The organism is Anaeromassilibacillus senegalensis (assembly GCF_001261775.1).
Classification (GTDB): domain Bacteria; phylum Bacillota; class Clostridia; order Oscillospirales; family Acutalibacteraceae; genus Anaeromassilibacillus; species Anaeromassilibacillus senegalensis.
In genome coordinates, this window is the sequence record NZ_LN868536.1 from 285,522 (window position 1) to 343,192 (window position 57,671).

General features: G+C 55.6%; 52 protein-coding genes (2 of these 52 cut by a window edge). 41 read left to right on the top strand and 11 right to left on the bottom strand.

Annotated elements, in window-relative coordinates; all coding sequences use genetic code 11:
• The 5 genes from BN2106_RS03670 to BN2106_RS03690 all read left to right on the top strand — a co-directional run.
• Positions 1-1,089, top strand: partial view of a sensor histidine kinase gene (locus BN2106_RS03670; protein ID WP_050697221.1) — the 3' portion only. It extends 711 nt beyond the left edge of the window; the window shows 1,089 of its 1,800 coding nt (coding positions 712-1,800); the start codon falls outside the window, past its left edge; it ends in the stop codon at positions 1,087-1,089.
• A 222-nt stretch (positions 1,090-1,311) separates the two neighbouring features.
• Complete coding sequence (locus BN2106_RS03675) at positions 1,312-4,812, top strand: glycoside hydrolase family 84 protein (RefSeq protein ID WP_195891774.1); 3,501 nt, start codon at positions 1,312-1,314, stop codon at positions 4,810-4,812.
• A gap of 157 nt (positions 4,813-4,969) precedes the next feature.
• Complete coding sequence (locus tag BN2106_RS03680; protein ID WP_050697223.1) at positions 4,970-5,335, top strand: GntR family transcriptional regulator; 366 nt, start codon at positions 4,970-4,972, stop codon at positions 5,333-5,335.
• Entirely contained in the window at positions 5,335-6,033 is a 699-nt protein-coding gene (locus BN2106_RS03685) for an ABC transporter ATP-binding protein (RefSeq protein WP_050697224.1), read from the top strand. Before BN2106_RS03680 ends, BN2106_RS03685 begins: the two co-directional genes overlap by 1 nt.
• A complete protein-coding gene (locus tag BN2106_RS03690) occupies positions 6,027-6,842 on the top strand; it encodes a hypothetical protein (protein ID WP_050697225.1) in 816 nt (271 codons plus the stop codon). Before BN2106_RS03685 ends, BN2106_RS03690 begins: the two co-directional genes overlap by 7 nt.
• A 133-nt stretch (positions 6,843-6,975) precedes the next feature.
• Here the strand turns inward: BN2106_RS03690 and BN2106_RS03695 are convergent, their stop codons facing one another.
• Positions 6,976-7,548 carry a hypothetical protein gene (locus BN2106_RS03695; RefSeq protein ID WP_050697226.1) on the bottom strand — a complete coding sequence of 191 codons (573 nt, stop codon included), beginning with the start codon at positions 7,546-7,548 and terminating at the stop codon, positions 6,976-6,978.
• 269 nt (positions 7,549-7,817) lie between these two features.
• On the opposite strand from BN2106_RS03695, the gene BN2106_RS03700 reads away from it, so the two are divergent.
• From BN2106_RS03700 to BN2106_RS03740, 9 genes are all read left to right on the top strand, one after another.
• On the top strand, positions 7,818-8,279 hold the full coding sequence (locus BN2106_RS03700; protein ID WP_050697227.1) for a hypothetical protein: 462 nt from the start codon (positions 7,818-7,820) through the stop codon (positions 8,277-8,279).
• 226 nt (positions 8,280-8,505) lie between these two features.
• On the top strand, positions 8,506-8,754 hold the full coding sequence (locus BN2106_RS03705) for a (2Fe-2S) ferredoxin domain-containing protein (protein WP_050697228.1): 249 nt from the start codon (positions 8,506-8,508) through the stop codon (positions 8,752-8,754).
• Between the two features lie 54 nt (positions 8,755-8,808).
• A complete protein-coding gene (locus tag BN2106_RS03710) occupies positions 8,809-10,521 on the top strand; it encodes a [Fe-Fe] hydrogenase large subunit C-terminal domain-containing protein (protein WP_050697229.1) in 1,713 nt (570 codons plus the stop codon).
• Positions 10,522-10,579: 58 nt separating this feature from the next.
• Entirely contained in the window at positions 10,580-11,758 is a 1,179-nt protein-coding gene (locus tag BN2106_RS03715) for a SpoIIE family protein phosphatase (protein WP_050697230.1), read from the top strand.
• Between the two features lie 163 nt (positions 11,759-11,921).
• Positions 11,922-13,376: a 4Fe-4S dicluster domain-containing protein gene (locus BN2106_RS03720; RefSeq protein WP_050697231.1), complete on the top strand. Its 1,455-nt coding sequence runs from the start codon at positions 11,922-11,924 to the stop codon at positions 13,374-13,376.
• 157 nt (positions 13,377-13,533) lie between these two features.
• Complete coding sequence (locus BN2106_RS03725; protein ID WP_050697232.1) at positions 13,534-14,487, top strand: ABC transporter ATP-binding protein; 954 nt, start codon at positions 13,534-13,536, stop codon at positions 14,485-14,487.
• Positions 14,474-15,277 (top strand): ABC transporter permease subunit, encoded by an 804-nt coding sequence (locus BN2106_RS03730; protein WP_050697233.1) that lies wholly within the window; start codon positions 14,474-14,476, stop codon positions 15,275-15,277. The genes BN2106_RS03725 and BN2106_RS03730 overlap by 14 nt, the downstream gene beginning before the upstream one ends.
• Positions 15,278-15,366: 89 nt before the next feature.
• Positions 15,367-16,206, top strand: a complete 840-nt coding sequence (locus BN2106_RS03735) for a PHP domain-containing protein (protein ID WP_050697234.1) — start codon at positions 15,367-15,369, stop codon at positions 16,204-16,206.
• 21 nt (positions 16,207-16,227) lie between these two features.
• Entirely contained in the window at positions 16,228-16,482 is a 255-nt protein-coding gene (locus BN2106_RS03740) for a TIGR03905 family TSCPD domain-containing protein (protein WP_050697235.1), read from the top strand.
• Positions 16,483-16,554: 72 nt separating this feature from the next.
• Here BN2106_RS03740 and BN2106_RS16435 read toward each other — a convergent pair whose 3' ends face one another.
• Positions 16,555-16,716 (bottom strand): hypothetical protein, encoded by a 162-nt coding sequence (locus BN2106_RS16435; RefSeq protein ID WP_195891775.1) that lies wholly within the window; start codon positions 16,714-16,716, stop codon positions 16,555-16,557.
• A gap of 202 nt (positions 16,717-16,918) precedes the next feature.
• On the opposite strand from BN2106_RS16435, the gene BN2106_RS03745 reads away from it, so the two are divergent.
• The 3 genes from BN2106_RS03745 to BN2106_RS03755 all read left to right on the top strand — a co-directional run bounded on the left by BN2106_RS03745 (position 16,919) and on the right by BN2106_RS03755 (position 19,062).
• Entirely contained in the window at positions 16,919-17,287 is a 369-nt protein-coding gene (locus BN2106_RS03745) for a UvrB/UvrC motif-containing protein (protein WP_050697236.1), read from the top strand.
• Complete coding sequence (locus BN2106_RS03750) at positions 17,274-18,302, top strand: ATP--guanido phosphotransferase (RefSeq protein WP_242846241.1); 1,029 nt, start codon at positions 17,274-17,276, stop codon at positions 18,300-18,302. The genes BN2106_RS03745 and BN2106_RS03750 overlap by 14 nt, the downstream gene beginning before the upstream one ends.
• Before the next feature lie 106 nt (positions 18,303-18,408).
• Positions 18,409-19,062, top strand: a complete 654-nt coding sequence (locus BN2106_RS03755; RefSeq protein WP_050697238.1) for a hypothetical protein — start codon at positions 18,409-18,411, stop codon at positions 19,060-19,062.
• A 134-nt stretch (positions 19,063-19,196) separates the two neighbouring features.
• Here the strand turns inward: BN2106_RS03755 and trpS are convergent, their stop codons facing one another.
• The 3 genes from trpS to BN2106_RS03770 all read right to left on the bottom strand — a co-directional run bounded on the left by trpS (position 19,197) and on the right by BN2106_RS03770 (position 21,715).
• Positions 19,197-20,201 (bottom strand): tryptophan--tRNA ligase, encoded by a 1,005-nt coding sequence (gene trpS, locus BN2106_RS03760; protein WP_050697239.1) that lies wholly within the window; start codon positions 20,199-20,201, stop codon positions 19,197-19,199.
• A gap of 10 nt (positions 20,202-20,211) precedes the next feature.
• On the bottom strand, positions 20,212-21,402 hold the full coding sequence (locus tag BN2106_RS03765) for an aminotransferase-like domain-containing protein (RefSeq protein ID WP_050697240.1): 1,191 nt from the start codon (positions 21,400-21,402) through the stop codon (positions 20,212-20,214).
• Positions 21,403-21,508: 106 nt separating this feature from the next.
• Positions 21,509-21,715 (bottom strand): DUF1540 domain-containing protein, encoded by a 207-nt coding sequence (locus BN2106_RS03770; protein WP_050697241.1) that lies wholly within the window; start codon positions 21,713-21,715, stop codon positions 21,509-21,511.
• Between the two features lie 118 nt (positions 21,716-21,833).
• Here BN2106_RS03770 and BN2106_RS03775 point away from each other — a divergent pair, with 118 nt between their 5' ends.
• The 6 genes from BN2106_RS03775 (at position 21,834) to BN2106_RS03800 (ending at position 29,575) form a co-directional block, all read left to right on the top strand.
• Positions 21,834-22,058 carry a helix-turn-helix domain-containing protein gene (locus BN2106_RS03775; protein ID WP_050697242.1) on the top strand — a complete coding sequence of 75 codons (225 nt, stop codon included), beginning with the start codon at positions 21,834-21,836 and terminating at the stop codon, positions 22,056-22,058.
• 297 nt (positions 22,059-22,355) lie between these two features.
• A complete protein-coding gene (locus BN2106_RS03780) occupies positions 22,356-24,788 on the top strand; it encodes a SpoIIE family protein phosphatase (protein WP_082236349.1) in 2,433 nt (810 codons plus the stop codon).
• Positions 24,789-24,997: 209 nt separating this feature from the next.
• On the top strand, positions 24,998-25,558 hold the full coding sequence (locus BN2106_RS03785; RefSeq protein ID WP_050697243.1) for a DUF3795 domain-containing protein: 561 nt from the start codon (positions 24,998-25,000) through the stop codon (positions 25,556-25,558).
• Between the two features lie 207 nt (positions 25,559-25,765).
• Positions 25,766-26,266, top strand: a complete 501-nt coding sequence (locus BN2106_RS03790; RefSeq protein ID WP_050697244.1) for an RNA polymerase sigma factor — start codon at positions 25,766-25,768, stop codon at positions 26,264-26,266.
• Entirely contained in the window at positions 26,263-27,162 is a 900-nt protein-coding gene (locus BN2106_RS03795) for an RsiV family protein (protein ID WP_074017399.1), read from the top strand. The genes BN2106_RS03790 and BN2106_RS03795 overlap by 4 nt, the downstream gene beginning before the upstream one ends.
• Before the next feature lie 250 nt (positions 27,163-27,412).
• A complete protein-coding gene (locus BN2106_RS03800) occupies positions 27,413-29,575 on the top strand; it encodes a P-type ATPase actuator domain-containing protein (protein ID WP_050697245.1) in 2,163 nt (720 codons plus the stop codon).
• 33 nt (positions 29,576-29,608) lie between these two features.
• Here the strand turns inward: BN2106_RS03800 and BN2106_RS03805 are convergent, their stop codons facing one another.
• Positions 29,609-29,833, bottom strand: a complete 225-nt coding sequence (locus BN2106_RS03805) for a heavy-metal-associated domain-containing protein (protein ID WP_050697246.1) — start codon at positions 29,831-29,833, stop codon at positions 29,609-29,611.
• Positions 29,834-30,286: 453 nt separating this feature from the next.
• On the opposite strand from BN2106_RS03805, the gene BN2106_RS03810 reads away from it, so the two are divergent.
• Entirely contained in the window at positions 30,287-31,420 is a 1,134-nt protein-coding gene (locus BN2106_RS03810) for an LCP family protein (RefSeq protein ID WP_050697247.1), read from the top strand.
• Positions 31,421-31,479: 59 nt separating this feature from the next.
• Here BN2106_RS03810 and BN2106_RS03815 read toward each other — a convergent pair whose 3' ends face one another.
• Positions 31,480-32,010 (bottom strand): helix-turn-helix domain-containing protein, encoded by a 531-nt coding sequence (locus BN2106_RS03815; protein ID WP_050697248.1) that lies wholly within the window; start codon positions 32,008-32,010, stop codon positions 31,480-31,482.
• Between the two features lie 296 nt (positions 32,011-32,306).
• Here BN2106_RS03815 and metG point away from each other — a divergent pair, with 296 nt between their 5' ends.
• The 3 genes from metG to BN2106_RS03830 are packed head-to-tail and all read left to right on the top strand — an operon-like array spanning position 32,307 to position 35,707.
• On the top strand, positions 32,307-34,247 hold the full coding sequence (gene metG, locus BN2106_RS03820) for a methionine--tRNA ligase (protein WP_050697249.1): 1,941 nt from the start codon (positions 32,307-32,309) through the stop codon (positions 34,245-34,247).
• A 24-nt stretch (positions 34,248-34,271) separates the two neighbouring features.
• Positions 34,272-35,057 carry a TatD family hydrolase gene (locus tag BN2106_RS03825; RefSeq protein ID WP_050697250.1) on the top strand — a complete coding sequence of 262 codons (786 nt, stop codon included), beginning with the start codon at positions 34,272-34,274 and terminating at the stop codon, positions 35,055-35,057.
• Positions 35,057-35,707 carry a TatD family nuclease-associated radical SAM protein gene (locus tag BN2106_RS03830; protein WP_050697251.1) on the top strand — a complete coding sequence of 217 codons (651 nt, stop codon included), beginning with the start codon at positions 35,057-35,059 and terminating at the stop codon, positions 35,705-35,707. Before BN2106_RS03825 ends, BN2106_RS03830 begins: the two co-directional genes overlap by 1 nt.
• Before the next feature lie 373 nt (positions 35,708-36,080).
• On the opposite strand, the gene eutH is transcribed toward BN2106_RS03830, so the two are convergent.
• Positions 36,081-37,166, bottom strand: a complete 1,086-nt coding sequence (gene eutH / locus BN2106_RS03835; RefSeq protein WP_050697252.1) for an ethanolamine utilization protein EutH — start codon at positions 37,164-37,166, stop codon at positions 36,081-36,083.
• Positions 37,167-37,172: 6 nt separating this feature from the next.
• Positions 37,173-38,963, bottom strand: coding sequence for a M24 family metallopeptidase (locus tag BN2106_RS03840; RefSeq protein ID WP_074017401.1), 1,791 nt, complete (start codon positions 38,961-38,963; stop codon positions 37,173-37,175).
• Between the two features lie 238 nt (positions 38,964-39,201).
• Between BN2106_RS03840 and BN2106_RS03845 the strand changes: the two genes are divergently transcribed.
• Positions 39,202-41,409 (top strand): heavy metal translocating P-type ATPase, encoded by a 2,208-nt coding sequence (locus tag BN2106_RS03845; protein ID WP_154666417.1) that lies wholly within the window; start codon positions 39,202-39,204, stop codon positions 41,407-41,409.
• Positions 41,410-41,427: 18 nt separating this feature from the next.
• Here the strand turns inward: BN2106_RS03845 and BN2106_RS03850 are convergent, their stop codons facing one another.
• Positions 41,428-41,739 carry a hypothetical protein gene (locus tag BN2106_RS03850; protein WP_154666418.1) on the bottom strand — a complete coding sequence of 104 codons (312 nt, stop codon included), beginning with the start codon at positions 41,737-41,739 and terminating at the stop codon, positions 41,428-41,430.
• 272 nt (positions 41,740-42,011) lie between these two features.
• Positions 42,012-42,305: a DUF6809 family protein gene (locus BN2106_RS03855; RefSeq protein ID WP_050697255.1), complete on the bottom strand. Its 294-nt coding sequence runs from the start codon at positions 42,303-42,305 to the stop codon at positions 42,012-42,014.
• A 154-nt stretch (positions 42,306-42,459) separates the two neighbouring features.
• On the opposite strand from BN2106_RS03855, the gene BN2106_RS03860 reads away from it, so the two are divergent.
• The 13 genes from BN2106_RS03860 to BN2106_RS03920 all read left to right on the top strand — a co-directional run.
• Entirely contained in the window at positions 42,460-42,672 is a 213-nt protein-coding gene (locus BN2106_RS03860; RefSeq protein ID WP_050697256.1) for a helix-turn-helix domain-containing protein, read from the top strand.
• A gap of 266 nt (positions 42,673-42,938) precedes the next feature.
• Positions 42,939-45,692 carry a preprotein translocase subunit SecA gene (gene secA / locus BN2106_RS03865; protein ID WP_050697257.1) on the top strand — a complete coding sequence of 918 codons (2,754 nt, stop codon included), beginning with the start codon at positions 42,939-42,941 and terminating at the stop codon, positions 45,690-45,692.
• 197 nt (positions 45,693-45,889) lie between these two features.
• On the top strand, positions 45,890-46,795 hold the full coding sequence (locus tag BN2106_RS03870) for a phosphate ABC transporter substrate-binding protein (protein WP_050697258.1): 906 nt from the start codon (positions 45,890-45,892) through the stop codon (positions 46,793-46,795).
• A 135-nt stretch (positions 46,796-46,930) separates the two neighbouring features.
• Positions 46,931-48,292 (top strand): phosphate ABC transporter permease subunit PstC, encoded by a 1,362-nt coding sequence (pstC, locus tag BN2106_RS16910; RefSeq protein ID WP_082236350.1) that lies wholly within the window; start codon positions 46,931-46,933, stop codon positions 48,290-48,292.
• The gene (pstA, locus tag BN2106_RS03880; RefSeq protein WP_050697259.1) at positions 48,282-49,154 is read left to right on the top strand and encodes a phosphate ABC transporter permease PstA; all 873 of its coding nucleotides are present in this window, start codon (positions 48,282-48,284) and stop codon (positions 49,152-49,154) included. The genes pstC and pstA overlap by 11 nt, the downstream gene beginning before the upstream one ends.
• Positions 49,155-49,186: 32 nt before the next feature.
• Positions 49,187-49,945: a phosphate ABC transporter ATP-binding protein PstB gene (gene pstB / locus BN2106_RS03885; RefSeq protein WP_407921738.1), complete on the top strand. Its 759-nt coding sequence runs from the start codon at positions 49,187-49,189 to the stop codon at positions 49,943-49,945.
• 408 nt (positions 49,946-50,353) lie between these two features.
• Entirely contained in the window at positions 50,354-51,013 is a 660-nt protein-coding gene (phoU, locus tag BN2106_RS03890) for a phosphate signaling complex protein PhoU (protein WP_050697261.1), read from the top strand.
• A gap of 19 nt (positions 51,014-51,032) precedes the next feature.
• The gene (locus BN2106_RS03895) at positions 51,033-51,728 is read left to right on the top strand and encodes a response regulator transcription factor (RefSeq protein ID WP_050697262.1); all 696 of its coding nucleotides are present in this window, start codon (positions 51,033-51,035) and stop codon (positions 51,726-51,728) included.
• A gap of 121 nt (positions 51,729-51,849) precedes the next feature.
• Positions 51,850-53,601: an ATP-binding protein gene (locus BN2106_RS03900; protein ID WP_050697263.1), complete on the top strand. Its 1,752-nt coding sequence runs from the start codon at positions 51,850-51,852 to the stop codon at positions 53,599-53,601.
• Positions 53,602-53,825: 224 nt separating this feature from the next.
• Positions 53,826-55,139 carry a phenylacetate--CoA ligase family protein gene (locus tag BN2106_RS03905; protein WP_050697264.1) on the top strand — a complete coding sequence of 438 codons (1,314 nt, stop codon included), beginning with the start codon at positions 53,826-53,828 and terminating at the stop codon, positions 55,137-55,139.
• A gap of 16 nt (positions 55,140-55,155) precedes the next feature.
• Positions 55,156-56,898 (top strand): indolepyruvate ferredoxin oxidoreductase subunit alpha, encoded by a 1,743-nt coding sequence (gene iorA, locus BN2106_RS03910; protein ID WP_050697265.1) that lies wholly within the window; start codon positions 55,156-55,158, stop codon positions 56,896-56,898.
• Positions 56,895-57,476 (top strand): indolepyruvate oxidoreductase subunit beta, encoded by a 582-nt coding sequence (locus BN2106_RS03915; RefSeq protein WP_050697266.1) that lies wholly within the window; start codon positions 56,895-56,897, stop codon positions 57,474-57,476. The genes iorA and BN2106_RS03915 overlap by 4 nt, the downstream gene beginning before the upstream one ends.
• A 39-nt stretch (positions 57,477-57,515) precedes the next feature.
• A protein-coding gene (locus BN2106_RS03920; protein ID WP_050697267.1) for a phenylacetate--CoA ligase family protein crosses the window boundary here: on the top strand, positions 57,516-57,671 show its 5' end (the start). It continues 1,152 nt past the right edge of the window; 156 of the gene's 1,308 nt are visible here — the first part of the coding sequence; it begins with the start codon at positions 57,516-57,518; its stop codon lies beyond the right edge, outside the window.

The following is a 57,671-nucleotide window of genomic DNA, read 5'->3' on the forward strand; positions in this document are numbered from 1 at the left end:
AACCTGAACCGCTATTTGCAATTTTCTCCGTCCGATGCGCCGTTCCAGGTGATGTCACAGTTCGGCGCGGCAAAGCTTTATTATGCGGATGGTTACCGTGACGGCGACGGCTACCGGCTGCTGTATGCGGCGGATTACCACCCGGTCTGGCTCGCGGTGCGTCAACTGCTGTACGTCTACCTGATCGGCCTGCTTGCCGCCGTTTTCCTGATGAGCGTGCTGTCCAGTGAACTGTCCCGATTTGTTACCCAGCCGATCGAGGGGTTGAACCGTGCCGCGCTGGAGATGGCCTCCGGGAAGCGGGACGTGGAGTACCGGGTCGAGAAGGGGCGTGACGACGAAATTGCGGAGCTGGCGAACAGCCTGAACGTCATGTCCCGGCATTTACAGGGCGAATACGACCGGCAGGTGGAGCGGGAAAAACAGCGGCGGGAGTTGACCAACGCCATTGCGCATGAACTGAAAACACCGCTCGGCATCATTCACGGCTACTGCGAAAGCTTACAGGAGAACATCCATGTGGAGAAGCGCACGCAGTATCTGGCGGTCATTCTGGATGAGACGGAGCGGATGAACGCACTGGTTCTGGAGATGCTTGACCTGTCCCGCATGGAGTCGGAGTCTTTCCACCTGCGGATGGAGCCGTTCCTCCTGGATGAGCTGGCGCGGGAGGAGGCGGACCGGTATCGGCCCGCCGCGGGGGAGAAGGAAGTCCGGATTTCCCTGCAATTGGAGCCGGCCTGCCGGATAACGGCGGACAGGGGCCGTATCGCGCAGGCACTCTCCAACTTCCTCTCCAACGCCATCCGCCATACGCCGCAAGGGGGAGCCATCTCCGTCCGTGTGCTTCATGCGGGGCACGCCGTCCGCTGTGAAGTGGAAAACGACGGCGCGCCGATCCCGGAGGAGCAGCAGGAGCGGATATGGGACGTGTTTTACAAGGCGGACGCTTCCCGGCAGCGCGCAAAAGGGGGAACCGGCCTGGGACTTGCCATTGCCAGGCATATCCTAGAGCTGCACGGCATGACCTATGGCGTCCGGAATACCGGCACAGGCGTATTGTTCTGGTTTGAACTGCAACAGGCGTAATACAACCTTATATTGCACAGGTGAGCGGTCCGAAGAAGTCCCTTCGGTTCGCCCACCTTTTTTTGAGTGAAAACTTGTTTTCGAAAAATAATCGCAGGCGGGAAAAATAGCGCAAAATCCATGGACAAACCCGCCGGGAATTTATACAATAAAACTGACCATATGCTTCCCGTATCGTTCGAAATGACCGGGAAAGAGTTTGAGAAGGAAGAAGGAGAAAACATGAAAAAAAGATTGCAGGCCTCGCTCGGAGCGTTCCTGTGTCTGACGCTGCTGGTCTCCATTGTGATCACCGCGTTTGCAGCGCAGAACCAGTCGCCGCCCCGGGCCAACACGGACACGTACGAGCTTTACCCGACGCCGCACAGCGTCGTCTATGCGGACGATGGATTTGAGCTGACGGATACGGTCACGCTGATCTGCGGCGAGGGAATCGACGCGCCCACCAAGAACCGCGCGGTGCAGGCGCTTGCCGCGCAGGATATCCAGGCGGTGGATGCGGAGCAGCCTGTGGAGGGCAGAAGCACTCTGCTGATCGGCATGAACGGAGACGGCAGCGCGGCGGACGCCTACACGGAACAGAACAGCCTGAAGGAAGAGGGGCTGTTTGACAAAATGGATTCGTATATTCTCTCTGCGCTGGACGGTATGATTTCCATTTTGGGCAAGGACACGGACGCCGCGTTTTATGGCGCGACCACGCTGAAACACATTCTGGAGCAGACGCAGGACCGGAACATTCGCAATTTGACGATCTGTGACTACTCGGATTCAGAGTATCGCGGCTTTATTGAAGGTTATTATGGCCTGCCCTGGAGCAATGAAGACCGCAAATCCCTGATGCGCTTCGGTGGCGAATTTAAAATGACCACCTATGTATTTGCGCCAAAGGACGACCCGTACCATAATGAACATTGGCGGACTCTGTATCCCCAGGATAAGCTGGACGAAATCGCGGACATGGTGCAGACGGGTATCGATTCCAAATGCCGGTTTGTCTGGACCATCCACCCGTTTATGAACCAGGGCATCAACTTTGGCGCCAACTATGAACATGATCTTCAGGTGATTAAGACGAAGTTCCAGCAGCTCTACGACGTGGGCGTGCGTCAGTTCGGCGTGCTGGCCGACGATGCCGGCGCACTCAGCTCAACGAATATGGTCCGTTTGATGACGGACCTGGATCAATGGGTTAAGGAAAAAGAAGACGTGGAAGACCTGCTGTTTTGCCCGCCGGGCTATAATAAGGGCTGGGCCAATGTGGCGGATCTGCAAACATGGCGCACCATGCCGGAGGATGTGCATATCTTCTGGACGGGCGACGGCGTTTGCGGCTGGGTCAACCAGGGAACGTTTGACTACTTTACACAGCATACCGGCAGAGAAGCCCTGATGTGGCTGAACTGGCCGGTCAACGATATCAATAAGGTCCGTCTGCTGATGGGACCGGGCGAAGTGATGGGTAAAAACGTCACCGGCTTTGAAGGAATTGTCAGCAACCCGATGCAGCAGGCCGAATGCAGCAAGACGGCCCTCTTTGCCGTGGCGGACTATACGTGGAACATCGGCGCGTTTAACAAGGATAAGAGCTGGGAAGATTGCTTTAAATACATTGAGCCGGACGCGGCGGAAGAACTGCATACAATGGCAAAGCACCTGCAGGATCCAACGCCGAATGGCCATGGACTAAGCCTGCCGGAATCTGTGGAGCTGAACCCGAAGCTGGAATCCTTTAAAACGAAATATGCGGCGGGCGAATCCATTAAGGAAATCGGGACCGAGCTGGTCGCGAAGTTTGATCAGATCATTGAAGCGACAGAGGCTTTCCCGGAAAAGTCAAAAAATGAGGATTTGAAAGACGAAATGGAGCCGTGGCGTCTCTCTTTGCAGGCGCTCAGCAGGGCCAATAAAGAGCTGATCCAGACCGCGATTGCACTGGAAGAGCACAATAATGACGCGGTTTGGGCGCATTATTCGGAGGGAACTGCACAGTTTGCGCTTTCCAAGACCTTCCCGGTAAAAAATAAGGACGCCGTTCAACTGGTAGAAGCCGGTTCAAAGCGTTTGATTCCCTTTGCGACCACCTTGTCGCGGCAGCTGTCCGAGCCGGTCAAGGAGATCGTTGCCCCCGTGGAAGGGGATACCGTAAAATCCAGCCTATACACCAATTTCACCGCTGGAAATATCTATGAAGGCAGCCTGAATAACATCGTGGACGGCAACGATAGCACCCACGCGTGGATCAACCGGTATATCAATCAGGGCGACTATGTCGGTTTGCAGTTCAGCAAGCCCGCGCAGATCACCGGCGTGCGCGTGGTGCAGGGCACCAACGGGAAGCCGAAGGATGCGTTCCATTACGGAAAATTCCAGTATTCCATGGACGGCCAGACCTGGACCGACCTGAATAACGGCCAGACATACGGCCCGTATCAGACAAATATCCAGCTCAATAATCTGGACATCACCGCAAAATACATCCGCTTTATCCAGGATGGCGCGCTCAAGGCAGACGGCGAGGCCAATCCGAAATGGCCGGCGTTCCGCACCTTTGAGGTGACGCAGAAGGATACCGGCAGCGGCGTTTACACCAACGTGGAAGCCCTCAAAGACTGGGCGCTGGAGATTGCGGCGGATACCGCGACGCTTTCCGGCGATACCGCGACACTGGCAGCGGGCGAATATGTAGGAATGAAACTTCCCAGAATCCGCGATCTCTCTTCCATTGTTGTAACGGCAGACGGCGCGGAAAAACTGACGCTGGAAACCTCCATGAACACAAAGGAATGGAGCGCGTTTGATCCCGCCGATCCGCGGCCCGCGCGTTATGTCCGGCTGATCAACCGCGGCGCGGAAGCTGTTGTATGTAATCTGGACGCGTTAACGGTTGCATCCAACGAAATTGCACCGATTTCACTCGCAGCCAATACCATCGGTTCGCTTGGCGGCGACGCGAAAAATTTGTTTGACGGCGACTGGACCACACAGACGCAGTTTAAGGGAAGCCAGGCAAACGGCCGCTACTTCACCTACGACCTGGGCCAGGTGATCCATCTGGATTCCCTCAAGTTTGTTCTGAGTGACGGCGAATGGGACTTCCCGCGCAACGCGGACGTATACGTCTCTTTGGACAACGCCAATTGGGAGAAAATCCTGACCATCGGCGACGGCAGGACGGACGTTACATTGCAGGATGTATTTCCGGCACATGAAATTTCCTATAATACGTTGACGCAGACCGGCATCGACAAGGATGTCCGGTATCTGAAGGTCAACCTGACTTCCGGCCCCGGCCCGAGCGACAAATGGGTGCGCTTAAACGAAATCGTCCTCAACGGCGGGGCATATATCCCGCAGGAGAACAACCCCACCTTTATCAGCGACCCGGTTGAAAAGCAGGGCCACGCGGCGTCCAACCTGACGGACGGTGATCTGAGCACGACTTACCTGCCGGACAGCTCCAAGGCGGACAACGGCGTGCTGCTGTATCGTTTGTCTGAAGGAAAGAGCCTGCGGCAGATCAATATTCAGCAAAGCCCCAACACGCTGTCCAACGCGCGTGTACTTGTGCGTTTGGCAGGCCAGCAGAACTTTGTAGAGATCGGCGCGCTGTCGCGGAGCTTCAACGTGTTCGACCGTCTGCCGGAGGGCGATATTGTTGAACTCCAGATTGTGTGGGACGGCGTCGCTCCGGAACTGCATGAACTTATTGTGATTGAATAACGAAATAGCGGCAGTTGCTGCAAAATAAAAGAGGCTGTGCGGAGGAGGTTTTTCCTCTCCGCACAGCCTCTTTTTTGAAAAAAGGGGTTGACATTTCCACAAAACGACTGTATTATTGTATTAAGTTATTAGTACAAACAATAACGGAGGTGAAACAATGGGATGGGATCTAAAATCAGACAGGCCGATATACGCGCAGCTGATCGAGCAAATTGAGCTCATGATTGTCTCAGGGATGTATCCGCCCGGGTCAAAGCTGCCCTCCGTGCGAGACCTTGCCTCCGATGCTTCGGTGAATCCAAACACCATGCAGCGCGCCCTCTCTCAGTTGGAAACGGATGGACTGCTGTTTGCACAGCGGACCAGCGGAAGATTCGTGACGGAAGATGTGAGTAAGATCATGGAGACAAAACGAAACCTTGCGGTGGAGCAGGTCAATGAATTTTTGGAGAAAATGAGCCGATTGGGGTATGACCGAAAGCAAACAGTGGACTTATTGCAATCGACAGAGGAGGAATCGTAATGGACAACATTTTAGAGTGCCGGAATTTGGTGAAGCTGTTTCCCAACTGCATGGCGCTCAATGGGGTGGACCTGGAAATCCCCAAGGGACGCATCATCGGCCTTTTGGGGCCGAACGGCAGCGGCAAAAGCACCCTGATGAAGCTGGCGAACGGCCTGCTAACTCCCACGCAGGGCGAAATCCTGATCAACGGAAAAGCGCCCGGCGTGGAATCCAAAAAGGTGGTTTCGTATCTGCCGGAACGCACCTATCTGACAGAATGGATGACGGTACAGGATATGACAGACCTGTTTGCGGACTTTTATGCGGATTTTAACAAGGAAAAGGCGTTCGGCATGTTCAAGCGCTTGGCCATCAATCCAAAGCTCCGCATCAAGACCATGAGCAAGGGCACCAAGGAAAAGGTGCAGCTGATTCTGGTCATGAGCCGGGAAGCGGAGCTGTACCTGCTCGACGAGCCCATCGGCGGCGTGGACCCGGCGGCACGCGATTTTATCCTGGACACCATCATCGGCAACTACAACGAAAACGCGACCGTGTTGATTTCCACACATCTTATCTCCGATGTGGAAAAGGTTCTGGACGACGTCATATTCATCAATCAGGGCGGCATTGTGCTGAAGGCCTCGGTGGATGACATCCGAGAGAAACAGGATAAGAGTGTGGATGCACTGTTCCGGGAGGTGTTCAAATGTTAGGAAAACTGATCAAGCATGAATTCAAGGCAACGGCACGCATCTATCTGCCTTTCTTTATCATGCTGTTTCTGTTCACCGTCGTGAACCGCGTCTTTATGCAAATGAATGCCGGATTGGAATATTCTCCGCAGAGAATGATTCCACAGACCATCCTGATGATTTTGTACGTGCTTGCGGTTGTCATTGTCCTGGTATTGACGCTGGGCGTCACCGTGCAGCGCTTCTATAAAAACCTGATGACGGACGAAGGCTATCTGATGTTCACGCTGCCTGTCACACAGGACCAGCTGATTCTCAGCAAGCTGATCGTGGCGTTTGTCTGGAATATTTTCAGCACGGCGATCGCCATGCTATCCTTCCTGGGATTATTTATGGACGGGAAAACCCTTCAGCTGTTCATTGAAGAGTTGGGAAGGCTCTGGCAGACAGCCGCGGAAAACCAGGTCAATCTTACCTGGCTGGTCATTTTGTTTGGCACCACCTTTTTGTTTGGCCTGGTCAGCGGCATTTTGCAGCTTTACGCCTCCATTGTGATCGGCTGTACCAGCTCCCGGCATAAAATTCTGTTGGGACTCGGTGTGTACCTGGGCTTTAATGTGGTGTCGCAGATCGTAGGTTCCCTCGCGCTTCCCTTTACCAGCAACTGGCTGGTCACGATCTCCGCGCAAAAAGGGGGGCCGACTCCGGTGCAGTATGCGGAGTTTTTCCAGGGGATGCTATTGTTTGGCATCATACTTTCCATTGTGTTTTCAGTCGCATTCTATATCATCACCCGCATGATGCTGAAGCGTAAGCTGAATCTGGAGTAAACACAGTGCAGGTTTTCTGCAATAGATTGGCAACGTAAGAGCGCCTCCCCCGCCGAAGGCAGGGGAGGCGCTCTATTTAGCTGTTTTTACGCATTCCGCCAATTGTGCCGCCGTTTCCGGTTGTATCACACAGTCAATGGTCTTTCCAGAGCGGATGTTCCCGGTTCTGGTTGTAAAACTGCCGCAGCGTCTGAAAGAGGCTGGCGGTTCGGTCCTTGCTGACCGTGCAGGAAATCGTATTTCCGTCGGAATCCAGAAGAGACATTCTTCCCTGTGAAGAGATGTCGTAGTCGATGCATTTCCAGGTATCGTCTGTTTTGTAATGCAGGGAAATGCGGACATTTGTCACCGAATCGCCCTCCACGGGATGGTTGGAGGCGCCGCCGGTCAACAGTCCCATCCAGTCGATCCTGCGGTTTACCGGAAAGTCTTCCAACAGGTTTATAGCTGCCTGGATTTGTTCCGTATCGCGTGTAAAGATGCTGCCGCAATCGGAGGTGACAGTGGAAGTGAAGGTGACCACGTCGCAGGAGATACCGACTGCCGACACCTCGCTGCCGCTGGTCAGGTCCGCCGGCCGCAGCGGGCGGGAGTACCAAAGATAGGCGGCGGCCAAAAGAACAATTGCGGCGGCGCATAGCAGCAGAGCTTTTTTTATACGGCTGAACCCGCCGGAAGCCGCGTCTGCCGGAGCAAACCGTCTCATAAAAAGCATCCCTCCGGAACGTAGTATGAACAATTTAAGCATATCGCGAAGATGATTGCCTGTCAACGTTTTTACCACCATGTGAGGAAATTTTACCCAGATTCCGTGTCCGACGCCGGGCAGAAGGCGGGGCCAACGGGAAAGGGGATGGAACTTTCTTGCAAATTTTTGCAAAATCGATTATACTGTAGATGCGCACAGGGGACGGCACCCATCACAAAAAACAGCAGGCGCAGGTTTCCAGACTGTTGCAGAGGGGATGAAGACCCATGGCAGGAAGCATTCTTGTGACGGACGGGCTGGGAAACACGTATGAAGCGACCTATCCACGGCGGGCGAAACAGCTCGTCAAAAAGGGCAGGGCACGCTTCGTCGGTCCCGATCGGATCTGTCTGGCGTGTCCGCCGAAACGATTGGAGGAACCAACCATGGCGGAATATAAAGCAGGTACACAGGACATTTTGGAACGAATCGACCGCATTTTAAACGATACAGCTTATCTCAAGGACGCCCTGATGACGATTGAAAAGATCCCGCAGCAGGGATCGGAGGGTGAAGCAGCCCGGCTGAAGGCCGAGGCTGTCGCGCAGATTGTCAACGACCGGGAAGAAACCAACCGGCAGGCGCTGCGCCTGTTGGAGCTTTTGGCCGGCGGAACGGAGCCGGAGGAAGCTGAGACGGCGGGTGAGGAAGACGAAGATGCGGAATATGAATACGTCGATGTAAAGTAAATGCGGCATCTGCGGGGGCGCGTCCGAAAGGGCGCGTCCTTTTTTTTGTCAAACTGCGGAAAATCGTACCAGTGTTGAAAATCCGCATAAATTCCCTTGTCAGAAACGGTCCGAAATGTTATAATATAGCCAAATTGTGCGGTTTGTTTCTCTTGTGTTAAAAAATTGTCAAATCGCACGGAAGAAAACTAGCAGCAGGGGCATGGCCCTAGGAGGAAATGAGAGTATGGAAATAACGGTATGTATCGGCAGCTCGTGTCACCTGAAAGGTTCCCGCGATGTAATCAGCATTCTGCAAAGGCTGGTTTCCATGAACCATTTGGAGGATCAGATTGACCTGAAAGGTTCCTTCTGCATGGGCGAATGCACCAACAACGGCGTCTGCGTCTGCGTCGATGGGGAACGCTTTAAAGTGACTCCCTTGGAGACGGAGGCATTCTTTAACGGAGAGGTCATGAAACGCCTGCAAAAATAATCTTTACCCGGCAAATAACAGGGAATCTCCCGAAACTAGGATAGGTGATGACAAATGAGTATTATCGGTTTACAAAAAGCAAACTGCAAAAACTGCTATAAATGCGTCAAAGTCTGCCCGGTCAAATCCATCAAGGTGGAGAACGAACAGGCAAAGATTATTGACCGCGACTGCATCCTGTGCGGCACCTGCCTGGAGCAGTGCCCGCAGAACGCGAAGACCGTTGCCAGCGATGTGGAGCTGGTCAAAAAGATGCTGAAGAGCGGAGACCGCGTGATTCTTTCGGCGGCGCCCTCTTATTTTGGCTGCTTTGATTTTGAGGACGCCAAGCAGTTCGCCGGCGCAATGAAGGCGCTGGGCTTCTACGGCGTTTCGGAAACCTCCGAGGGCGCGGCGTACGTCACGGCGGAGTACCACCGCCTGATGAAGGAAAACCAGATGAAGAACATCATTTCCACCTGCTGCCCGTCCGTCAATCGCTTGGTCGAGCTGTACTATCCCACGCTGGTGGACCAGATGGCGCCTGTGATTTCCCCGATGGTCGCCCACGCGCGCCTGCTCAAGCAGAGCTATGGCCCGAATACGCGCGTCGTGTTTGCCGGCCCCTGCATCGCCAAAAAGGACGAGGCGGCGGACATCCGTCACAACAACGAGGTGGACGCGGTCCTGACCTTTGAGGAACTGCAGGAGTGGATGAAGGAAGAGCATGTGGCGTTTGCCAAGGCGGAGCCGTCCTCTTTCCTCAACGCAAGCTCCAAAATCCTGCGCATGTACCCGATTGCAGACGGCATCCTTGCATCCCTGTCCGCAATGGAGGACACCGGCGACTGGAAGATGCTGAGCGTGTCCGGTTCCGGCGCGTGCATCGACCTCTGCCGTGCAATGGAGCGCGGGGAGCTGGATCACTGCTTTATTGAAATCAACATGTGCCGCGACGGCTGCATTAACGGCCCGGGTTCCGGCACAGATACCGTTTCCCGCTTTGCTTCCCGTGTGCGGATTCAGGATTACGCGTATGCCGATGCGGACGAATATCCCAATATGCCGGAACAGATCCCGATGACCATGCAGTTTGTGGACCGTTCCAGCAAGGAGGATATCCCGGATGAAGATACGATCCATGCGATCCTGGCGAAGATCGGCAAGGTGACGCTGGACGACGAGCTGAACTGCGGTTCCTGCGGCTATCCCACCTGCCGCGACAAGGCGATTGCCGTTTACCAGGGCAAGGCGGAACTGCACATGTGCATGCCGTACATGAAGGAGCGCGCCGAATCCCTGAGCAACTGCGTGCTGACGGAGACCCCGAACATCACCATCATTGTGGACAGCGACATGAACATCATTGAATTCAATACCGCGGCGGAGCGCGCGTTCCACATCTCCCGCCACGAGGCGCTGCAGAAGTGCCTGTATGAGCTGATCGACACTTCCGACTTCCAGTTTGTGTTCGACAGCAAGCAGTCCATCAGCGATAAGAAGATTACATATAAGGAATACGGCATCATTGTGGAAGAAACCATCGTCTACATTGCGAAGGAAAACGTCGCAATGGCAATCTTCCGCGATATCACCAAGGAAGAAACCAACATTGAAAACCAATATAAGCTGCGCGCGGAAACCATGGAGATGGCGCAGAAGGTCATTGACAAGCAGATGATTGCGGCGCAGCAGATCGCAAGCCTGCTGGGCGAGACCACGGCGGAAACAAAAACCACGCTGACAAAGCTGAAGAATATGATCGTATTTGACGAGAACGACAATTGAGAGCGCGAAGATTCTGCAAACGTCCGATGCGTAATCTTCTCTGAAAAGGAATGATTGAATGAAAATGCATGTGGATGCCGCATACCGGAGCCTCAACAAATACGGCGAAGAGCTTTGCGGCGATAAAGTTAAAATAGTTCGCACCCCCGATTCCACCATTGCAGTATTGGCGGACGGCCTGGGCAGCGGCGTAAAGGCGAATATCCTCTCCACGCTGACCAGCACCATCGTGTCCACCATGATGAAGGAGGGGTCCACCATCGCGGAGGTGGTGGAAACCATTGCAAAAACGCTGCCCGTCTGCAACGTGCGCAAGCTGGCGTACTCCACATTCAGCGTGTTGCAGATTTTTGACAGCGGCGAAGCCCACCTGGTGGAATTCGACAATCCGCCCTGTATCTTTGTGCGCAACGGCAAGGTCATCGACCTGGAGCGCCAGAGCGAGCTCAAGGAGTACGGCGGCAAGCATGTGACAGAGTGTCAGTTCTCCGTGCGTCCGGGCGACGTGCTCGCCCTGGTGAGCGACGGCGTCATTTACGCCGGAGTGGGCCAGGCGCTCAACTTCGGCTGGAACTGGGACAATGTTTCCTCCTGGCTGGCGAAGACCACCCTGAAGGAGAATTCCGCGCCGCGTTTGGCGGTGTCGCTCTCCGAGGCGGTCCGCGAGCTGTACCTCGACAGGCCGGGCGACGATTCTACGGATTTGATCCTGCGCATCTCGCCCAAGCGCATGGTGAATATCCTCTCCGGCCCGCCGGTCAATAAAGAGGATGACAACCGCATGGTGCATGATTATATCACCTCTTACGGCAAAAAGGTGGTCTGCGGCGGCACCAGCGCCAACATCGTTGCGCGCGTGCTCAACCGCAAAATAGAGACCTCCATTAACTACGTTGACCCGACCATTCCGCCCACCGGAAAGATCGAGGGCGTGGACCTGGTGACAGAGGGCGTGCTCACCTTGAGCCGTACGGTGGACATACTTCGTGATTATCTTAACAAAGAAGCGGACTCTTTCTATTTCCGCAAATTAGATGAGGAAAACGGCGCGTCTATGATCGCCAAAATGCTTTTGGAGGAATGTACGGACCTGCGCGTGTTCATCGGCCGTGCCATTAACCCGGCGCACCAGAACCCCGGCCTGCCCTCCGACCTGAGCATTAAGATGAAGTTGATCGACGAACTCTGTGTTTTGGTAGAGAAAATGGGGAAAAACGTCGAGAAACTTTATTATTAATCACGAAATTGCGGGAATCCCCTTGCCATGAGGCGCGGAATGATTTAAGATGGTGAGGAAGATTGTTAAATAATATGCAAAGTGTGGAGAATGGCGTTCTGCCGCGAATGCGCCAGCGGTAAAACGGCTAGTCAGGTGCAATTTCAAAAAGCGAGGATAAAACATGCAATACGATAATGACGCAAAACAATTAAAATTTGAAGTGCTGAAAAAGGTGGCAGGATATACGTTTGAGGGGACCTTGGAAAAGCACATCGATGAAATACCGTATGACATCATCCCCGGGCCGGTACCGACGTTCCGCTGCTGCATCTACCGGGAGCGGGAGATCATCCGCGAGCGCATCACCTCCGCGCGCGGCGTCAACCTGCCGGAGCAGGCGGATGCGGGCATCGTGGGCGTTTTGCCCGCGGCCTGCGAGGGCTGCCCCATCAGCCGCTTTACGGTGACGGACAACTGCCAGAAGTGCCTGGCGAAAAAGTGCCAGGCGGCCTGCCCGTTCGGCGCGATTTCCATCACCGGTAAGGGTGCGTATATCGACCCGGCAAAATGTAAAGAGTGCGGACGCTGCGCGGCGGCCTGTCCGTACAACGCCATTTCCGATACCATGCGCCCGTGTATCCGCGCGTGTCCCGTCAACGCAATCAGCAAGGATGCGTACAATCGCGCGTCCATCGACTATACCCGCTGCATCAGCTGCGGCGCGTGTGTGGTGGGCTGTCCGTTCGGTGCAATTACAGACCGTTCCAATATTGTCAATGTTATCAACGACATCAAGGGCGGCGAGACGGTTATTGCGACGTTCGCACCCGCGATTGAAGGCCATTTTGGCAATGCAAACGTTGGCCAGCTCAAGGCGGCGATTAAAAAATTGGGCTTTGCGGAGGTATACGAGGTATCTCTCGGTGCGGATGCCACCGCCTGGCATGAGGCGCAGGAACTGAAGGAAGCGCTGGAGAACAAGCAGAAAATGACCACCTCCTGCTGCCCGGCGTTTGTGGAAATGATTGAAAAGCATTTCCCGAAGCTGATCCCGAACATCTCCACCACTGGCTCTCCGATGACGCTGGTTTCCCGTTATATCCGGGCAAATAAGCCGGGCAGCAAAGTGGTATTTATCGGCCCGTGCATCGCGAAGAAGCTGGAGGCCAAGAAGGTGGCGGATACCGCTGACTATGTGATCACGTTTGAAGAGCTTGCGGCGCTCTTCTCCGCGAAGCACATCAATGTGCTGGACGAGGCGGAGAACGAGCAGGACGGCAGCCGTCCCGGCAAGAACTTTGCGCAGAGCGGCGGCGTTGCGGCGTCTGTCGCGCAGGTGCTGGATGACGAAAACTTTGAGCTTCCGTTCAGCTGTGTCAAGTGCAACGGCGCGGTGGAATGTAAGAAGGCGCTGATGATTCTGAACGCGGGACGTCTGCCGGAGGATATCGTGGAAGGCATGGCGTGCGAGGGCGGCTGTGTGGCAGGCCCCGCCGGCGTTGAGACCGTGCAGAAGGTGCTCAAAAACCGCACCAAGCTGTTGGCAACGGCGGACAAACGCGGAATCAAGGAGAACATCGAGACGCTGCACGACTTCTCCAATATCAATATGCACGTGCCGCACAATGTTGGTTGATTAAAAAAGATTCCAAAACATTTGCCGGATAATTCCGGCTGCTTGAGGGGAAATTGATAGAGGGGCTCTTTGCGGAAGAACCCCGTTGGAATGGGGGCGTGTTGTACGCCCCTGTTCTTTTATATCATGAACCAAGAACCGAAAGGGGGACTGCGTTTTGGATGCGGTCACTGCGGTGCAATTATCGAAAACCTATGGAACCGTGGAAGCGGTTAAACATTTAAATTTACAGATTCCGCAGGGCGGTGTGTTCGGCCTGCTGGGAACGGACGGCGCGGGAAAAACCACGGTTGTCCGGCTGCTCTCCGGCCTGACAAAGCCCAGTGATGGGACTTGCAGCATTCTGGGGGTGTCCCCGGCGGAAAATCCCGTCGGCGTGCACCAGCGCTGCGGCGTGATGGTCGACAGTGCCAAGCCGTACGCACATATGACAGGGGAACAGAACCTGGTCTTTTTTGCGGAGGCCGCGGGCTTGCGGGAGAAGGACGCCTCCCGGCGCGCTTCAGAGCTGATGAAGGAGCTGGAGCTCTGGGATGCGCGCGATCTGCCCGTCCACCGGTACTCCACGGGGATGCTGCAAAAATTGTCTTTGGCCAGGGCGCTGGTGCACTATCCCAGCGTTCTTCTGCTGGACGAACCGACCAGCGGCTTGGATTACGAGAGCGCCAAGGCTGTCAACGCGCTTGTTTCCCGCTATGCGGAGCGGTCGGATACCACGGTGCTTCTCTGTACGCGCCAGCTCTACTATGCCCAGCACGTCTGCACGGATTTTGGAATCCTGCGGGAAGGGGAACTGATTGCTTCCGGGGATTTTCAGACGCTGTGCGAGACGGCGGGCTGCCGCGTCCACGCGGAATTCCGCCTGAAAGACGGGGATACGCTGGAGCAATTCAAACTGGATGAAACCACGGCCTCCTCCCTGCGGCAGCGCGGCAGCTGGTGGCGCGTGGAGCTTCGGGATGAGGATGAGATGCCCGGGTTGCTGCGCGGTATGATGGAACAGGGCCATGAAGTGTTGGAAGCGCGTCTGGTGCAGCCGACATTGGAGGAAGTCTATCAAGTCTATGCGGGACGCAGCCGAAAGGAGGAGAAGCAGGATGACGCCGTCTGAACATGCGCTGATCAAAAAAGACCTGATTGAAATCTGGAACTCCAAAATGGCGCGCGCCACGCTGATTGCGGTGCCGGTGCTGCTGGTGATCGTACTGCCGTCGCTTTTCCTCGCAATGGTCCGCCTGGTGCCCATGGAACAGGCGGAAGGCGTTGAGAAGATGCTGACCCTCCTGCCGGAAAGCGCGTCTGGCTACAACTTGCAGCAGGGAATCTACCACATTCTGACCAACCTGCTGTTCCCGCTGTTTTATCTGATCATCCCGCTGACGGCGTCCGCCGTCTCTGCCTCCTGCATTTTTGTTGGGGAGAAGGAGCGCAGCACCATTGAGACCCTGCTGCTGACCCCGCTGCGGGTGCGGCAGATTTTCCGCGCCAAGCTGAGCGGCTGCATGTTTCTTTCCTTTTTATGCTCTGCCATATCGTTTGCGGCGCTGACCATTGTCGTTTCGGTCGGGGATGTCATGCTGGGCTTGCCGTTCTTTGTCAACTGGGAATGGCTGGCCATTATCTTTTTGCTGGCGCCGAGCCTGACGGTGTTCGGCGTGCTGTTCATGGTATTCAGCTTCAACCGGAGCAGCAACCGGTTGGAATCGTTCCAAATGGTGGCATATGCGGCACTCCCGCTGATCCTGCTGTACATTGGACAGTTCGCGGGCTTTTTCCGCGTCGATGCGTGGGGGCTGACGGGCTTTTCCATCGCATTCTGGCTGTTGGACCTGATCCTCTGGTTCATCGATCGAAAGACCTTCCTGCCAGAAAAGTTTCTGTATCAGCCGCCGGAGGTGTAAAATCCCGCGGCGCCTTTGCTTGTTTTGCAATGCGATTTGTATTATAATGGATCTATCAGGGAATGAGCGGATTCAAATGAGGTGATAGGATGGCGGCAGATTTGCATTGCCATACAAAAATGTCCGATGGGTCCGTGAGCATTGAGGAATTGGTCCTGCTGGCGAAACAGAAAGGCGTTTCCACGATTGCGGTGACGGATCACGATACCTTTTCCGGCGCGGTGCGCGCCAAAATTTACGGCGAACGGCATGGGGTAGAGGTGCTTCCCGGCGCGGAATTCTCCTGCGTCGACCCCGCGACGGGACGCAAAGCGCATATCCTGTGCTATGGCTGCGCACATATGAACCGGCTGGAAGGCCTCTGCCGAAAGATCGGGGAGAGCCGCCGGCGGTCGGTGCAGATGTCTCTGCAAAAGGTGATGCGCATTTATCCCATTTCACAGGAAATGGTGGTGCACCGTGCCCACGGAAGTACCAATTTATTTAAACAGCATATCATGCACGCATTGATCGACGCGGGATACGCGGACAGCTTTTATGGAACCGTTTATCAGAAGTTGTTTCGTCCGCGAACCGGTTTGGCGTACTGCAAAACGGAGTATCCGGACGTACACGACGTCATCCGGCAGATCCATGCGGCGGGCGGACTTGCCATGCTGGCGCATCCGCCTGTGTATGACAGCTTCGATTTGCTGGAGCAGCTTGCGCAGGACCGCGAAATAGAAGGTGTGGAGGTCTGGCATACGCGCCATACGGAGGAAGACGAAGCGCGGATCCGGCAAATCGCGGAGCAATACGATTTGCTGAAAACCGGGGGGACAGATTTTCATGGAATGTACAGCAAACTTCCGCATCCGATTGGCTCGTGTACAACGCCGGAAGATTCGCTGGAACAATTGAGAGAGCGGATCCGGCGCAATCCATTATAAATTTTTCTGGGAGTTGACAGAATGCAATATACATACAAAACACGCGGCGTTTGTTCCTCGGAGATTCATCTGGAGCTCGATGGGGAGATTGTCAAGTCTGTCCAGTTTGTCGGCGGCTGCAATGGGAACCTCAAGGGCATTTCGTCGCTGATTGCAGGAATGAAAGTGGATGATGTCATCGAACGCTGTAAAGGAATTCAGTGTGGGTTCAAGCCGACCTCTTGTCCGGATCAGCTTGCACGTGCGCTGACAGAGGCCAAGGCGCGGCAGGAATAACGGAAGGCTTGTCCGGACGATGGGAAAAGGAAAAGGGGCTGCGCTTGATGCAGCCCCTTTTCGTTGCGGAGATTAGCAGCAGCCGTTGCCACAGCCACAGCCGTTGTCGCAGCCACAATTGTTGCCACAGCCGCAGCCGCCTTCGTTACCACAGCCACAGAACAGAAGGATGATGATGAGGATGATGATCCAAGAACAACCGCCGCCGCAGCCACCTAAGAAATTGTTACACATAATTGTTTGCCTCCTTTTTTGATTTACAATATAGTATATTGCGAGGAGGCAAAAGGTGTTACAACGAATTTTTTGAAAGCGCTTTGCAGTGGATCCGGCGCGGCACGGATATATTGAACCGGCAGTTTGTATATAGATAGAAAATGCGAAAACAATTTCTGAGCGAATGGCGTTCGCTTGAACAGAATGGAGGAATGGGCCTATGGCACCGATACATCCCGAAAGCGGACGGAAATCCGTCCCGGCGCATGTGCGCGTGGTAGTGGACATCCACTGCCCTGTATGCGGCGCGTCGTTTGACGATATTGTCCGCGGCGGCCATGCAGGCTGCGCCGAATGTTACCACACCTTCTATGAGCGGCTGGCCCCGATGATCCAGCGTATCCATGGGGAAGTTGTCCATTGCGGCAAAGTTCCCGGGGCAAATCTGCCTCAGCCCCGGCAGGGCAGCCAGCTGATGGTGAAGCGCCGCGCATTGCGCGAGGCGATCAATACCCAGAACTTTGAGTATGCCGCCGCGCTGCGCGATCAAATCAAAGCGCTGGAAGGAGGGGAAGATGCCGATGAATAAATGGTACGAGCAGGGCGGGGAGCAGGAAGACGTCGTAATCAGTACGCGCATCCGCCTGGCGCGCAGCCTGCCGGGCTATCCCTATCCGCAGCGGATGAACGCCGCGGGCCGCCGCCAGATTGAACAGATGGTTTTTGAAGCTGCCACCGATGAGAACACGGCGGTCGGCCACCAGTTCGCCTACCAGAGCATGGAAGAAATTGCCCGTATGGAGGGGCTTTCCCTTGCAGAACGCCGTCTGGTACGCCCGGATTTTCCGGCGAGCCGGCAGGGCGGTCTGTTGTTTACGCAGGATGAAGCGGTTTCCCTGGTAGTAAACGATGAGGACCATTTGCGCATTCAGGTGTTCCACGCGGGCCTGGATCTGGAAAATGCCTATGCGGAGGCCGACCGGATGGACACCATTCTCGATAAGGCGCTGCACTTTGCTTTTGACACGAAGCTGGGCTATCTGACGCAGGACCCGCAGAATCTTGGGACGGGAATGCGGGCTTCCCTGTTGCTGCATCTGCCGGCGCTACACGAGAACGGTTCCCTGGGCCGCATCGCGGCGGGTCTCGCCAAACTGGGCCTGTCCCTGGAGGAGGAACCGTTCGATACAGAGCAGGAGAGCGAGGGGACCGCGCGGTACCTGCTTTCCAACCGGCTGACGCTGGGGCTTTCCGAGGAGGACGCCCTGCGGAACCTGAAGAGCATTGCTCAGCAGCTGCTGGTGCAGGAGCGCACTGCCCGCCTGACACTGGCGGAAAAGCTGGAGGTACAGGACGCGGTTAGCCGCGCGCTGGGGGTTTTGCAGAATGCGCGAATGATCAGCAATCAGGAAATGGCGAGTCTGCTGTACAGCGTACGTTTTGGCGTGGCGACGGGCCTGCTCTCCGGCGTGGCCTATGAAAAGCTGGACGCCCTGTTGATGGAGCTACAGCCCGCCACCCTGACGCTGGCATGCGGCAGGAGGCTTACACAGTCGCAGCGGGAAAGCCTGCGCGCGGAGATCATTCACCGTGTCCTCGTTTAATCGGGTCCGTCGGGGGAAACTTGCATTTGTGCGGCCCGCGCTATATAATGGAGAAAAATTGAGGATCAGCTGATTTCAGCGGCTCCCCAGGGAAGAAGGGAACGCAATGCCAAACCAAAAAGAAAACCAAACGGAACTGGCTGCCGCGCTGTTTCATACCATCGGCGGGGCGGTCCCGCACCCGTATGAACTGGAGGGCAGGGCCAGGCAGCTTACACAGGAGCTTGGGGATCAGACGCGCGTACTTTTAAAAATAGTAGAATTGTGCAGTCCGCCCGCAACGCCGGCGCAGCTCTATTTATCGACCAAGGCATACAGCTGGCTGGGCGGAACATACAGCAGCCAGGCTGCAAAATGCGCGGCGGCCTATCTGGCAACGGACGGTTGGACGGACCTGCCACGCAAAACAGTGGGGGAGGATGGGATTCCGGTCAACGGTGCGGCGGCGAGCCGCGCGTCTGTTGTGGCGGATCTTGCCGCGGCGGAACAGGCGCTGGGAAAAGCGGAAGCCTCTCTTTCACACTATCTGGAAGCATACCGGCTGGAGCCGTACCGCGCTATGTTTGCCATCAAGGCGGCAGACAGCATGGTATCGCTCGGCCGCAGGGAGGAAGCGCTGACCTTTTTGCGTGGGCAGCGGCAGAACCGTTACTATACCCCGGTAAAATACAAGGACGCGCAGGGGAATGTCGCCCGGAACGATACGTTTCGAGAACTGCTCAACGCGCATATCCTCAAACTGGAGGCGGCTGTATCATAAAAACTGCTGCAAAGGCGATTCAATGAAACGCGAAGAGCATTCCTAAAACAATATGAAAATGCCCGCGATATCCATTTAACTGGATTTCGCGGGCATTTTTATGCCGTACATATTGAAAAGGGGAGCCCTTTTGCTTATTGTACGTAACCGATTTTTTTCATGACCTTGCGCAGGGTACGGATCGAAATGGCCAGCGCTTTTTCCGCGCTGTCGCGGTAGCACTGCTGCAAATAATCCTTGTTTTTGATGTAGTCCGCATACCGCTCCTGAATGGGACGAAGGTGCTCGACCACCGCTTCGCCTACGGCAGTTTTAAAATCGCCGTAGCCTTTTCCTGCAAATTCCTGCTCGATCTGCTCAAAGGTGCGGCCGGTGATGGAGGAGTAAATGCCCATCAGGTTGTTTACGCCGTCTTTGCCTTCCGCGTAGTGGACGCTGGCCTCGCTGTCCGTGACGGCCCGCTTGAACTTGCGCAGAATATCCTCCGGTTTGTCCAGCAGCGCAACATAGCTGTTGGCGTTTTCATCGGATTTGCTCATCTTGCGGGACGGGTCCTGCAAAGACATCACGCGTGCGCCGTTCTTTGGAATGTACGGGTCCGGCACCACAAAGGTGGGGCTGTACAGGCCGTTGAAGCGCTCCGCAATGTTGCGGGTCAGCTCCAGATGCTGTTTCTGGTCCGCCCCCACGGGCACCAGGTCCGCCTGGTACAGCAGGATATCCGCTGCCATCAGGGCCGGATAGGTGAACAGACCCGCGTTGATGTTGTCCGCATGTTTGGCGGATTTATCCTTAAACTGCGTCATGCGGGACAACTCGCCGAACTGCGTGTAGCAGTTTAAAATCCAGGCCAGCTCCGCATGCGTGTGGACATGGCTCTGCATGAAGAAAATGCTCTTGTCGAGGTCTACGCCGCAGGCCAGCAGCAGGGCGTAGGCCTCCAATATATTGTGGCGGAATTTGGCGGGTTCCTGCCGCACGGTAATGGTATGCAGGTCCGCGAGGGCAAAAATGCAGTTGAACTCATCCTGCATCGCCGTCCAGTTTTTCAGTGCGCCCAAATAGTTGCCCAGGGTAATGGTGCCGCTTGGCTGGATCGCGCTGAATATGACCTTTTTGCGTTCGGTATTCTGTTCCATGAAGCCCTCCTTACAGCACATCCTTGGCGAGCTGGCCAAGAATCTCAATGCCCTTGACGAGCTGTTCGTCCGTCGGGCTGGAATAGTTGATGCGGAAGCTCTGGCAGGGCGCACTTTCGTCGGTCAGGAACGCGTTGCCCGGCACGACGCAGACCTTGCGCAGGACCGCCTGCTTGCTGAACGCGGGCATATCCACACCGTCCGGCAGGGTGCACCACATGAAAAGGCCGCCTTCAAACGGATTGTATGTAATCTTGTTGGGGACCAGGCATTCGTCCATTTTGCGGAGGGCGAGCGCGGATTTTGCACGGTACAGCTCGCGCAAATGCTCCAGATGTGCCTCAAAATCATATTTGGTAATGAATTCGTCGCAGATAATCTGGCTCCACATGGAGGTGTGCACGTCCGCGCCCTGCTTGCAGACGATCATCTTCTGCAGCAGGTCCTTCGGCGCGATCGCATACCCGACGCGCATGCCGGGAGAAATCACCTTACTGAAGGTGCCCGCATAGACGACAATGCCGTCCTCGTCCATGGATTTGATTGTCGGAATATAGTCGCCTTTAATGCGCAGGTCGCCATACGGGTTATCTTCCAGAATCAGGACGTTATACTGCTTCGCCAGCGCGTATAGTTGCTTGCGCTTCTCCAGGCTCATGGTAATGCCGGAGGGATTCTGGAAATTCGGAATGGTATAGATGTATTTGGCGTTCTTTTCTTCTTTGAGCGCCTGCTCCAGCGCATCCATATTCATGCCGTCGGCATCCATCGGGACGCCGCGCAGGCGGGCGTTATAGGAACGGAACGTATTCAGTGAACCGATAAAGCTCGGCGCTTCACACAGGACGACGTCTCCTTCATTACATAGAGACTTCGTAAACAGATCCATGACCTGCTGTGCGCCGGAGGTGATGAGGATGTCGTCAAACGCGCGGCCCACGTTGTGCTTTTCCTTCATATAGGCAGAGACATGCTGGCGCAGCGGCACGTAGCCCTCTGTCAGGCCGTACTGCAGCGCGTCAATCGGATGCTCCAGCAGAATGCGGGCGGAAATTTCAGAAATTTCCTTGGCCGGGAACGCTTCCGGGGCGGGATTGCCGGCGGAGAGGGAAACCACGGTGGGGTCGGCGGCATACTTGAAGATTTCGCGGATCGCAGACGGCTTGAGCGTCTGCACGCGATCGGAAAAACGATAGTCCATAACACAGGATCCTTTCACAATTTCATATATTGTTAAGTTTATCATAATTTCCCTTTTCCGTAAAGGCTGGGATGGGTGATACAGAGGATTACGATCAATGTAAGTTTTAGAAATAATTGTCTTTTTCAAGCTGTTCCAATTGTTCTATACGCTTTTGAGCTAAATCTTCTTCCGTAAAGTAAATCTGAATATAGGATTCGCATAGTCCAATATTATCTATTGAAATTGAGTTTAAGCTGCAATGACCGTTTTTCCAATATAGACATAAATCATATGCACAGGAAATAACTGGCGGCAAAAAAATATACTCCATTATTTTTTGTTCCTCCTAATATGCATAATTGCACCTAATTAAGTGCAATTATACAACAAATCTGCGTTACGATCAACCCATCATTTTGCGCGGGTAAATGGACTCTGGAGGAATAACGATGGATTTTTCGTATGAAAAGGCGATGGGAGAACAGATCAGAAAGCTGCGGGAGCAGCGCGGCTGGACACAGGAGATGCTTTCTGCAAAGCTGCAAACCGCAGGCTGCGATATTACACGAAGCGCCTTGGCAAAGATTGAAGTGGGACAGCGGCACATCTACCCGCAGGAAATTAAAGCATTGCAAAACATCCTGCAGGTCCCGTATGAGTTGCTATTTGTATAATGATGGCGAAATTTACAGAATGTATAGAAAGAGGCCGTGAATCAGGAGATTCACGGTCTTTTTTAACGGCATGCTTTGTAAATATAAAACAAAATGCTACAGCGTGACAGAAAGACTGATTTGAATTTTTTCTTATACAGCACGGAAATACAGGCAGCTCTCCGACGGGAAAGCGCAGAATATTACACTACGTTGTGACAAAACATTCCATATACTTATTGTATAATGTTCGCAATGACCCCGAAAAAATGTACAAGCAGTATGGCGGGAGACCCTGACAAAAGGAGAGCGGTAACCATGATAAGAGAAAAAGCGGCGGCACAGGTCCCAGAGGGCGCGGGGGGACAGCCGCCGGTCTCCGCGCCCAACCGGCGGGCGGAACTGGAAAACTGGATGGCGGTCCTGCTGCCAACGGCCAAAGCCGTGGGGCGGCAGCTGATCTTTTTTGCGATCGGCCTGCTCAGCGCGCGCGGCGTCGTATTTGGAAAATACGCACCTTTCGGTGTGGCAGCGGTGGCGGCTGCGCCGTATCACAGCATGTGGAGCACCGTGCTGGGTTGTGCAATCGGTTATCTGCTCCCTTCTTCTGTGGGGATTCCCATTCATTATCTGGCGGCCATTCTTGCCGCCGCCGCAATCCGATGGACCATGAATGATCTGGTCCGTATCCGGCAGCATCCAGTCTTTGCGCCGCTGACGGCCTTTTTGCCGACCTTCTGTACCGGCATGGCGCTGGCGGTGGTCAACGGATCCACCTCGATGGCAACCGCGATGTACCTGGCGGAATCTCTGCTGGCGGGCGGTGCGGCCTATTTTATGTCACATGCCGTTTCGGCGCTCGGTTCCCGGCGCGGGATTTCAGGGCTGAGCGGGCAGGAAGTCGCCTGCGCACTGCTCTCAATGGGTGTGCTGCTGCTGGCGCTTTCTGATTTGACACTGGGCGGAATTTCCGCAGGACATATCATTGCGGTGGTGGGCATCCTGTTCGCCGCCAAGTACGGCGGCGTAGCGGGCGGCGGTATCTCCGGCATTGCGGTGGGGACACTGTTCAGCCTTTCTACCTCCGGACTGAATTATCTCTCCGGCGCGTATGCGCTGGGCGGCCTGATGGCGGGCGTGTTCTCGCCGGTGGGACGGCTGGCCTCCGCGGTTGCTTTTGTCATTGCCAACGGTGTCGCCTCACTGCAGGTGGGCAACCAGGCGGCGGTGGTCAACGGGCTGTATGAGGTCATGGCGGCATCGATTCTCTTTATGATTTTACCCAAGGATGCGGGGAACCGTCTGGTGGGCATGCTCTCCAGCGGGGACGACCGTCCCAGGACGGATGGCCTGCGCCGTTCCGTCATTATGAAGCTCGACTACGCGGCCAAAGCACTCAGCGGCGTTTCCGAATCCGTGGAGGAGGTCAGCCGCAAGCTCTGCGCCACCTGTGCGCCGGACATCAACGGCGTATATAAGCGGGCCATCGATGAAACCTGTATGGGCTGCGGCCTGAAAGTGTACTGCTGGGAGCGCAATTACAGCGACAGCATGAACGCCTTTAACGACCTGACTTTAAAGCTGCGCAAACGCAGCCGGGTCGACCGCACGGACTTCTGCCCGCAGTTTGCCACGCATTGCAGCCGCCTGGGAGAAATCGTGGACAGCGTCAACAAAAATTACGCGGAATTCAGTATGCGGGAAGCCGTAGAAGGCCGTTTGGCGCAGGTGCGCGGCATGGTGGCAACCCAATTTACCACGACCAGCCGCATGCTGGAAGACATGGCGGGCGAAATGGAGCTATTTGAACGGTTTGACTTTGCCGCGGCCCAGAGAGTGGCGGAGGTCTTGCGCACGGCGGGCGTTACGCCGATCGAAGTGAGCTGCCGGGTGGACCAGTTTAACCGCATGTCCATTGAGGTGGAGGCCATGCAGGTGGAGCGGCTGCGGATGAACCGCGGCGCTTTGATGAAGGAAATCTCCCGCGCGTGCGGAAAATTGTTTGAGACGCCCTGCATCAGCACGGCGCAGGGAAAGTGCCGCATGCAGATGAGCGAGCGGCCCATATACCGGGTGCAGACAGGCTGTGCCCAGCATGTCTGCGGCAACGGACAGCTCTGCGGGGACAGCTATTCGCTGTTTAACGACGGCTGCGGACGGCAGGTGGCGATCATCAGCGACGGTATGGGTTCAGGCGGCAGAGCCGCGGTGGACGGCGCAATGGCGAGCGGCATCCTCTCCCAGCTGATCAAGGCGGGCATTGGCTTTGATACCTCGCTGAAAATCGTCAACTCCGCACTGGTGGTCAAGAGCGGAGACGAGTCCCTGGCGACTGTGGACATGGCGGTCCTCGACCTGTTCAGCGGCAGCCTGGAGGTGCGCAAAGCGGGCGCGCCGATCACGATCCTGCGCAAGAACGGACAGGCCAGGCGCGTGGATGCGCCCTCCCTGCCGGTCGGCATTCTCAACGAAACCCGGTTTGCCAAAGCCAATGAAATTCTGGAAGAGGGCGACCTGCTTGTCATGATGAGCGACGGCGCGCTTGCGGCGGGCGACGAGTGGGTCTGTGAATCGGTCGAGCAGTGGCAGGGACAGGACGCGCAGGATTTGGCGGATGAGCTGGTGGCAAGCGCGGTCGCCAGAAGGTCCGACGGCCATGACGACGATATCACCGTCGTGGTAATGCGGATGACGGTTCCCAAACAGATTCCCAAAAAGGAAGAGGATGACGAACCGGAAGAGGTTGCGTAAAAAGAGTATACTATTTGTATAAAACGTGAGGGTTTGCCTCCTGGTAAAATGAATAGATGAAGAACCCCCCGGATGCGGCAGTCCGGGGGGTTCTTCGCGTGGGGCTGACAATATATGGTTGATCTTGACAGCGCAAACGTTCGGCTTTAGAGTAGAAACAGGACGATATAGAGACGTTGCAAAACCACTTGTGAAACGAGGAGAAAGAGATGAAAAATTATCACAGACAGCATCCCTGTTTTGCTCTTTGCGGCCTGAACTGTGGCCTGTGTCCCATCCACCATATGAAGAACGGCTGCCCCGGATGCGGCGGCGGGGAAGGGCACCAGAAATGTGCGATTGTCACTTGCAGCCTGCAGCATGGCGGCATGGAATATTGTTTTCAATGTGAGCAATACCCCTGCGATAAATATCGAAACTTTGCGGATTATGACAGCTTTTTAACACATCAGACACAAAAACGGGAGTTTGAACGGGCCAGGAAAATTGGTTTGGAGGCGTATCTGGATGAGCTGCGCGAAAAGATGCGGATACTGGAGCAGTTGCTGGCCCAGTACAACGATGGGAGGCGCAAAAGCTTTTTCTGCCTTGCGGTCAACCTTCTGCCGCTGCGGGATACGCGGGCTGTCATGAAACAAATACAGGAGCAGGAGACGGATGCGATGGAGATTAAGGAAAAATCCGCCCTCGCGGTCCGTTTGTTTAACGCTGCAGCGGCAGAGCGCGGCGTGCTTTTAAAGTTAAAGAAGAAGCCAAAGGAGAAAAAATAAAATCTTTATGAATTTGTCCTGTTTATGGTGAAAAAGAGAAAGAACGGCGTTTTCAAAGAGCTTTTCCATCCGTTTGGCGTGAAAAGGATTTTTTGTTAGCTTCAGAGGTAGAAAATTTGACAATTTTACTGATGGAACAATAAATGTCAGACTTACTGCGCAGGTCAACAGTCTAAAATGGTAAAGTGGAATGAGAGTAGGGATGACATGGAACTGCGTGAAGAACTGGTGGCGTTCCTCACAGAAAACCAGGAAAAATTTTACCGCCTGGCGTTCAGTTATATGCACAGCAAGGACGGGGCGCTGGATGCAATCCAGAATGCAATTGTCCGGGCGCTCCAGCACTATCAGGACCTGCGGAACGAGGCGTATCTGAAAACCTGGTTTTATCGAATCCTGGTGAATGAATGCTGTACCTATCTGCGCAAAAGCGGGCGGGAACGCCTGTATGAACCGGAAGTGCTGCAATGGAAACAGGACAGGCAGCAGGAACAACAGGATCCGGAATGGGAATCGGATTTGGAAGTTTATGAACGGGTGATAGAATTGCCGGAAGAGAAGCGGACGGTTGTTCTGCTTCGTTTTTACGAGGGACTCTCTCTGCAGGAGATTTCCAAGGTGACCAACACGTCGCTCAGCACGGTCAAGTACCGGCTTTACGCCGCCCTGAAACAACTGAAGAGAAGTCTGACGGAGGTATCACAATGAATCTGGAACAGAAGGTGCTTCAATCCCAAAGGGTCTACAATAGAATGGAAATCCCAATGGAGCTGGGCATGATGGTAGCGGGCGCAATTCGGAGCGTGCCGGGGAATATCACGCCGCTGCCGGTGAAAACCAAGAAGACGCGGTGGCGCAAAGCGGTCGCTGCTGTTGCCGCGGTGTTGCTTTGCTTTACCGCGGGACTGAATGCCAGCGAGGCGTTTGCGGAAGCGGTCAGCAAGGTGCCGGTTTTAGGCGACCTCTCCCGTGTGCTCACCTTCCGGGAATATCGCTGGAAGGACAATGACAAATCCATGCACATTGCCGTGCCCCAAATCCAGACGGAAGAGGGGGAGTCCTCCGCATTGGTGGGGGACATCAATGCGGAAATCGAACGAATTGTGGAAGCTTATAAAGAGGAAGCCGAGCAGCGGATTGCGGAGTATAAAGAAGCGTTTATTGCAACAGGGGGCACGGAAGAAGAGTTTGCACAGAAGAACATCAAGGTGAACGTGGATTATTCGGTAAAATATGAGTCGCAAGATTGTCTTTCACTGGTTTTGTCTGCGGATGAGGATTGGTCCGGCGCCTATGGCGTACAATATTACTACAATCTGGACCTGAAAGAAGGCCGAAAGCTGACGCTGAGCGACCTGTTGGGTGACGACTATGTGCAGACTGCAAACGCCGAGATTAAGAGGCAGATGCAGGAGCGCCTGGCGGCAGACCCGGAACTGGTGTATTTTGATGGAAGCAACGGCATGCAGGGGTTCACCACAGTGGATGAAAATACAAATTTCTATATCAGTCAGAAGGGCAATCCTGTGGTGGTGTTTGAAAAGTATGCGATCGCCCCCGGCGCGTTCGGTGTACAGGAATTTGAAATACAAGCGCAGGCTTAAAATAAAATATTCCCCACGGAAAAAGGATCTGTATCACAATGTGCGTTTGCATAAAATTTTGGCAGGATAAGAGCGATCTCCCCCCGCGTATCACGCGGGGGGAGATCGCTCATTTAACCGGTTTTTCATGCATTTTGTCAATTGTGATACGGATTTATTTTCTTTTGGAACAGGACAGGAAGCGCCTGCATATACTGCATTGTTCTGATATAGAGAGAAATTCGTGCGATAAGAGGGAGGGCGAACGACAATGGCAAACCGGGAAAACCGGCCATATGGCCTGACAGCGGAACAGGTCCGCATCCGGCAGACGCTGCACGGAAAAAACGACTGGGACCGCGTACATAAAAACGGGGTGTTTTACCGGATCTGGCGCAGGCTCCGGACGCCCGGCCCTCTGCTTTTGCTTGCAGCGGCATGCGCACTGTTGCTGCTGGAGCGGTTTGCCGGAGCAGCGGCCCTGCTTGCCGCCGCGGTTTTATATGTTTGTTCCGCGCCGTTTCTGGAGTGGAGAGCATCGCGCACCGCGGCGCTGTGGGACGGCGTACATGCACCGGCAGTTCCTGTGATCCGGGAGGGGAAGGAACAGCGCGTACTGCAAGTGGAGCTGGTGCCCGGCGATCTGGTCCTGCTCTGCGAGGGCATGTCTGTGCCCGCCGACGGCATCCTGCTGCGCGCGGACGGGCTTTCTGTAGACGAATCCAACCTGCCATGGGAGAACACGGATGTGAAAAAGACGGTTTCCTCTGACGAAATGTCCGGGGACTGCTGCTATGCGGGCAGCCAGGTCCTGAGGGGACGCGGCCTGCTGCGTGTGGAGCAGACCGGCATGGAGACGGTGTATGCGCAAAGCCTGCACTTGCCGGCTCCCACTGTCATGCAGAAGAAAGACGGCGCGATGCTGCGCCTTTGTCTGGGGATTGCCGCTGTTTCGTTCCTGCTGGCCTTTGCACTGGCGTTCTGGAAGCTGGCGGGGACGGAAATCCGTTTGCTCAACTCGGTTGTGTATGGGCTGACCGCGGCGCTCGCCGCCTTGCCGGTGGAGCTGCCTCTGGTGCATACGGCAATTTTTTTCCTCCATGCGGAGCGTCTGCGGCAGAACCAAATGCCTGTGAGAAACCTGGCGGCGGTGGAAAAGCTGGGAGAAGTTACCGCGCTTTGCGTCGACCAGACCGGCTGCCCCTTTGCGGACCGCACGGCGGTGCGTGCCTTGTGGGCACTGGACGGCGACACACAGAATCTGTATGAATTGTTAAAGGAAGAAGAAGCGGCGTTTTCCTATCTTTTTCCGAACGGCTGTAAGCTTTCCGGGCAGGTCAAGCGCCTGAATGGCCATGATACGGTTGTATTTACGGGAACGGCGGCGGAACTGCTGCCGTATTGCGCTTTGACGGATACGGAACAGCAGGCGGTCCGGCAGCGGGAGACAGAGCTGGAAAAACGCGGTTTGCAGGTTGCCGCTTATGCCGCTGCGGACCGGAAGGAAGATGCCGGGCAGGCTCCGCTGCACCTGGTTGGACTCATCGCGTATGCGCCGCTGCAGGGCCATTCGGAGCAGGAACTCGCGGCGTGCAGGCTGGCGGGGCTTCATACGATCCATCTGCAGGAGGCGGCAGGCTCCGGAGAACCGGAGCACGGCGCGTTCTATTGTGCCAGCTTTTGCGAAAAGCGAAGGGTCATAGAAGCGTTGAAGGCGGGCGGAGAGAGTCCCGCGGCAGTGGGATACAGCGCCGCCGCGTTAAAAAACGCCGATCTGCGGGTAGCGGTTGCCGGGCAGGGGAGCGGGGATTTGTGGAACGGTGCGGACATTGTGCTGCTGGGCGGAAGGCTTTCTGCCTTTGCGGATGCCGTGCAGGAGGGCAGGCGCGCCTGCCGGGCGGTCCGGCAAGCGGATGGATTGCTGGGAGCAATCCACCTTCCGCTGGTCCTTTCCGCTGTGCTTTTTCCTTTGTTCGGCACGTTCCTGCTGCCGCTTTTGTATGTGCTGCTGCTGGAATGTATCGCCGGTGCGGCGTGTCTGTTGACCTCTGCTCCCCGAATGCAGCGGCCAAATAAAAAACGTTGGGCCTTACAGGGCGTTTCACTCTGGCTGGCCTGCTTCGGTTCTTTCCTTGCGGTGCTTTGGCAGAACCCGGGCAGCCTTTTGCCGGCGCTCAGCACCTGGTTTGCAGCGTTGTGCTTTGCGATTTTGTTCCTGGCGCTGTCCGGAGGGGCGGCTGGACCGGGCGCATGGGCGGCGGTCCTGATAACGGTTCTTGCGCTGGCTTTCTTTTTCTGCACGCCGCTCTGCCAGGTGTTTTGGCTGACGCCACTGTATGACAGCCAGCTGCTATTGGCTTTGCTTGCCGCAGTGGTTGCGGCATTCTGGCAGGATTGGGCCGGAGAAACAAAAAACGGCGGGAAGTGGAGCTAAAGCTCCGCTCTCCCGCCGTTCTGCGATACCGTGTCAGTCGCCCAACTGATAGCCAGCCTCGCTGACCACATTGGAAATCCCGGAAAGGTCAATCTTCGACTCATCGTAGGTAACTTCCGCCGCTTTGTTCGCAAAGCTGACCTTGGCCTTTTTTACACCGTCGGCTGCCAGGAGCGCCCGCTCCAGATTTGCCGCACAATGCTCGCAATGCATGCCTAAAATGGACAATGTGACGTCTTTTTTTGTCTTACCAAACATAAAAACCCTTCCTTTCAATTACCCATATGTGCCGGAGTCTCTTTTCCCTATTTACAGAAATGCCATAGCCAAAGCGGAACCGGCAATGAGCAGCGCGCAAAAAGCTGCCAGGATTCGGACCATCCATTTGCGTAGGTCCGCACGGGCCATGCGCTTCTTCTTTGTCTGCATGTAAACTCCTCCAGCCTATTTTAATGGAATTTGTTTGATTTTTCAATAGGTGTGTTTCGAATTCCTATTATAGTACCTTTATGCCCGGGAATTGTTACAATATTCTTAATTCTTATGGTTCTCAGGTTTACATAAAAGTTGACAGAAACCCGCCTGTGCAATACAATAGAAATTATTCGGAAAAGAAGATGCAAGATTTTTGCGTTCTAAGTTGTATTGTCTTTGAAGCGTGAGAATATAAGGAAGAATCAAAAAGCTCTTTGATGGCTTAGGAGTGAAAAAATGAGCAACAGGAATGTTCCCCCGCGTGGGTCCCGTGACATTTACAGCAGTAGCAAGCGCCCCCGCGTCAATCAGGGGGAAATCGACCGCTACAATTATGTGGATCGGGATATTTATAGCAGCAGCAACAAGCGCGCCGCTGTGCAGAGCGCGCAAAAACGGAAAAAAAGCCGGCGTGGAAAAAAGAAGCGCGGCGGCGTCAGAATTTTGACGGCGTTCGTCTGTGTCCTGCTGGTGATGGTGTTGGGCGCCGCCGCCTATGCCGGCGTGATGATGAGCCGCCTGAGCCGCCCTGAAATCGATACCTCGCAGTATGAGGAACAGCCGGAGGCCGCGCCCTCCTGGGACGTCATCTCCAAGAACGGCGTGACGAATATTCTGCTGATCGGCGCAGACAACGGGGACGACGGCAACAGCCACCGTTCCGATACCACGATGCTGGTGTCCATCGACAACGAAACGAAAAAGATTCGACTGGTGTCTTTTTTACGCGACCTCTACCTGGAAATCCCGACCGTCGGCAAGACGAAGCTGAACGCCGCTTATGCCCACGGAGGGCCGGCGCTGACGATGCAGACGATTGAAAACAATTTCCGCGTCAACATTGATAAATATGTGTTGGTCGATTTTGACAATTTTGAGGCCATCATTGATAAGATGGGCGGTATCGATATCGATATGTCCGCCAAGGTGGCAAAAGAAGAGAACAGAAATATGGGCAGCAACCTGCACGAGGGCGTCAACCATCTGGATGGACGCCTTGCCCTCTACTATGCACGTATCCGTGCGACGGACAGCGACTTCGGGCGCACCGGGCGGCAGCGGCAGGTGATTGAGGCAATGATTACCCGCATGAAGGAGCTGAACCCTGTGGAGTTCAGCAAACTGATTTACGACTATCTGCCCTATGTGGAAACCAACCTGGGTGATGGCGACCTGCTTGCGCTGGCGGCCATCGCGCCTGCCGCGATGGGGTTTGAAATGGAAACCATGGCGGTGCCGAATCCTGATACCTATGAGGATCAGACCATCAAGGGCAGCGGCATGGTGCTGGTGCCGGACCTGCCGGAAAACTGCGCGCTGCTGCGCGAGTTCCTGTATGGAAAAGACGGCATGCCGGATTCCAACGAATAAAACAAAAAACAGGCTCCCGGCGCAGGTATGCGTGCCGGGAGCCTGTTTGATCTGGCGTCCTATGTTCTTTTGCGAAACAGCTTAAATAGAAAAAATCCGGAACAGACCGTCAAAATGCAGCCGGTGCCGATGATCGGCAGTTGCAGGCGCGCCACATCTGAATCCACGTAGAACCAGCCGCCGTCGTTGTATATGGGGGAGGTGCTCAGAAAGATCCCCAATCCGTTGGATCCGCAGATGAAGCAAAGTCCCAATATCAGTACCAGCAGCCAGCAGACCACTTGAATGTTCCGGCTCCATTTTTCACGCTCCGCCTCCGCAAGGCGGAAGGAATCCTTAACGGCCCGCGCCGCCTGTGCCTGCGGGATCTCCGGTACGGTGCTGCGTTCTCCCTGCATCAGCTCTAGAACGCTGACGTCCAGGACCTCCGCCAGCGGTTCCAGCAATTTGATATCGGGAAAACCGGCGCCGCGCTCCCATTTGGAAACGGCTTTGTCGGTCACGTCCAGCTTTTGTGCAAGCTCCGCCTGCGTCCAGTGCTTTTCCCTGCGCAGCTCTGCCACAAATGCGCCGAATTTTTGATTGTCCATAGGCTCCTCCGTTTGCCGCGTTTTTATGTGTGATATGTGGTTTTCTGTATCCAGCATACCAGCTTTTCGCACAAATGCCAACCGACGGAAAGTAGAATGGGGGAACCGGCGGGGGAAACCGCGCTCAAATCCTGCTTTTTGACTCATTCTGTCAGAAAACGGCATTCTGCAAACGTTCTTGAAAAAGAGGAAGGAAATGGGTATACTATATAGGATAAAACTCTGCACGCTTCCCCTGCAAACGCGATGGAACCCTGTGGAAACGTGTAAACTGAAACAGTAGGAGCGAAACAGTTATGGATCAGAAAACCTTTTATATCACCACGCCCATCTATTATCCCTCCGGAAAGGCGCACATCGGCCACAGCTATTGCACCGTCGCCAGCGATGCAATCGCGCGCTATAAGCGTTTGCAGGGTTACGACGTGATGTTCCTGACCGGTACCGACGAGCACGGGCAGAAGATTGAATTAAAGGCCGCCGAGGCGGGCGTGACGCCCAAAGAATATGTGGATCAGATTGTTGCGGGCTTTCAGGACCTGTGGAAGCTGTTGAACATCAGCAACGACCGCTTCATCCGCACTACGGACGAATACCACGTCAGGGCGGTGCAGCAAATTTTTAAGGCCCTCTACGACAAGGGCGAAATCTACAAAGGCAAGTACGAGGGCTGGTACTGTACCCCCTGTGAGGCCTTCTGGACGGAAACCCAGCTCAAGGACGGCAAATGTCCGGACTGTGGGCGCGAGGTCAAATGGGCCGAGGAGGAGGCGTATTTCTTCCGTCTGTCCAACTACGGGGACCGCATCCTGAAGCTCTATGAGGAGCATCCGGAATTCATCCAGCCGGAGAGCCGTAAAAACGAAATGATCAATTTCATCAAGCAGGGCCTGGGCGACCTGTGCGTTTCCCGCACCAGCTTTACCTGGGGCATCCCGGTGGACTTTGACCCGAAGCACGTCGTTTATGTCTGGTTGGACGCGCTTACCAACTACATTACCGCCATGGGCTACGGCTCCGGCGACGACTCCGACTATCAAAAATACTGGCCGGCGGATGTGCACTTTGTCGGCAAGGAGATTGTGCGCTTCCACACCATCATCTGGCCCGCCATGCTGATGGCGCTGGACCTCCCGCTTCCCAAACAGGTTTACGGCCATGGCTGGCTGCTGTTCGGCGACGGCACCAAGATGAGCAAGTCGAAGGGCAACGTTGTGGACCCGATGATTTTGTGCGACCGCTACGGCGTAGACGCCATTCGCTATTTCTTGCTGCGTGAAATTCCGTTCGGTTCCGACGGCGTGTTCACCAACGAAGCACTGATCAGCCGCATCAATTCCGACCTGGCGAACGATCTGGGCAACCTGCTCTCCCGCACCACGGCGATGGTGCAGAAGTATTTTGGCGGCACGATCCCGGCGGAGCACGAGGCGGGCGACCCGGACGGCGAGCTGGTCGCGATGGCCAGTGCGCTGCGCGGCAAATGCGATGCGGCGATTGACAGTTACCAGTTCTCCAACGCGCTGACGGAAATCTGGCGGTTAATTGCCCGCTCCAACAAATATATCGATGAGACCATGCCGTGGGCACTTGGCAAGGACGAGGCAAAAAAGGCCCGTCTGGCGGCGGTCCTGTACGACCTGTGCGAATGCCTGCGCATCATTTCCATCCTGATCACCCCGTTTATGCCGGAAACCGCGCCGAAGATCCAGCGGCAGCTGGGCGCACAGGCGGACGTCCTCACTTATGAAGCGGCGGCACAGTGGGGCCTGCTCCCGGCGGATGCTGCCATTACCAAGGGCGACACGCTCTTCCCGCGCATCGACATTGATAAGGAGATTGAGGAGCTGAACAACCTGATCCCCAATCCGATGGAGCAGAAGAAAGAAGAGAAGCCGCACATTGAGGGTTTGGCGCAGATCGGCATCGACGATTTTGCCAAGGTGGAGCTGCGCGTGGCGACGATCAAGGCCTGTGAGCCGGTTAAGCGCGCGAAAAAGCTTTTAAAGCTCACGCTGGACGACGGCGAGGGTGAGCGCATCGTGGCGTCCGGGATTGCCCAGTGGTACAAGCCGGAGGACCTCGTTGGACACAGCATCGTGCTGGTGGCGAACCTGAAGCCCGCAAAACTCTGCGGCGTGGAAAGCCAGGGGATGATTTTGGCGGCGGACGCGTCGGAGGACGACGTGCGCGTGCTCTTTGTGGACGGTATCCCGGCGGGCTCCCGCATCCACTGATTGATAGACAACAAAAGGAGTCACATGGAACGATTGATTTTTGATTCTCACGCCCATTATGACGACGATGCCTTCAATGAGGACCGCGCGGAACTGCTGTCCGGATTGCCGGAGCAGGGTGTCTGCCGGGTGCTCAACGTCGGCGCGGACTTACAAGGCTGCTATGACGCGGTGGAACTGGCTGCAAAATACCCGTATATTTATGCCGCGGTGGGCATCCATCCGGAATGCGTGCGCGATACGCCGGCGGATTCCCTGGAAAAGGTGGAATCCCTGCTGGCGGAACCAAAGGTTGTGGCGGTCGGCGAGATCGGCCTCGACTACCATTTTGAAGACAACGCCCCGCGGGAGGAGCAGATTCGATATTTTGAGGCGCAATTGGAACTTGCGGCGCGCCACAGCCTGCCCGTGGTCATTCACGACCGCGACGCGCATGGCGATACGATGGACATTCTGCGAAAATATAAGCCGCGCGGCGTACTGCACTGTTTTTCCGGCAGCGTGGAGATGGCGCGCGAGATCGTCAAGCTGGACATGTATATCGGACTGGGGGGCGCGGTCACGTTTAAAAACGCGCGCGTTCCCGTGGAAGTGGCGGCAGATCTCCCGCTGGACCGCATCCTGATGGAGACGGACGCGCCCTACATGGCGCCCGTGCCGTTCCGGGGCAAGCGCTGCCATTCCGCCCTGATTGCGCACACGGCGGCCCGCGTGGCGGAAATCCGCGGCATTTCCACAGAAGAGGTATTAAGGGCTTCGATGCGGAACGCCTCCCGGCTGTTCGGCATCCCGTTGGAGGAAAACGGCTGATGAGCAACAATATTGCCTATGTGCTGGGCCATACGCTCTACTTGAATATCACCAACCGCTGTCCGTGCGTCTGCGATTTCTGCATTCGCACGCACAGCAAAAGCGTCGGCTCCGGCGACAACCTTTGGCTGGACGAGGAGCCGCACCGCACCGACGTCATGAACGCGCTGGCGGAATACGACCTTGGCCGGTATCGCGAGCTGGTCTTCTGCGGCTACGGCGAACCGACCTGCCGTCTGGACGACCTGCTGTGGATTTGCAGGAAGGTCCGCGGCCTGCGCGACATTCCCATTCGCGTCAACACGAACGGGCTTTCCGATTTGATCAATGGCAGGAATACCGCGCCGGAATTCTATGGGCTGGTGGATGCGGTTTCTGTCAGCTTGAACGCCTCCTCGCCGGAAAAGTATGACGCAATCTGCCACTCCCGGTTTGGTCTGGACGCGCTGCCCGCCGTCCTGAAGTTTACAAAGGAAGTGGGCGAGTACGTGCCGGAGGTCATTATGACCGTGGTGGACAACGATACGCCGCGGGAAGAGCTGGACGCGTGCGAGGCGCTCTGCAAAGAGACAGGCGCCCAGTTCCGCGTGCGGCGTTACATCACCACCTATGAGGAGGAGGCGCAAAAGCCCGATCCGCAGATTTCATAAGAGAATATAAAAAAGCAGTGGGGCCGTTGCAAAACAGCTCATTATAAAAAGTTAAACAGAAAACACCTTTGAAAATGGCTTTTAAAGACCAGTTTTAAAGGTGTTTTCTTTTGTTACATACTGTTCCTTTTGCAACGACCCTGTAAATTTGCCCGGTAGCATAAACGGTCCGCAAAGAACCGTATCACTCGTTCCCACTCGCTCTTCTCGGAAGGAGGACCTCCGGTCGGGGCGCTCGTTAGAGGCTAAAGCTTCGCTCGGCGCTCTAAGCGGCTATCGCCGGAGGCGCGTGCCGACTACAAGTCCTCTGCCTTTGGAAACCGCCACCTTTTGGAAAGGTGGACAAACGCGTGTGGTGCGGATCCTATTCTTTTCATATGCCGTTCCCGGCCGGTTTCGCATTTTTTGTAAAAGCGCCCGCGAGAAGCAGGGCAGCGATTCCGCCAGCCAGCTTGCAGACGATGTATGCGCCAACTGACCCGCTCTCCACACTGGAGACAAATGCGAGCTGTCCGCCGAAGACAAACGCCCCGCTCACCGCAAAGGCTGCATTCAGAATTTTGCCGCGCGTATCCATCCGGCTGTATAGCGGAATCATGGAGACGCTCGTCGCCAGGCTGACGAACAGCCCGACGGCGGCATAGCGGTTGACGCCCAGTTTCTCCGCAACGGCGTCGATTGCGCCGCCGCAGTGGGACAGCAGCAGGCCGCAGGCGACGGTGGAGCCGCACAATGTTACGGCGATTTTAAAGACAATGACCAGCACCTCCTGGAAGAGCGCGCCTTCCGCAACCGACCAGGCAGGGACAAAAACGCCCAGTGTTACCAAACAGAACAGGAGGATACCCGCGATCCGCACCAGTTGTCCCAATCCGGACAGCACCCGAATGCAGCCGCGCGGAACCAGCCGCAGCGCCAGACAAAGCGCCGCACAGATCAGCAGGACGGGCCAGGAATTTGATGCCAGAACGGGGAGGGGAAGGCCCAACAGCAGCCCGCCGGCAACCAAAGCCACAGGCAGCACAATGATGCCCCATAAAACGCCCTGCATAAAACCGGGGACTTCATAACTGGGCAAACCGCCCAGGGAGATCGGCAGGACAAAGCTGATCAAACAGCCCAGCGTGGAAGATACCATCAGGCCGCTGAACAACGCCAGCGGTTGGGATGCCGCCAACTGGGTGGCAATCGCATAGCCGCCCATGTCCGGCGCGAGCAATGCTCCCGCGATCAGGGAAGGGTCGAACGGCAGAACGGCGGACAGCCCCGCAATAGTTTCCGGGTGAGAGCTGAGCGCCGTCACGGCGATACAATATACGCCGCTAATGGAGAGACAGAGCGGCCCCATCGAAGCCAGCCCGCGGTCAAATTCCTCCGCGACGCCCAGTTTCCCGCCGATGATCTTGTCTACCGCACCCAGCAGGGCAAACAGCAGCAGAATAACGATGAAGATGTTCATGCGGCCTTAACGGGAGAGCGGCGCGCAGGCGGTTTTCAGCCAGTCCTGCTCCTCCGGCGTCAGGCTGCTTTCCAGTGTTTTGTAAACCAGCGCGTGATACTCGTTGAGCCAGTCCAGTTCGTCGTTGTCCAACAGGTCGACCTTCACCGGTTTGACATCAATGGGACAGTAGGTGATCGGCTCAAAGCAGAGGAAGCGCCCGTATTCGGTGACGCCCCATTCTTTGCACAGCAGCTCGTTCTCGATGCGGATGCCCACCTTGCCTTCCTCATAGATGCCGGGTTCGTCCGTCACTGTCATGCCGGGCATAAACGCCACGTTATTGGTAATGCGCAGGTTCTGCGGGCCCTCGTGCACGCCGCCGACGAAGCCGACGCCGTGGCCGGTGCCGCAGCGGTAGTCGATGCCGTGGCGCCATACGGCGCTGCGGGCCATGATATCCAGGTTGCCGCCGGTGCAGCCCTCCAGGAAGACAACGCGCGCCAGGTCGATATGGCTTTTGAGAACCAATGTATAGAAGGTCTTTTCCTCATCGGTCAGCTCGCCCATCGTGTAGGTGCGGGTGATGTCCGTGGTGCCGTCCCGGAACTGCGCACCGCTGTCCACCAGCAGGAAGCCGTGCGGTTCCAGTTTCGCACAGGTTTCCGGCAGTGCGTGATAGTGCATCATGGCGGCGTTCGCGCCGTAGGCGGCGATGGTATCGAAGCTGTCGCCCAGGTTCAGCGGCTGCGCTTTGCGCAGGCCGGTCAGCATGTCCGCGACGTCGCATTCGGTCACGGTTTCCCCGGAAGCCATTTTCGCTTCCAAAGCCATTTGGAAGCGGACCATGGCAACGCCGTCCTTCACGTGCGCGTTTTTGATGTTCTGAATCTCCACCTCGTTTTTAACGCCCTTCAGCGGCTGGACCGGTTCTTCACCCGCCTGCAGCTTAATAGAAGCGTTGGCCTTCATCGCATGGTATAGCGTGTAGCTGGTTCCCTCCGGCTCGTATAGGGCGGTGACCGGCGTACGGACGGAGGCGATTGCGGAGGCGGCATCCTCATAGGGTGCAACCTGTACCCCCTCTGCGTTGAGTGTGGCTTCTACCTCGGCGGGGACACGCTTTTTGTTGATGAACAGTGTGGCGCTTTCCGGCAGCACCAGACAGTAGGAGAGGGGGAATGGGTTGTATGCGATGTCGTCCGCACGCAGGTTGAGCGTCCAGGCGACGCTTTCCAAACGGGAGAGCAGTGTGGCGTCCGCTCCCTGCTCCGCCAGCGCGTCGCGCAGCTGTTCCAGTTTTTCATGGGCGGTTTTGCCTGCGTATTCGGTTCCCAGCAGCCACGCGGTGGTAGCGGGCACGGGCGGGCGGCCTTCCCACAGGGGAGAAACGAAGTCGATGTCTTTTATTGTGATTTTCTTTTCTGCAAACTCCTTTTCCAGCTTCTCCACGGTGGAAATGGCGGTGATCATGCCGTCCAATCCCATCACGCCGCCCTGCGGCAGGTTCTCTGCCAGCCAGTCGGGGATTTCCGGCGTACCCTTGACGGCGACACGCATCAATTCGATGCCGCTGCCCGCCAATTGGTGCTCTGCCTGGATGAAATAACGCCCGTCCACCCACAGTGCGGCTTTTTCCGCCGTAACGGCCAGCGTGCCGACGGAGCCGGTAAAGCCGGAGAACCAGCTGCGCGCACCGTAGCAATCGGGCAGGTATTCGCTCATATGCGGGTCGGAAGAGGGGATCAGATAGCCGTCCACACCCGCGCTCTTCATCGCGGCGCGCAGGGCCGCAATGCGTTCAGGAACCGTTTTCATGAAAATTCCTTCTTTCTCTATGTTTCATTCCGGAACCCCGGAGTCGTTGATTCACAAGTTCCATTCTATCGCCGCCCGGCGGTTTGTGCAAGTGGAAAATACATTTCCTTACCGCTTGCAATGTGGATAAATTTAGTGTATATTAAAAACAGACAAATTTTAGGAATAGAACCGGGGCGGCTGCGGAGAATATTCCAGTGAGAACATTTGGCCCGGAAGGGCGGAGGGAAGCTTTATCATGAAAGAATTGACAGTAGAGATCGGCGGTATGCACTGCGTCATGTGTGCCGCGGCAGTGGAAAAATCCCTGAAAAAACTGGACGGCGTACAGGAAGCGGATGTAAGCTACGCGTCGGAAAGTGCACATATCGTTTTTGACGAACAGAAGGTCAACTTAAAAAATATTACCAAAAACGTCAAGCAGGCAGGCTATGTAGTGGTGGAAGACAAAGGCGCGTTCCAGCAGCGGGAATTCCAGAAGCTGCTGATCAGCTTTATCATTTCCGCCGTTTTGACGCTGCCCTTTATGGTGGAAATGGTGCTGATGTTTGCCGCGCCCAACGCTCCGCTGATGCACACGCTGCACAACGGCTGGCTGCAGCTGACGCTGGCGACACTGGTGGAATTTGGCATTGGCTGGCGGTTCTTTGTGGGCGCATGGGAATCCATCCGCTCCGGCAGTGCCAATATGGATGTGCTGGTGAGCCTTGGCACGTTGGCGGCGTACCTGTACAGCCTCTATAATGTTTTGACGGGCGGGCACACCTATTATTTTGAGGCCTGCGCCGTGGTCATTACCTTGGTGCTGCTGGGCAAGTTGTTTGAGACAAAGGCGAAGGCGCGCGCCAATTCGGCGGTGGAGAGTCTCCTGCAATTGCAGCCCAAAATGGCAACAGTCCTGCGCGACGGCACGGAACAGCAGATTCCCACGGGAGAAATTGTACCGGGAGAAATCGTATTGGTGCGTCCGGGAGAGGGCGTCGCGGTGGATGGAAAAATCGTCAAGGGCGATTCCGCAATTGACGAATCCATGCTGACCGGTGAGAGCATTCCTGTCAACAAGACGGTGGGGGACAGCGTATTTGCCGGTACGGTCAACCGCCAGGGTGCGTTCCAGTTTGAAGCGACGGGCGTGGGGAAAAGCACCATGCTTTCTTCTATTGTAAAAATGGTCCGCTCCGCCCAGCAGAGCAAGCCGGCGGTGCAGAAGCTGGTGGATCAGGTGGCGTCCATCTTTGTGCCGACAATTCTGGTCATCGCGCTGGTTTCCTTTGCCGTTACCTGGTTCGTGACCGGCGACGTCGCGCCCGCAATCTATCATGCGGTGTCCGTATTGGTGATCGCGTGTCCGTGTGCGCTGGGCTTGGCGACGCCCACCGCCTTGATGGTGGGGACCGGTATGGCGGCCAACGCGGGCATTTTGATCAAGGACGCGGATTCCATGCAGATGGCTGGCAAGATCAAGAGCATTGTGTTGGACAAAACCGGCACGATCACGGAGGGTCAGCCGAAGCTGACGGATTTTGTGCCGTTTGAGGGATTTGACAAAACAGCTTTGCTGCGATACGGTGCGGCGGCGGAGAAGCTGAGTGAGCACCCGGTGGGCCAGGCAATCTATACCTATTGTGCGGAGCACGCCGGTGCGGTTCCGGAAGCGGAGGAGTTCAACGCGCAGGTGGGCAGCGGCGTGCATGCCATGGTGGACGGCCATAAGATTTATATCGGCAAGTTTGAAAACGACGCGACCGCCAAACTGGAGCAGCAGGGCAAAACCGCCGTCACGCTGACCGTAGACGGACAGCCTGCCGCGGTCTTCGCGGTGGCGGATAAGGTCAAGGAGGACTCCGCGAAGGCGGTTCAAAAATTGCAGGAGCGCGGCATTGAGGTCTATATGGTCACCGGTGACAACGAGGCGACGGCAAAGGCCATCGCGGCACAGGTCGGCATCACTCACGTGATCGCGGGTGTGCTGCCCGGCGACAAGAAAGAAAAGGTCGCGGAGCTGAAGAAGCATGGCGTGGTTGCCATGGTGGGTGACGGCGCGAACGATGCCCCGGCGCTGGCCGCCGCGGACATCGGCATGGCGCTCGGCACCGGCACGGATGTGGCGGCCGGATGTGGCGGCGCAGGCGGGCTCCCTTGTCATCATGAGTGGCAGCCTGCTGGATGTGCCGAAGGCGATCACACTTTCCAAGGCCATTATGAGCAAAATCCGGCAGAACCTGTTCTGGGCGTTCATCTACAATACCATCGGTGTGCCGCTGGCGGCGTTCGGGCTGTTGAGTCCGATTGTGGCGGGCGCGGCGATGGCGTTCAGCTCCGTGTCCGTGGTGACGAATTCGCTGCTGCTCAAAAGGAAACGGATAGACGGATAAAGTATCAAAGGAAAACCTCTGTTGCCCAGACATCATGTTTGGAGCAGCAGAGGTTTTTCTGTAAACAGTGAATGACAAACCAATGAAGATTACGAATCCGAGAAACTGTTTTCGTAGTAGTCGAAAAATTTTGAGACGTTAATGCATGCTTCTTGGAGCGCTTCGTCGTCCGTGACAATTTGGATACCGTATACTCCATAGGGTTTCCAATTGGATGGCGAAATGGGTTCCAGCTGAAATTGCTGCTGAATGGCCGCGATTCCGGAAGCATAGTCGATGCATGCCTGTTGGAAAGCCTCTTCGGGATTCTCAAAGACAGGCGTTCCAAAGGAGTTTAGTCCCAGTGCATAGGCGTCCTTGTCGTCCAGAAATGCGGGAATCTGATCCTCTGAAAGAGGCACGACCACTTTTGCGCATAGGTTGTTTATTCGATATTGCTGACAAATAACCAGAAGGATACATGCGGAAAGAATGCACAAGGAAGAGAATAGAAATTGTTTTATATGTTTTCTGCGCAGGTTTTTCTTCAATTGCTCGTTTGATAACAATTTATGCATACTCCTTTCTGTATAACCATCTGTTATTGCGGTAGTTGGTTTAAAGCAGCCATGAATGAAAAGGTAATCGATCTCATTTAAATGATAACATATTAAATAGCAATTCGACAATATTCTTAGAGGATGGATTGAAAATTACCGTCTTCCTTTTGCAACGCTTCCAACAGGATGTTTGCCCCCAAACGAAATCCCTCAATAAAATGCTCCATTGCTGCGATCTGTGCTATGTCGGAGGAGATATTGCTATATTCCGTAAAAAGATCGCGGATCGGTGCTGCCAGCAGCGATTCAATTTTATCCTCCAATTCTGACATATGCCGAAGTCCCTTATCATACGAAGATCCCCGCACGATGGTTTTATCGTTTGGGTTTATGTTGCCGTAATAAAGATTTTCTAATGTTTTTCGCATTTTCTCACTTCCTTATAAAATAATATTTTAACTCTATAAGGTTATATTATATCCTTATAATGGTTTTTGTCAAGGCGATTTCTAGCTTTATATTGATACTTTTTAATTTTATCGGTATCCTTTTTATCAGAACAGGAAAAACGGGGCGAGAAGAATGCTGAAAAACTACATCCGGCACCGCATGGCGGATCAGAAGATCGACGATATTACCGAGCTGATAGAGCGTTCCGGCGTGAGCCGGAATTCGATTAACAAACTGTTCCGGGGAAGCAATGTGGAAACCTTGAAGCTGGACACGCTGATGCGCCTTTGCGACGCACTGCACTGCAACCTTTCCGATCTGGTGGAATACAAATATGAAAAATAAAATGGGTGGGAAAATTTTTGATGGTTTTCCCACCCGTTTTTTATCGTTTATGGATGGACTTCTATTTGGTTTTGTTTGACAAATTCCACAAATCGAACAGCCAAATTCATGATTTGTTCTTCCTTTTTTCACCCGGCTATGTTATAATAATGCCCGTATGCTTGATCTGAGAGAGAAAGGCCCCTCCGTTGGGAGCCAGGCGGAATCTCTGTTGGCGGACGGGCTTTTTTAACCGGTATATAATAAATTGTTTGAGGTGACATTTCATGGGAAACATTTTAAAAGCGTTTTTCGGCAATTACAGCAAGCGCGAGCTGAAGCGCGTGCAGCCGCTCTGCGACAAAGTACTTGCCTTGGAAGAAAAATATAAGGGGCTCAGCGACGAGGAGCTGCAGGCGCAGACCCCCGTGCTGAAGGAACGCCTGGCGAAGGGCGAGACGCTGGACGATATCCTGCCGGATGCGTTTGCCGTCTGCCGCGAGGCGTCCTGGCGCGTGCTGAATATGCGTCACTTCCCGGTGCAGATCATCGGTGGTATCGTGCTCCATCAGGGCCGTATCGCGGAGATGCGGACCGGTGAAGGTAAAACCCTTGTTGCGACTCTGCCGGCATATCTGAATGCGCTTTCCGGAAAAGGCGTCCATGTAGTCACCGTCAACGATTACCTGGCCCGCCGCGACTCCGAGTGGATGGGTAAGGTCTACCGCTTCCTGGGCCTCTCCGTCGGCCTGATCGCGCACGATATGGACAATGCGGACCGTCAGCGCGCGTATCAAGCGGATATCACCTACGGTACCAACAACGAATACGGATTCGATTACCTGCGCGACAACATGGTGATCTATAAAGAGAATAAAGTGCAGCGCAGCCATAACTTTGCCATCGTCGACGAAGTGGACTCCATCCTCATCGACGAGGCCAGAACCCCGCTGATTATTTCCGGCCAGGGGGACAAGTCCACCGAGCTGTATAACATCGCGGACGCGTTCGCACAGACTCTGCACTTTGTCAAGGTTGCGGAGCTGGATGAAAAAGAGGACAACGACGCCCTGTATGAGGACGCGGACTACCTTGTCAATGAAAAGGCGAAGACGGCGACCCTGACGCAGAAGGGCGTCAAGAAAGCCGAGTCCTATTTCAATGTGGAAAACCTGACCGACGCCGATAACATCACCCTGCAGCACCACATCAACCAGGCCATCAAGGCCCGCGGCGTCATGACCAAGGATATTGACTATGTCGTCAAGGACGGCGAGGTCATCATTGTCGACGAGTTTACCGGCCGTCTGATGTACGGCCGCCGCTATAACGAGGGACTGCATCAGGCCATCGAGGCGAAGGAAGGCGTGAAGGTCGCGCGCGAGAGCAAAACGCTGGCGACGATCACCTTCCAGAACTTCTTCCGCCTGTATGATAAGCTCTCCGGTATGACCGGTACCGCGATGACGGAAGAGGCGGAATTCCGTGAAATCTATAAGCTGGACGTCATCGAAATCCCCACCAACCGCCCGCTGGCGCGTGAAGACCTGCCGGACGTCGTCTACAAGACCGAGAAGGGCAAGTTTAATGCCGTCATCGACGACATTGTGGAGCACCATGAGAAGGGTCAGCCGGTTCTGGTCGGCACCATCTCCATTGAAAAGTCCGAGGAACTGAGCAGGCTGTTGAAGCGCCGCGGCGTCAAGCACGAGGTGTTGAATGCGAAGTACCATGAGAAGGAAGCGGAAATCGTCGCGCAGGCAGGCCACAAGAACGCCGTCACCATCGCGACGAACATGGCCGGCCGTGGTACCGATATTATGCTGGGCGGCAACGCCGAGTACATGGCGAAGTCTGAAATGCGCCGCATGCAGTATACGGAAGAGATGATCAGCGCGGCGGATTCCTACTATGAAACGGAAGACGAAGAGATTCTGGCGGCGCGCAAGGTATACCAGGAACTCAAGGCAAAATACAGTGAAATTACCAAGGTTGAAGCGGAGGAAGTCCGGAAGGTCGGCGGCCTGTACATCATCGGCACCGAGCGCCATGAGTCCCGCCGTATTGACAACCAGCTGCGCGGCCGTGCGGGCCGTCAGGGAGACCCCGGTTTAAGCCGTTTCTATATCTCTCTGGAAGACGATCTCATGCGTCTGTTTGGCGGCGAGCGCATTACTTCGATGATGGACACGCTCAAGGTGGACGAGGATACGCCGATTGAGGCGGGTATGCTCACCAAGACCATCGAGGGTGCGCAGAAGAAGATTGAAGGCCGTAACTTTGCCATCCGTAAAAATGTTCTCCAGTTTGACGACGTCATGAGCCGTCAGCGTGAGATCATCTATGGCCAGCGCGACCAGGTGCTCAACGGCGAGGACATCCGCGAGCAGGTGGTCAAGATGATCGAACAGGCCATCGAGGCACAGGTGCAGAAGTTCCTGCCGAAGGAGACCCTCAAAGAGGACTGGGACCTCAACGGGCTGCGCGAGCACTACATGGGCTGGATGATCGGCCCGGACGACCTGGTGTACGACGAGAGCGAGCTGGAGCGGCTGGAACCGGAATTCGTTCAGGAAGAGCTGACCAAGAAGGCGATGGAACAGTACGAAGCGCGTGAAAAGGCGTATGGCGACACGGTCATGCGCGAGCTGGAACGCGTGATCCTGCTCAAGAACGTCGACCGCGAGTGGATGGACCACATCGACGCGATGGAGGAGCTGCAAAAGGGTATCCGCCTGCGCGCCTACGGCCAGCACGATCCGGTTGTGGAATATCGTCTGGAAGGCTTTGATATGTTCGACGAGATGATCGCGACGATCCGCGAAAATACCGCCCGCATGATGCTCACCGTGCAGCTGCGCACGCAGGAGGAGCCGAAGCGCGAGCAGGTGGCAAAGCCGACGGCGACCAGCGCCGATGGGACGGATGCCAACCAGCCGGTGCGCAAAGGCAAGAAGATCGGCCCGAACGATCCCTGCCCCTGCGGAAGCGGCAAAAAGTTTAAGAAATGCACCTGTGAAAAGTACCACCCGGCAAACTAAATAGAAACAATCAACGATCCCCTGCTGCGTTTGTGCGCGGCAGGGGATTTTTTGCGCCCGGAAGGATTTTGGAAGAATACGCATATTTATTTTATTTTCATCTAAACTAAGCTTAACCTGATTTTAACATTGCCCCGGTAGAATGAACCCGTACTTAAAAAAGAATCAACAGAAGAAAATGAAGGAGCAATGAAACAATGAAAAAGATCCTTTCGATCCTGATGGTAATTGCGATGATCTGTTCCGCCGCTGCGTTTGTCGGCTGCGCTTCCGAGGTGGAGGGCCAGTCTGTTACCCCGTCTTCTCAGTCCACACCTGATGCGAACACGCCCTCCGGCGCTCATCCGGATTCTCCGGATGAAACGCCTTCCATCAGCGGCAACCTGACCCTGAATGGTTCCACCTCCATGGCAAAGGTATGCCAGGCGTTGGGCGAGGCGTTCCAGGTGAAATATCCGGACGTCACTGTCACCAAGAGCGGCAACGGTTCCGGCGATGCGCCCAAGGCAGTGCTTGCGGGCACGGCGCTGATCGGTGACCTTTCCAGAAACCTGAAGGACGAAGAGGATCCGAGCCAGTTTGAGATCAAGCAGATTGCCATTGACGGCATCGCAATCGCGGTGAATAAAGAGAACCCGGTCACGGAGCTGACCAGCGAACAGATCACAAAGATCTTTACCGGCGAGATCAGCAACTGGAAAGAGCTCGGCGGCAACGACCAGAAGATCACAGTGCTGGGCCGCGAGGCCGCTTCCGGCACCAGAGACGGGTTTGAATCCATCTTTGACTGCAAAGAGAGCTGCGTTTACGCGGCGGAGATCACCTCCACCGGTGAAGTGGTTGCAAAGGTCGGTTCCGACCCGTCCGCAATCGGCTATGTTTCCCTCGACTCCGTCAATGATTCCATTATTGCCTGCAAGGTGGACGGCGTGGAAGCCAACGAAGAAAACATCGTAAACGGCTCCTACAAGGCACAGAGACCCTTCGTGCAGATTTACAAAAAGGGTTCTGACAGCGAGCTGATCAAAGCCTGGTTCGATTTCCTCTATTCCGACGAGGGACAGGAAATCATTAAGAGTGTCGGCCTGGTAACCGCTGAATAAAAACAGGAACAGGGGCGCAGATACAGCTCCATCGTGCAAAAGTTGTAGATACGCCCATAAAAATGCTCCGGCGCCCATGCTGCGCCGAAGCATTTTGTCCTGTCCAGACAGTTCGAAACGAACGGAGGGCATTTTATGCTGCAAGCGACATTGACAAACGAACGCGCGGAACATAAACGCGCCACAGCCAACCGCATCAAAAAGATCATTGCGGTTGCGCTGGGCGCTGTGATTGCGCTTTCCTTCTTTTTTCCATACATCCGGTTTGTTTTTAAAGACAGCGTTTACGCGCTGAGCGGGCTGCAGCTCGCAACCGTACGGGGCATGCGCGTGGCCGGTCCGCAGATGAGCGGTTTGGTCACCATTCCCCTTTTGACGCGGATCGCGGTGATCGCCGGAGTGGCGCTGGCGCTGCTCGGCATCGTACTGCTTTTGCTGCGCAAACCGGTCCTTGCGGGAACGGCGTATATTCTTGCCGGAATCACTCCGCTGATCGTGCTGATTACCACTTCCAACATCCAGACGGCGGTCACATCCCTCAATATCAGTGAGATTTCCGTGCAGTATCTCTGGCCGTTTTTGGGCACACTCTTTCTGGGGATCATCAGCGCAGTGTTGTGCCTGTGGACGCAGGGGACGGAACGGCTGGCGGAATCCATCTTCAAGGTGGCGTCCTGCGTTTCCGTCGGGTCCGTTGTGGTGATCACCATTTATATTTTGGTGACAGGCGCGCCGGCCATCGCACAGATCGGCTTGGGAGAATTCCTGTTCGGCAGGGAATGGGCGGCCAGCTCGGAAAAATTCGGGATTCTGGCGCTGATCCTCTCTTCCATCGCGGGAACCGCGGGTGCAATTCTGCTGGGGGTGCCGATCGGCATCCTCACGGCGGTTTTCCTTTCGGAAACAGCGCGGCCCGGCGTGGCCAAGCTGGTCCGTCCGGCGGTTGAACTGCTGGCGGGCATTCCTTCGGTCATCTACGGCTTCTTCGGCATGCTGGTGATCGTTCCGGCGATCCGTACCTTTCCGCCCTTTCAGGGCAATACAACGGGCGACAGCCTGTTGGCCGCGATCCTGATTCTGGCGATCATGGTCTTGCCCACAATTGTCAACGTGTCGGAGACGGCGCTGCACGCCGTGCCGATTTCCTACCGCGAGGCTTCCCTGGCGCTGGGCGCCACACCGACTACGACCATTTTCAAAGTGACGATCCCGGCGGCGAAGTCCGGTATCCTGGCGGGCGTGATTTTGGGCGTGGGCCGCGCGATTGGCGAGACCATGGCGGTCATCATGGTGGCGGGCAACGTCCCCAATATGCCGAGCCTGCTCGGCCCGGTGCGCTTCCTGACAACGGGTATTGCAATGGAGATGAGTTATTCTTCCGGTTTGCACCGGCAGGCGCTGTTCGCCATCGGGTTGGTGCTGTTTGTGTTTATCATGATTGTCAATATCAGCTTTACCTATATCTCCAAGAAGGGAGTGCAGATGGATGCCGAGTAAGTCTTTATACTGCAAGCACAAGCACGTTTCGGATTCTGTCCTGAAAACGCTGATCTATTTAGCCGCCGCAGTGACCGTTGTGGTGCTGGTCGGTATCCTTGGCTATATTCTGGTCAACGGCGTGCCGTACATCACCTGGAAATTCATTTCCACCCCGTATTCTGAGATGAACCCGGATCTGAAGGGCATCCTGCCGATGATCATCAATACCCTCTATATTGTTGTAATTACCCTGCTGATCTCCGCGCCGATCGGCATATCCTCCGCAATCTACCTGACGCAGTATGCCAAACAGGGCAGGCTGGTCAGGGCCATCCGGTTTACAACGGAGGTGCTCTCCGGTATCCCGTCCATCATCTTCGGCCTGTTCGGTTATACGGTCTTCTGTGTGCTGTTCCGTTTGCAGGTGTCTATTCTGGCGGGCTGTTTGACTATGACCATCTGCATTCTGCCGACGATCATCCGCACGACGGAGGAATCCCTGATCGCGGTGCCGTCTTCCTTCAAAGAGGGCGCGCTGGCGCTGGGCGCCGGCAAACTGCGCGTTATTCTGGGCATTGTTTTGCCATGTGCCATGCCCGGCGTGCTGACAGCGGTGATCCTGGCGGTGGGACGCATCGTGGGCGAGAGCGCCGCGCTGCTCTTTACCTCCGGCATCGGTTACCACATGCCGAAGGATTTCTTCCGCCAGATTTTGACCAGCGGCCGCACACTGACGCTGCACCTGTACCAGACGGCGCGCGAAGCGTCCACGCCGGATGCGATGAATATCGCCTTTGCAACCGCCGCCGTGCTGCTGATCCTGGTGTTCCTGCTCAACTGTCTGACCAGGCTGGTCACGAAAGTGCTGCAAAAGCAGTGAGACCTTCAGAAAGGGTTGAATCAGAAATGGAAATGGGTAAAAGTAAGATTACGATTGAGGACCTCAACTTATATTACGGGGATTTCCACGCGCTCAAAGGCGTGAGCATTGAAATCCCGGAACATAAAGTCACCGCGTTTATCGGGCCTTCCGGCTGCGGTAAGTCCACCTGCCTGAAGACGTTGAACCGCATGAATGATTTGGTAGACGGCTGCAAAATTACGGGCAAGGTTCTGCTGGACGGCGAGGACATCTACGACCCGCGCACCGACGTAACGATGCTGCGGCGCCGTGCGGGGATGGTGTTCCAGAAGCCGAACCCCTTCCCGATGAGCGTCTACGACAACATTGCCTATGGGCCGCGGGTTCACGGGATCAAGAGCAAGCAGAGGCTGGATGAGATTGTGGAGCGCTCCCTGCGCAGCGCCGCCCTGTGGGACGAGGTGAAGGACCGCCTGAAAAAGTCCGCACTGGGCCTCTCCGGTGGCCAGCAGCAGCGCCTTTGCATCGCCCGCGCGCTGGCGGTGGAGCCCGATGTGATCCTGATGGATGAGCCGACCAGTGCGCTGGACCCGGTTTCCACGCTGAAAATTGAGGACCTGATGGACGATCTGCGCTCCCAATACACGGTCATCATCGTGACGCACAACATGCAGCAGGCCGCGCGTATCGCGGACAACACGGCGTTTTTCCTGTTGGGTGAGATCGTGGAATACAGCGATACAAGGACGATGTTTAACCAGCCGAAGGACGAGCGCACGGAACGGTATATCACGGGCCGCTTTGGCTGATTTCTCTTGTGGGGTATGGATAATGAAATACCCCTACACCTTGTAAATTTTTGACGAGGCCGTTGCAGAACAAAACTACAACGGCCCCGGAAGTTTACCCGGCAGCACAAAAAATCCATAAAGAACCATATCGCTCGTTCCCACTCACTCTTCTCGACCTCCGGTCGGACGTTCGCTAGAGGCTAAAGCCTTGCTCGACGCTCTAAACGACCATTGCCGCTTTTTAAAAACGTAGAAGAACATATTTTAAGCATTATCTGCAAGGTAAAAATGGTTCTCGCCTCAGACGCGTCCCGACCGGAGGTCCAGAAAAGCGGAAAAACGCATTTTGCTCTACACAACAATCAAAACAGGGACTGTTTTGCAGCGTGCTTTTTATGATATAATAAAATAGATTGGAGTGATTGTATGCCCAGAAAGCTTTTTGACCGCGAAATCAACGATCTGATCCGCCGCATGACGGATCTGGGAAATACGGTGGACGGGCGCGTCCAGACGACCATCGAGGCCCTGCGCACGCAGGATATGGAGAAGGCCAAGTGGGTGGCGCAGAACGACAATGAGATTGACAGTGAGGAACATGCGATTGAACAGACTTGCATGAATCTGATCGCTTTGCAGCAGCCCATCGCAAGCGACCTGCGCATTATCGCGTCCTGCCTGAAAATCCTGACCGATATGGAGCGCGAGGCGGACCAGTGCGCCGATATCTGCGACATCCTGATGATTGCCAACCTGGACCGCAACAGCCTGGCGCTCTCCCATGTGGTCCAGATGCTGGAGGCCGCCCGCGCCATGTTCCGCGATTCCATCGACGTGTTCCTCAGCCGCAATGTGGAGACCGCGCGCGCCATCTGCAAGGCGGACGACAACGTGGACGCGATGTTCTCCCGCATTGTGCTGGAGGTCTGCAATATCATTACGGAAAATCCGCAGAACGTCATGTGCGACGTCGACCTGATCTTCATCACCAAATATGTGGAGCGCATGGCGGACCATGCCACCAATATTGCGGAATGGGTGATTTACATGGAGACGGGCGAGCATCCGGAGCTGAATACAAAATGAGGAAGAGAGGGCTGTTTTTATGCCTTTGATTTACGTTGCGGACGATGAACCGAATATTCGCAAGCTGGTTGTTTTCGGATTAAAAGACGAAGGGTTTGATTCGGCGGAATTTGCGGATGGGGAAAAGCTGCTGGCCGGTGTACAGGCGCGCCGGCCGGACGCAATTGTGCTGGATTGGATGATGCCGCCGCCGGACGGTTTGGCAGTCTGCCGTACCCTGCGGGCGTCTCCGGAGACGCGGAATATTCCGATTTTAATGCTCACCGCACGCGGGGAGGAGATCGACAAGGTGCTCGGTCTGGAACTGGGTGCGGACGATTACATAGTCAAGCCCTTTGGCATGAAGGAGCTGTGCGCCCGTGTGCGCGCGGTGCTGCGCCGGGCGGAGCGCGCGGCGGAGATTCCGGAGCAGACGCTGGAATGCGGCGGCCTGAAGGTGGACATCACCCGGCATACTGTGGAGAAAAACGGCGAGAACGTTGAGTTGACCGCCAAGGAATTCGACCTGCTTGCCATGCTGATGAAGAACCGCGGCAAGGTTCTTACCCGTGACAACCTGTTGGATAAGGTGTGGGGTGTGGAATACTTTGGAGATACGCGCACCGTGGATGTTCACGTGCGCTACCTGCGCCAGAAGGTGGAAAATGACCCGGATAAGCCGGTGCTGATTCAGACGGTGCGCGGCGTGGGCTATAAATTTGCGGACCTGAAGTAGCGCCGGAGGCGGTCTCAGGATGCATGAAATATGGGGAAGCCGACCAGACACCCCTGGTATTTACCGTAAAACGTGTATTGCGATACCGTTTCTTTGTCAGCTTTATGGGGAGGGCGTACATATGAAAAAACAGATGCTGCTGTGCAATGTGGGAATTATTCTCATCGGCTTTGTGGCGGCGTTCCTGACGGCGACCGTCCTGGTGCAGAATCAGTACCAGGAGGAGTTTACCAACCGGCTGAACGCGGCATTGGCGGTGATTTCCACACAGGAAGACGAAGTAACGCGCCATCCACAGCAGCTGGCGCTGCAAATGGGCAACTCTCTGCACAGCGCCGGCCAGCCCATGCGCATCACCGTGCTGGACCGAATGGGCAACGTCGTTGGCGACAGTGAAAAGGAAGATATCAGGGAAAACCACTACGACCGTCCGGAGATCGTCCAGGCGCGGGAAGGCGGTTATGGATACGATACCCGCAGGAGCGCCAGCGTAGGGGTTCCCTTTTACTACGCGGCGGTGCAACTGGGCAGCGGTTATTACCTGCGCGCCGCATTGCCGCTGGAGGATTTGGAACGAACCATCCGCAAGATGTGGCTGGATGCGCTGCTGGGCGTTCTGTTCGGCGTCATCATGGTCAGTATCGCGTCCAGTTTGTTTGTGTCGTGGCTCAGCCAGCCCCTCAAGCGCATGAGTGAGGCGGCGAAGAAGCTGTCCCGGGGGGACTTTCAGACGCGGGTGCGCGGCAAGTTCAACCACGAGTTCGCGGAGCTGGCGCAGTCCTTTAACCAGATGGCAGATAACACAGAGAACGCCGTGGAGCTGCTCCGCACCAAACAGGATCAGCTGGAAGGCGTGCTGCAGGGAATGAACGACGGTGTTCTGGCGGTGAACGATCAAAATGAAATTCTGTTTTTGAACCGGCGCGCCTGTTCTTTATTGGATTGTCCGGGTTTAAAAGCGGGCGATAAGCTGGACGGCAGCCTGCTGCTGACGCGTTTGGCGGATCTGCTGGCGGAGGCCGTCCGGACGGGCGAGCCGGCCAGCCACGAGCTTTCAGACCTGCCGGAGGATCAAAAATACACCGTTTATACCGCGCCGATGGACGGGCAAAAGACGCCTGCCGCGCTCGCTGTCGTGACGGATGTTACGCGTATCCGCAAGCTGGAACAGCTGCGCAGCGAGTTTGTCTCGAATGTGACGCACGAGCTGAAAACGCCGCTGACTTCCATCCGCGGCAGCATTGAGCTGCTCAAGAGCGGCAACCGGGACGAGGAGACCCGCCGGTATTTCTATGATGTGCTGGACATTGAAGCGGAGCGGCTGCACCATTTGATCGACGACATGTTGGTACTCTCCCAGATTGAAAACGCAAAGGAAGACCCCTCCATGCGCCCATGCAGCGTCGGTGAGGCGCTGGAGCGCTGCCTGGAGCGCGCCATGCCGTTGACAAAGGAAAACCAGGTGCAGCTTCATCTGGATGCTTCGCCGGATCTGTATGTTGCCTGCACGCCTACCCGGCTGGAACAGCTCTTCGATAATCTGATTACCAATGCCGTCAAGTACAACGTGCAGGGTGGATCGGTCCTCGTCACCGCGCAAAAACAGCGGCAGACGGCGGTCATCCGCATTCGCGACACCGGCATTGGCATCGCAAAGGAGCATATGCCGCGCCTGTTTGAGCGCTTTTACCGCGTGGATACCAGCCGTTCGCGCGAGATCGGCGGCACGGGTCTGGGGCTGTCCATCGTAAAGCACCTGGTTGCCCTTTACGGCGGCGAAATCGGCGTGGAAAGCGTGCCCGGCAAAGGCACCGCGTTTACGGTCATTCTGCCGCTGGCCGCAAAGAGTGGAGCGGACGATTCATTGCTTTAAAGAGTTATAGCGTGGCGAAAATTGGAAGCGCATGCCGTCTAGGCATGCGCTTTTGGCTATTATCAATAAAAAGTGCTGTTGAATCTGAACAGTTTGCTTTAATTCGTGGGGGTTCCACAAAAAGACGGTTGCAATTTGTCAGAAAAAGAGTTAAAATAACAAAAAGAGAACCGCACCAAAGCCGAACTTTGGTGCGGTAAATTTTAGGTTAGGTGGGGAGCGCCATGTTCTATCAAAAAGACGTGGAAACCATGCGCCGCGCAGATATTGAGGCGCTTCAGCTGCAAAAGCTGAAGAAGATGGTGGACTATTGCTATCACAATATCCCGTTTTATCACGAGCGGTTACAGGCGGCCGGCGTGACCGGCGACAAGATAAAGACCCTGTCGGATATTCAGTACATACCGTTTACTACAAAGGACGATATCCGGGACAACTATCCCTTTGGCATGATGGCACGCCCAATGAAGGACATCGTGCGCATCCACGCGTCGTCCGGCACCACGGGCAAGCCCACGGTGGGCGTGTATACACAGGGGGATATCGATGTCTGGGCGGACCTGATCGCACGCATCGCGGCGGCGTCCGGCGTCACGCAGGATGACATCATCCAGATTTCCTTTGGATACGGCCTGTTCACGGGCGCGTTGGGCCTCCACTATGGTCTGGAAAAACTGGGCGCGACGGTCATTCCGGCGTCCTCCGGCAATACGGCGAAACAACTGATGATGTTCCGCGACTTCGGTGTGACAGGACTGGTGGCAACGCCCTCCTATGCGCTGTACCTGGGCGAGATGGTCAAGGAATCCCCGTATCCGGCCAGCGCCTACAAGCTGCGGCTGGGTCTGCTGGGCTCCGAGGGCTGCACCGAGGAAATGCGCGCGCAGATCGAAAAGAACCTGCACATGTTTGTTACAGATAATTACGGCATGACGGAGCTGGGCGGTCCCGGCGTTTCCGGCGAATGCGAGCTGCGCTGCGGCCTGCACTTCGCGGAGGACCACTTCCTGCCGGAGATCATTGACCGCGACACGCTGGAGCAGAAGGGTCCCGGCGAGGTCGGCGAACTGGTAGTGACGACCCTGTCCCGCGAGGGCATGCCGGTGCTGCGCTACCGCACCAAGGACATTACGCGCATCAACTATGAGCCGTGCGCATGCGGCCGCACCCACGCGCGTATGGATAAAGTAATGGGACGCACGGACGATATGCTCATCATTAAGGGCGTCAACGTCTTCCCGTCCCAGATCGAAAGCGTGCTGGTTGGCATGGAGCATGTCGGCCCGCACTATCAGCTGATCGTGCGCAAACAGAACTTCCTGGATACGCTGGAAGTGAAGGTGGAGCTGACGAGCGGGGAACTGCTGAGCAGCTACGGCGAGCTGGAAGCGGTCCAGCGCAAGATTCACGACCGCCTCAAGAGCGTACTCGGTTTGGAGACAAAGGTCACGCTGGCGGAGCCGAAGTCCCTGGAGCGCTTCCAGGGCAAGGCAAAGCGCGTGCTGGATTTACGCAATCAGCCGGAAGAAAAGGCATAATAAAGGGAGATATCGTATGAAAGAATTATTATTGGGAAACGAAGCGGTCGCGCGCGGCCTCTATGAGGCCGGCGTCAAGGTGGTGTCCAGCTATCCGGGCACGCCCAGCACAGAGATCACCGAAACCGCGGCAAAGTATGATGAAATCTATTGCGAATGGGCGCCGAACGAGAAGGTCGCGGCGGAGGTCGCGGCGGGCGCGAGCTTTGCGGGCGCGCGTTCCTTCTGCGCACAGAAGCATGTGGGCCTGAACGTGGCGGCGGACCCGCTTTTCACCATGAGCTACATCGGCGTCAACGGCGGCATGGTCTTTGGCGTGGCGGACGACCCCGGCCTACACTCCTCGCAGAACGAGCAGGATTCCCGCAACTACGCCATCGCGGCGAAAATGCCGATGCTGGAACCTGCGGATTCCGCCGAGTGCCGCGATTATACCAAGCTGGCGTTCGACCTGTCTGAAGAGTTCGACACGCCGGTCTTTGTCCGCCTGACCACGCGCATCTCGCACAGCCGCAGCCCGGTGGAGCTGCATGAGCGCGAGGAGCATGAACTCAAGCCGTATGAGAAGAACCCGGCCAAGAACGTCATGCTGCCCGCCTTTGCAAAGCCGAAGCATCATAAGGTGGAAGAACGGCTGGTAAAGCTGGCCGATTGGGCGGAAACCTCCGGGATCAACACGGTGGAGGACAACGGCGCAGAAATCGGCGTGATCGCCGCCGGCGCGGTTTACCAGTATGCCAAGGAAGTATTGGGAGATACAGTCAACTACTTGAAGCTGGGCATGGTGCATCCGCTGCCGCTCCATATGATCCAGAATTTTGCTTCCAAAGTCAAGGAAGTCTATGTCATTGAAGAGCTGGACGATGTGATCGAGACCTTCTGCCGCAAGAACGGAATCGCCGTTCACGGCAAGGACGTCTTCCCGCGCTGTGATGAGTTCTCTCAGAACGTCATCCGCGCCTGTATGTTAAAAGAAGAGCCGGAAGTCATGTCCGTGGACGTGGAAACCCCGATGCGCCCGCCGGTCATGTGCTGCGGCTGCCCGCACAGGGGCCTGTTCTATACGCTGAAAAAGGCGAAGGTTTATGTCAGCGGCGACATCGGCTGCTACACGCTGGGCGCGTCCGCCCCGCTGAGCGCAATCGACACCTGCGTCTGCATGGGTGCGTCCGTCTCCGCGCTGCACGGTTACAATAAAGCGCGCGGCAAGGAAGCCGAGCAGAAGAGCGTCGCCGTCATCGGCGATTCCACCTTCATGCACTCCGGCGTCACGGGCCTGATCAACATTGCGTACAACCAGAGCAATTCCGTCGTGATTATTCTGGATAACTCCATTACCGGTATGACCGGCCACCAGCAGAACCCGACCACAGGCTACAATATCAAAGGAGATCCAACCGCGAAGGTGGACCTGGAGGCGCTCTGCCGCGCCGTGGGCATCAACCGCGTGCGCGTTGTCGATCCGTACGACCTGAAAGCGGTGGACGCGGCGCTCAAAGAGGAGCTGGCGGCGGAGGAGCCCTCCGTGATCATCAGCCGCCGTCCGTGCGCGCTGCTGAAATATGTGAAGCACAAGCCCTCCCTTGTGGTGGATACGGAAAAATGCATCGGCTGTAAAGCTTGCCTGGGCATCGGATGCCCGGCCATCAGCGTGAAGAACGGCAAGGCGGCCATCGATTACACCCAGTGCGTGGGCTGTGGCGTGTGCACGACCTTGTGTCCGAAGACAGCCATCACAGAGCAGGAGGTACAGGCATGAGCAACGTAAAAAGTATTATGATCGTCGGCGTGGGCGGACAGGGAACCCTGTTGACCAGCCGCGTTTTGGGCAACGCCATGCTGAACCAGGGCGTTGACGTAAAAGTTTCCGAAGTGCATGGCATGAGCCAGCGCGGCGGCTCCGTTGTGACCTATGTGCGCTATGGAGAGAAGGTCTATTCCCCGATCATCGCGCAGGGCGGCGCGGATATCCTGCTTGCCTTTGAAGCGCTGGAGGCGGCCCGCTATCTGCCGTGGCTCAAGCCGGACGGCACCGTGATCGTCAATACCCAGCAGATGGACCCGATGTCCGTCGTCACCGGGCAGAAGGAATATCCGGAGGACATCCTTGGCGAAGTGACGAAGCAGGGCGCGAAGATGGTCGCCATCGACGCGCTGGGGCTGGCGGAGCAGGCCGGTTCCGTCAAGGCGGTCAATGTGGTGCTTATCGGCGCAATGGCGAAGAAGCTCGACCTGCCCAAAGAGGTCTGGATTGACACCATCAAGGCGACCGTGCCACAGAAATTTATTGACCTGAACCTGAAGGCCTTTGAACTGGGCTACAACGCCGAAGTCTGAACATACGGGGATCAGTTTTTGAAAAGAGGGATGATACAAATGCACGGGAATTATTTTGAGCCGGAGCTGGAATGCGCCTCGCGCGAGGTGCTGCATTACATCCAGTCAAAAAAGCTGGTGAAAATGGTCCATCTGGCGTACAACAATGTTCCGCTTTATAAGAAGCGGTTTGATGAAATTGGCTTGCAGCCGGGG

Coding starts and splice junctions, on each gene's coding strand:
- BN2106_RS03900 (WP_050697263.1), top strand. CDS start 51,850: ATGAAAAAACAGATGCTGCTGTGCAATGTGGGAATTATTCTCATCGGC.
- BN2106_RS03840 (WP_074017401.1), bottom strand. CDS start 38,963: ATGAAAACGGTTCCTGAACGCATTGCGGCCCTGCGCGCCGCGATGAAG.
- BN2106_RS03805 (WP_050697246.1), bottom strand. CDS start 29,833: ATGTTTGGTAAGACAAAAAAAGACGTCACATTGTCCATTTTAGGCATG.
- eutH (WP_050697252.1), bottom strand. CDS start 37,166: ATGAACATCTTCATCGTTATTCTGCTGCTGTTTGCCCTGCTGGGTGCG.
- BN2106_RS03790 (WP_050697244.1), top strand. CDS start 25,766: ATGGAACTGCGTGAAGAACTGGTGGCGTTCCTCACAGAAAACCAGGAA.
- BN2106_RS03855 (WP_050697255.1), bottom strand. CDS start 42,305: ATGCGAAAAACATTAGAAAATCTTTATTACGGCAACATAAACCCAAAC.
- BN2106_RS03830 (WP_050697251.1), top strand. CDS start 35,057: ATGAGCAACAATATTGCCTATGTGCTGGGCCATACGCTCTACTTGAAT.
- BN2106_RS03915 (WP_050697266.1), top strand. CDS start 56,895: ATGAGCAACGTAAAAAGTATTATGATCGTCGGCGTGGGCGGACAGGGA.
- metG (WP_050697249.1), top strand. CDS start 32,307: ATGGATCAGAAAACCTTTTATATCACCACGCCCATCTATTATCCCTCC.
- BN2106_RS03690 (WP_050697225.1), top strand. CDS start 6,027: ATGTTAGGAAAACTGATCAAGCATGAATTCAAGGCAACGGCACGCATC.
- BN2106_RS03780 (WP_082236349.1), top strand. CDS start 22,356: ATGATAAGAGAAAAAGCGGCGGCACAGGTCCCAGAGGGCGCGGGGGGA.
- BN2106_RS03815 (WP_050697248.1), bottom strand. CDS start 32,010: ATGGACAATCAAAAATTCGGCGCATTTGTGGCAGAGCTGCGCAGGGAA.
- BN2106_RS16435 (WP_195891775.1), bottom strand. CDS start 16,716: ATGTGTAACAATTTCTTAGGTGGCTGCGGCGGCGGTTGTTCTTGGATC.
- pstA (WP_050697259.1), top strand. CDS start 48,282: ATGCCGAGTAAGTCTTTATACTGCAAGCACAAGCACGTTTCGGATTCT.
- phoU (WP_050697261.1), top strand. CDS start 50,354: ATGCCCAGAAAGCTTTTTGACCGCGAAATCAACGATCTGATCCGCCGC.
- iorA (WP_050697265.1), top strand. CDS start 55,156: ATGAAAGAATTATTATTGGGAAACGAAGCGGTCGCGCGCGGCCTCTAT.
- BN2106_RS03870 (WP_050697258.1), top strand. CDS start 45,890: ATGAAAAAGATCCTTTCGATCCTGATGGTAATTGCGATGATCTGTTCC.
- BN2106_RS03680 (WP_050697223.1), top strand. CDS start 4,970: ATGGGATGGGATCTAAAATCAGACAGGCCGATATACGCGCAGCTGATC.
- trpS (WP_050697239.1), bottom strand. CDS start 20,201: ATGGAACAGAATACCGAACGCAAAAAGGTCATATTCAGCGCGATCCAG.
- BN2106_RS03740 (WP_050697235.1), top strand. CDS start 16,228: ATGCAATATACATACAAAACACGCGGCGTTTGTTCCTCGGAGATTCAT.
- BN2106_RS03765 (WP_050697240.1), bottom strand. CDS start 21,402: ATGGACTATCGTTTTTCCGATCGCGTGCAGACGCTCAAGCCGTCTGCG.
- BN2106_RS03860 (WP_050697256.1), top strand. CDS start 42,460: ATGCTGAAAAACTACATCCGGCACCGCATGGCGGATCAGAAGATCGAC.
- BN2106_RS03785 (WP_050697243.1), top strand. CDS start 24,998: ATGAAAAATTATCACAGACAGCATCCCTGTTTTGCTCTTTGCGGCCTG.
- BN2106_RS03755 (WP_050697238.1), top strand. CDS start 18,409: ATGCCAAACCAAAAAGAAAACCAAACGGAACTGGCTGCCGCGCTGTTT.
- BN2106_RS03700 (WP_050697227.1), top strand. CDS start 7,818: ATGGCAGGAAGCATTCTTGTGACGGACGGGCTGGGAAACACGTATGAA.
- BN2106_RS03675 (WP_195891774.1), top strand. CDS start 1,312: ATGAAAAAAAGATTGCAGGCCTCGCTCGGAGCGTTCCTGTGTCTGACG.
- BN2106_RS03810 (WP_050697247.1), top strand. CDS start 30,287: ATGAGCAACAGGAATGTTCCCCCGCGTGGGTCCCGTGACATTTACAGC.
- BN2106_RS03905 (WP_050697264.1), top strand. CDS start 53,826: ATGTTCTATCAAAAAGACGTGGAAACCATGCGCCGCGCAGATATTGAG.
- BN2106_RS03710 (WP_050697229.1), top strand. CDS start 8,809: ATGAGTATTATCGGTTTACAAAAAGCAAACTGCAAAAACTGCTATAAA.
- BN2106_RS03775 (WP_050697242.1), top strand. CDS start 21,834: ATGGATTTTTCGTATGAAAAGGCGATGGGAGAACAGATCAGAAAGCTG.
- BN2106_RS03845 (WP_154666417.1), top strand. CDS start 39,202: ATGAAAGAATTGACAGTAGAGATCGGCGGTATGCACTGCGTCATGTGT.
- BN2106_RS03705 (WP_050697228.1), top strand. CDS start 8,506: ATGGAAATAACGGTATGTATCGGCAGCTCGTGTCACCTGAAAGGTTCC.
- BN2106_RS03800 (WP_050697245.1), top strand. CDS start 27,413: ATGGCAAACCGGGAAAACCGGCCATATGGCCTGACAGCGGAACAGGTC.
- pstB (WP_407921738.1), top strand. CDS start 49,187: ATGGGTAAAAGTAAGATTACGATTGAGGACCTCAACTTATATTACGGG.
- BN2106_RS03745 (WP_050697236.1), top strand. CDS start 16,919: ATGGCACCGATACATCCCGAAAGCGGACGGAAATCCGTCCCGGCGCAT.
- BN2106_RS03735 (WP_050697234.1), top strand. CDS start 15,367: ATGGCGGCAGATTTGCATTGCCATACAAAAATGTCCGATGGGTCCGTG.
- BN2106_RS03750 (WP_242846241.1), top strand. CDS start 17,274: ATGCCGATGAATAAATGGTACGAGCAGGGCGGGGAGCAGGAAGACGTC.
- BN2106_RS03685 (WP_050697224.1), top strand. CDS start 5,335: ATGGACAACATTTTAGAGTGCCGGAATTTGGTGAAGCTGTTTCCCAAC.
- BN2106_RS03795 (WP_074017399.1), top strand. CDS start 26,263: ATGAATCTGGAACAGAAGGTGCTTCAATCCCAAAGGGTCTACAATAGA.
- secA (WP_050697257.1), top strand. CDS start 42,939: ATGGGAAACATTTTAAAAGCGTTTTTCGGCAATTACAGCAAGCGCGAG.
- BN2106_RS03720 (WP_050697231.1), top strand. CDS start 11,922: ATGCAATACGATAATGACGCAAAACAATTAAAATTTGAAGTGCTGAAA.
- BN2106_RS03825 (WP_050697250.1), top strand. CDS start 34,272: ATGGAACGATTGATTTTTGATTCTCACGCCCATTATGACGACGATGCC.
- BN2106_RS03730 (WP_050697233.1), top strand. CDS start 14,474: ATGACGCCGTCTGAACATGCGCTGATCAAAAAAGACCTGATTGAAATC.
- BN2106_RS03715 (WP_050697230.1), top strand. CDS start 10,580: ATGAAAATGCATGTGGATGCCGCATACCGGAGCCTCAACAAATACGGC.
- BN2106_RS03770 (WP_050697241.1), bottom strand. CDS start 21,715: ATGGAGTATATTTTTTTGCCGCCAGTTATTTCCTGTGCATATGATTTA.
- BN2106_RS03695 (WP_050697226.1), bottom strand. CDS start 7,548: ATGAGACGGTTTGCTCCGGCAGACGCGGCTTCCGGCGGGTTCAGCCGT.
- BN2106_RS03895 (WP_050697262.1), top strand. CDS start 51,033: ATGCCTTTGATTTACGTTGCGGACGATGAACCGAATATTCGCAAGCTG.
- pstC (WP_082236350.1), top strand. CDS start 46,931: ATGCTGCAAGCGACATTGACAAACGAACGCGCGGAACATAAACGCGCC.